General features: G+C 40.8%; 67 protein-coding genes, 2 tRNA genes and 1 other annotated feature (1 of these 70 only partly in view). Of the genes, 59 read left to right on the forward strand and 10 right to left on the reverse strand.

All coding sequences use genetic code 11. The features are described 5' to 3' along the window. Window positions 1–21: 21 nt before the first annotated feature. The 30 genes from D3P96_RS02520 to D3P96_RS02665 all read left to right on the forward strand — a co-directional run bounded on the left by D3P96_RS02520 (window position 22) and on the right by D3P96_RS02665 (window position 27503). A tRNA-Gly gene (locus tag D3P96_RS02520) sits at window positions 22–93 on the forward strand. Window positions 94–404: 311 nt separating this feature from the next. Next, window positions 405–1247, forward strand: coding sequence for a glutamate racemase (murI, locus tag D3P96_RS02525; RefSeq protein ID WP_124942835.1), 843 nt, complete (start codon window positions 405–407; stop codon window positions 1245–1247). Between the two features lie 4 nt (window positions 1248–1251). Beyond that, window positions 1252–1851: an XTP/dITP diphosphatase gene (locus D3P96_RS02530; RefSeq protein ID WP_124942836.1), complete on the forward strand. Its 600-nt coding sequence runs from the start codon at window positions 1252–1254 to the stop codon at window positions 1849–1851. Next, window positions 1851–2369 (forward strand): YfcE family phosphodiesterase, encoded by a 519-nt coding sequence (locus tag D3P96_RS02535; protein ID WP_124942837.1) that lies wholly within the window; start codon window positions 1851–1853, stop codon window positions 2367–2369. The genes D3P96_RS02530 and D3P96_RS02535 overlap by 1 nt, the downstream gene beginning before the upstream one ends. Before the next feature lie 157 nt (window positions 2370–2526). Next, window positions 2527–3132 (forward strand): GTP pyrophosphokinase, encoded by a 606-nt coding sequence (locus tag D3P96_RS02540; RefSeq protein ID WP_124942838.1) that lies wholly within the window; start codon window positions 2527–2529, stop codon window positions 3130–3132. 12 nt (window positions 3133–3144) lie between these two features. Next, window positions 3145–3960 (forward strand): NAD kinase, encoded by an 816-nt coding sequence (locus D3P96_RS02545; RefSeq protein WP_124942839.1) that lies wholly within the window; start codon window positions 3145–3147, stop codon window positions 3958–3960. After that, on the forward strand, window positions 3960–4862 hold the full coding sequence (locus tag D3P96_RS02550) for an RluA family pseudouridine synthase (RefSeq protein WP_124942840.1): 903 nt from the start codon (window positions 3960–3962) through the stop codon (window positions 4860–4862). Before D3P96_RS02545 ends, D3P96_RS02550 begins: the two co-directional genes overlap by 1 nt. A gap of 18 nt (window positions 4863–4880) precedes the next feature. Continuing rightward, entirely contained in the window at window positions 4881–6278 is a 1398-nt protein-coding gene (gene mgtE / locus D3P96_RS02555) for a magnesium transporter (RefSeq protein ID WP_124942841.1), read from the forward strand. 51 nt (window positions 6279–6329) lie between these two features. Continuing rightward, the gene (locus tag D3P96_RS02560) at window positions 6330–7511 is read left to right on the forward strand and encodes a multidrug effflux MFS transporter (RefSeq protein WP_124942842.1); all 1182 of its coding nucleotides are present in this window, start codon (window positions 6330–6332) and stop codon (window positions 7509–7511) included. Window positions 7512–7661: 150 nt separating this feature from the next. Beyond that, window positions 7662–8351 carry a ribosome maturation factor gene (locus tag D3P96_RS02565; protein WP_124942843.1) on the forward strand — a complete coding sequence of 230 codons (690 nt, stop codon included), beginning with the start codon at window positions 7662–7664 and terminating at the stop codon, window positions 8349–8351. An 18-nt stretch (window positions 8352–8369) separates the two neighbouring features. After that, window positions 8370–9479, forward strand: coding sequence for a transcription termination factor NusA (gene nusA / locus D3P96_RS02570; RefSeq protein ID WP_124942844.1), 1110 nt, complete (start codon window positions 8370–8372; stop codon window positions 9477–9479). 26 nt (window positions 9480–9505) lie between these two features. Then, window positions 9506–9802, forward strand: coding sequence for an RNase P modulator RnpM (gene rnpM, locus D3P96_RS02575; protein ID WP_124942845.1), 297 nt, complete (start codon window positions 9506–9508; stop codon window positions 9800–9802). Then, the gene (locus D3P96_RS02580) at window positions 9795–10100 is read left to right on the forward strand and encodes a YlxQ-related RNA-binding protein (RefSeq protein ID WP_057743290.1); all 306 of its coding nucleotides are present in this window, start codon (window positions 9795–9797) and stop codon (window positions 10098–10100) included. Before rnpM ends, D3P96_RS02580 begins: the two co-directional genes overlap by 8 nt. Window positions 10101–10111: 11 nt before the next feature. Then, complete coding sequence (gene infB, locus D3P96_RS02585; protein ID WP_124942846.1) at window positions 10112–12418, forward strand: translation initiation factor IF-2; 2307 nt, start codon at window positions 10112–10114, stop codon at window positions 12416–12418. Window positions 12419–12451: 33 nt separating this feature from the next. After that, on the forward strand, window positions 12452–12808 hold the full coding sequence (gene rbfA / locus D3P96_RS02590) for a 30S ribosome-binding factor RbfA (protein ID WP_057743296.1): 357 nt from the start codon (window positions 12452–12454) through the stop codon (window positions 12806–12808). A 100-nt stretch (window positions 12809–12908) separates the two neighbouring features. Further along, on the forward strand, window positions 12909–13433 hold the full coding sequence (locus D3P96_RS02595; RefSeq protein WP_124942847.1) for a GNAT family N-acetyltransferase: 525 nt from the start codon (window positions 12909–12911) through the stop codon (window positions 13431–13433). Between the two features lie 10 nt (window positions 13434–13443). Beyond that, window positions 13444–14355 carry a tRNA pseudouridine(55) synthase TruB gene (truB, locus tag D3P96_RS02600; RefSeq protein ID WP_124943041.1) on the forward strand — a complete coding sequence of 304 codons (912 nt, stop codon included), beginning with the start codon at window positions 13444–13446 and terminating at the stop codon, window positions 14353–14355. Between the two features lie 26 nt (window positions 14356–14381). Beyond that, window positions 14382–15353 carry a riboflavin biosynthesis protein RibF gene (ribF, locus tag D3P96_RS02605; RefSeq protein WP_124942848.1) on the forward strand — a complete coding sequence of 324 codons (972 nt, stop codon included), beginning with the start codon at window positions 14382–14384 and terminating at the stop codon, window positions 15351–15353. Further along, on the forward strand, window positions 15343–17043 hold the full coding sequence (locus D3P96_RS02610) for an NFACT RNA binding domain-containing protein (protein ID WP_124942849.1): 1701 nt from the start codon (window positions 15343–15345) through the stop codon (window positions 17041–17043). The genes ribF and D3P96_RS02610 overlap by 11 nt, the downstream gene beginning before the upstream one ends. Before the next feature lie 161 nt (window positions 17044–17204). Continuing rightward, window positions 17205–17627, forward strand: a complete 423-nt coding sequence (locus D3P96_RS02615) for a MarR family winged helix-turn-helix transcriptional regulator (protein WP_124942850.1) — start codon at window positions 17205–17207, stop codon at window positions 17625–17627. 139 nt (window positions 17628–17766) lie between these two features. Then, a complete protein-coding gene (locus tag D3P96_RS02620) occupies window positions 17767–18633 on the forward strand; it encodes a DegV family protein (protein ID WP_124942851.1) in 867 nt (288 codons plus the stop codon). Between the two features lie 68 nt (window positions 18634–18701). Next, entirely contained in the window at window positions 18702–19547 is an 846-nt protein-coding gene (locus D3P96_RS02625; RefSeq protein WP_124942852.1) for a DegV family protein, read from the forward strand. A gap of 96 nt (window positions 19548–19643) precedes the next feature. Continuing rightward, window positions 19644–20489 (forward strand): DegV family protein, encoded by an 846-nt coding sequence (locus D3P96_RS02630; RefSeq protein WP_124942853.1) that lies wholly within the window; start codon window positions 19644–19646, stop codon window positions 20487–20489. Window positions 20490–20573: 84 nt separating this feature from the next. After that, the gene (locus tag D3P96_RS02635) at window positions 20574–20795 is read left to right on the forward strand and encodes a YozE family protein (RefSeq protein WP_124942854.1); all 222 of its coding nucleotides are present in this window, start codon (window positions 20574–20576) and stop codon (window positions 20793–20795) included. A gap of 16 nt (window positions 20796–20811) precedes the next feature. After that, entirely contained in the window at window positions 20812–21684 is an 873-nt protein-coding gene (gene ylqF / locus D3P96_RS02640; protein ID WP_124942855.1) for a ribosome biogenesis GTPase YlqF, read from the forward strand. After that, complete coding sequence (locus D3P96_RS02645) at window positions 21677–22441, forward strand: ribonuclease HII (RefSeq protein WP_124942856.1); 765 nt, start codon at window positions 21677–21679, stop codon at window positions 22439–22441. Before ylqF ends, D3P96_RS02645 begins: the two co-directional genes overlap by 8 nt. Before the next feature lie 46 nt (window positions 22442–22487). After that, window positions 22488–23342, forward strand: coding sequence for a DNA-processing protein DprA (dprA, locus tag D3P96_RS02650; protein WP_185696065.1), 855 nt, complete (start codon window positions 22488–22490; stop codon window positions 23340–23342). Between the two features lie 150 nt (window positions 23343–23492). Continuing rightward, the gene (gene topA / locus D3P96_RS02655) at window positions 23493–25631 is read left to right on the forward strand and encodes a type I DNA topoisomerase (RefSeq protein ID WP_124942858.1); all 2139 of its coding nucleotides are present in this window, start codon (window positions 23493–23495) and stop codon (window positions 25629–25631) included. Then, window positions 25631–26542, forward strand: coding sequence for a tyrosine recombinase XerC (xerC, locus tag D3P96_RS02660; RefSeq protein ID WP_124942859.1), 912 nt, complete (start codon window positions 25631–25633; stop codon window positions 26540–26542). The genes topA and xerC overlap by 1 nt, the downstream gene beginning before the upstream one ends. A gap of 88 nt (window positions 26543–26630) precedes the next feature. Next, the gene (locus tag D3P96_RS02665; protein ID WP_124942860.1) at window positions 26631–27503 is read left to right on the forward strand and encodes an aldose 1-epimerase family protein; all 873 of its coding nucleotides are present in this window, start codon (window positions 26631–26633) and stop codon (window positions 27501–27503) included. Between the two features lie 98 nt (window positions 27504–27601). Here the strand turns inward: D3P96_RS02665 and plsY are convergent, their stop codons facing one another. Continuing rightward, entirely contained in the window at window positions 27602–28219 is a 618-nt protein-coding gene (gene plsY / locus D3P96_RS02670) for a glycerol-3-phosphate 1-O-acyltransferase PlsY (RefSeq protein WP_124942861.1), read from the reverse strand. Between the two features lie 217 nt (window positions 28220–28436). Between plsY and parE the strand changes: the two genes are divergently transcribed. From parE to D3P96_RS02690, 4 genes are all read left to right on the forward strand, one after another. After that, window positions 28437–30482 carry a DNA topoisomerase IV subunit B gene (parE, locus tag D3P96_RS02675; RefSeq protein WP_124942862.1) on the forward strand — a complete coding sequence of 682 codons (2046 nt, stop codon included), beginning with the start codon at window positions 28437–28439 and terminating at the stop codon, window positions 30480–30482. Further along, window positions 30475–32943: a DNA topoisomerase IV subunit A gene (gene parC / locus D3P96_RS02680; protein ID WP_124942863.1), complete on the forward strand. Its 2469-nt coding sequence runs from the start codon at window positions 30475–30477 to the stop codon at window positions 32941–32943. The genes parE and parC overlap by 8 nt, the downstream gene beginning before the upstream one ends. Before the next feature lie 129 nt (window positions 32944–33072). Then, complete coding sequence (locus D3P96_RS02685; protein ID WP_124942864.1) at window positions 33073–33945, forward strand: ROK family protein; 873 nt, start codon at window positions 33073–33075, stop codon at window positions 33943–33945. Between the two features lie 103 nt (window positions 33946–34048). Further along, window positions 34049–34969: a manganese-dependent inorganic pyrophosphatase gene (locus D3P96_RS02690; protein WP_124942865.1), complete on the forward strand. Its 921-nt coding sequence runs from the start codon at window positions 34049–34051 to the stop codon at window positions 34967–34969. A gap of 34 nt (window positions 34970–35003) precedes the next feature. Here the strand turns inward: D3P96_RS02690 and D3P96_RS02695 are convergent, their stop codons facing one another. After that, window positions 35004–35627: a GntR family transcriptional regulator gene (locus tag D3P96_RS02695; protein WP_124942866.1), complete on the reverse strand. Its 624-nt coding sequence runs from the start codon at window positions 35625–35627 to the stop codon at window positions 35004–35006. A gap of 181 nt (window positions 35628–35808) precedes the next feature. Here D3P96_RS02695 and D3P96_RS02700 point away from each other — a divergent pair, with 181 nt between their 5' ends. From D3P96_RS02700 to msrA, 4 genes are all read left to right on the forward strand, one after another. Next, complete coding sequence (locus tag D3P96_RS02700) at window positions 35809–36999, forward strand: quaternary amine ABC transporter ATP-binding protein (protein WP_124942867.1); 1191 nt, start codon at window positions 35809–35811, stop codon at window positions 36997–36999. A 1-nt stretch (window position 37000) separates the two neighbouring features. Next, window positions 37001–38731: an ABC transporter permease/substrate binding protein gene (locus tag D3P96_RS02705; protein ID WP_124942868.1), complete on the forward strand. Its 1731-nt coding sequence runs from the start codon at window positions 37001–37003 to the stop codon at window positions 38729–38731. A gap of 88 nt (window positions 38732–38819) precedes the next feature. Continuing rightward, window positions 38820–39086 (forward strand) — a binding site (T-box leader). 49 nt (window positions 39087–39135) lie between these two features. After that, window positions 39136–39969 (forward strand): MetQ/NlpA family ABC transporter substrate-binding protein, encoded by an 834-nt coding sequence (locus D3P96_RS02710; RefSeq protein ID WP_124942869.1) that lies wholly within the window; start codon window positions 39136–39138, stop codon window positions 39967–39969. An 18-nt stretch (window positions 39970–39987) separates the two neighbouring features. After that, window positions 39988–40515 (forward strand): peptide-methionine (S)-S-oxide reductase MsrA, encoded by a 528-nt coding sequence (gene msrA / locus D3P96_RS02715; protein ID WP_124942870.1) that lies wholly within the window; start codon window positions 39988–39990, stop codon window positions 40513–40515. 207 nt (window positions 40516–40722) lie between these two features. Here msrA and D3P96_RS02720 read toward each other — a convergent pair whose 3' ends face one another. Continuing rightward, window positions 40723–41799, reverse strand: a complete 1077-nt coding sequence (locus D3P96_RS02720; RefSeq protein WP_124942871.1) for a tyrosine-type recombinase/integrase — start codon at window positions 41797–41799, stop codon at window positions 40723–40725. Between the two features lie 607 nt (window positions 41800–42406). Here D3P96_RS02720 and D3P96_RS08320 point away from each other — a divergent pair. After that, a complete protein-coding gene (locus D3P96_RS08320) occupies window positions 42407–42565 on the forward strand; it encodes a hypothetical protein (protein WP_185696066.1) in 159 nt (52 codons plus the stop codon). 311 nt (window positions 42566–42876) lie between these two features. Here the strand turns inward: D3P96_RS08320 and D3P96_RS02725 are convergent, their stop codons facing one another. From D3P96_RS02725 to D3P96_RS02755, 7 genes are all read right to left on the reverse strand, one after another. Next, window positions 42877–43653: an Abi-alpha family protein gene (locus D3P96_RS02725; protein ID WP_124942872.1), complete on the reverse strand. Its 777-nt coding sequence runs from the start codon at window positions 43651–43653 to the stop codon at window positions 42877–42879. Window positions 43654–43749: 96 nt separating this feature from the next. Continuing rightward, window positions 43750–43965: a hypothetical protein gene (locus tag D3P96_RS02730; protein WP_124942873.1), complete on the reverse strand. Its 216-nt coding sequence runs from the start codon at window positions 43963–43965 to the stop codon at window positions 43750–43752. A gap of 34 nt (window positions 43966–43999) precedes the next feature. Further along, window positions 44000–44073, reverse strand: a tRNA-Ile gene (locus D3P96_RS02735). A 63-nt stretch (window positions 44074–44136) separates the two neighbouring features. Then, a complete protein-coding gene (locus tag D3P96_RS02740; RefSeq protein ID WP_124942874.1) occupies window positions 44137–44505 on the reverse strand; it encodes a DUF805 domain-containing protein in 369 nt (122 codons plus the stop codon). Window positions 44506–44583: 78 nt separating this feature from the next. Continuing rightward, window positions 44584–44928 (reverse strand): TM2 domain-containing protein, encoded by a 345-nt coding sequence (locus D3P96_RS02745; RefSeq protein WP_124942875.1) that lies wholly within the window; start codon window positions 44926–44928, stop codon window positions 44584–44586. Window positions 44929–45028: 100 nt separating this feature from the next. After that, complete coding sequence (locus D3P96_RS02750; RefSeq protein WP_124942876.1) at window positions 45029–45442, reverse strand: hypothetical protein; 414 nt, start codon at window positions 45440–45442, stop codon at window positions 45029–45031. Between the two features lie 11 nt (window positions 45443–45453). Further along, window positions 45454–45807 (reverse strand): helix-turn-helix domain-containing protein, encoded by a 354-nt coding sequence (locus D3P96_RS02755; RefSeq protein WP_124942877.1) that lies wholly within the window; start codon window positions 45805–45807, stop codon window positions 45454–45456. 258 nt (window positions 45808–46065) lie between these two features. Between D3P96_RS02755 and D3P96_RS02760 the strand changes: the two genes are divergently transcribed. From D3P96_RS02760 to D3P96_RS02845, 20 genes are all read left to right on the forward strand, one after another. Next, a complete protein-coding gene (locus D3P96_RS02760) occupies window positions 46066–46266 on the forward strand; it encodes an XRE family transcriptional regulator (RefSeq protein ID WP_124942878.1) in 201 nt (66 codons plus the stop codon). A gap of 15 nt (window positions 46267–46281) precedes the next feature. After that, complete coding sequence (locus D3P96_RS02765; protein WP_124942879.1) at window positions 46282–47055, forward strand: Rha family transcriptional regulator; 774 nt, start codon at window positions 46282–46284, stop codon at window positions 47053–47055. After that, window positions 47036–47755, forward strand: a complete 720-nt coding sequence (locus tag D3P96_RS02770; protein ID WP_185696067.1) for a phage antirepressor KilAC domain-containing protein — start codon at window positions 47036–47038, stop codon at window positions 47753–47755. The genes D3P96_RS02765 and D3P96_RS02770 overlap by 20 nt, the downstream gene beginning before the upstream one ends. 2 nt (window positions 47756–47757) lie before the next feature. Next, on the forward strand, window positions 47758–47976 hold the full coding sequence (locus D3P96_RS02775; RefSeq protein WP_124942881.1) for a hypothetical protein: 219 nt from the start codon (window positions 47758–47760) through the stop codon (window positions 47974–47976). 259 nt (window positions 47977–48235) lie between these two features. After that, entirely contained in the window at window positions 48236–48481 is a 246-nt protein-coding gene (locus D3P96_RS02780; protein ID WP_124942882.1) for a hypothetical protein, read from the forward strand. A 436-nt stretch (window positions 48482–48917) separates the two neighbouring features. Beyond that, on the forward strand, window positions 48918–49136 hold the full coding sequence (locus tag D3P96_RS02785; protein ID WP_124942883.1) for a helix-turn-helix domain-containing protein: 219 nt from the start codon (window positions 48918–48920) through the stop codon (window positions 49134–49136). 87 nt (window positions 49137–49223) lie between these two features. Then, the gene (locus D3P96_RS02790) at window positions 49224–49523 is read left to right on the forward strand and encodes a hypothetical protein (RefSeq protein ID WP_124942884.1); all 300 of its coding nucleotides are present in this window, start codon (window positions 49224–49226) and stop codon (window positions 49521–49523) included. Window positions 49524–49616: 93 nt separating this feature from the next. Next, on the forward strand, window positions 49617–50003 hold the full coding sequence (locus D3P96_RS02795; RefSeq protein WP_124942885.1) for a hypothetical protein: 387 nt from the start codon (window positions 49617–49619) through the stop codon (window positions 50001–50003). A gap of 2 nt (window positions 50004–50005) precedes the next feature. After that, on the forward strand, window positions 50006–50632 hold the full coding sequence (locus D3P96_RS02800; protein WP_124942886.1) for an ERF family protein: 627 nt from the start codon (window positions 50006–50008) through the stop codon (window positions 50630–50632). An 8-nt stretch (window positions 50633–50640) separates the two neighbouring features. After that, entirely contained in the window at window positions 50641–51093 is a 453-nt protein-coding gene (gene ssb / locus D3P96_RS02805) for a single-stranded DNA-binding protein (RefSeq protein WP_124943042.1), read from the forward strand. 9 nt (window positions 51094–51102) lie between these two features. Continuing rightward, window positions 51103–51786, forward strand: coding sequence for a putative HNHc nuclease (locus D3P96_RS02810; RefSeq protein WP_124942887.1), 684 nt, complete (start codon window positions 51103–51105; stop codon window positions 51784–51786). A gap of 9 nt (window positions 51787–51795) precedes the next feature. Beyond that, on the forward strand, window positions 51796–52623 hold the full coding sequence (locus D3P96_RS02815; RefSeq protein ID WP_124942888.1) for a hypothetical protein: 828 nt from the start codon (window positions 51796–51798) through the stop codon (window positions 52621–52623). A gap of 10 nt (window positions 52624–52633) precedes the next feature. After that, window positions 52634–53437 carry an ATP-binding protein gene (locus tag D3P96_RS02820; protein ID WP_124942889.1) on the forward strand — a complete coding sequence of 268 codons (804 nt, stop codon included), beginning with the start codon at window positions 52634–52636 and terminating at the stop codon, window positions 53435–53437. 1 nt (window position 53438) lies between these two features. Further along, window positions 53439–53591, forward strand: coding sequence for a hypothetical protein (locus D3P96_RS08325; RefSeq protein ID WP_185696068.1), 153 nt, complete (start codon window positions 53439–53441; stop codon window positions 53589–53591). A gap of 54 nt (window positions 53592–53645) precedes the next feature. Further along, complete coding sequence (locus D3P96_RS02825) at window positions 53646–53921, forward strand: hypothetical protein (protein ID WP_124942890.1); 276 nt, start codon at window positions 53646–53648, stop codon at window positions 53919–53921. Between the two features lie 108 nt (window positions 53922–54029). After that, window positions 54030–54254, forward strand: coding sequence for a hypothetical protein (locus D3P96_RS02830; protein WP_124942891.1), 225 nt, complete (start codon window positions 54030–54032; stop codon window positions 54252–54254). Between the two features lie 195 nt (window positions 54255–54449). Further along, window positions 54450–54602 carry a hypothetical protein gene (locus D3P96_RS08330; protein WP_185696069.1) on the forward strand — a complete coding sequence of 51 codons (153 nt, stop codon included), beginning with the start codon at window positions 54450–54452 and terminating at the stop codon, window positions 54600–54602. A gap of 2 nt (window positions 54603–54604) precedes the next feature. Then, window positions 54605–55027, forward strand: coding sequence for a hypothetical protein (locus D3P96_RS02835; RefSeq protein ID WP_124942892.1), 423 nt, complete (start codon window positions 54605–54607; stop codon window positions 55025–55027). Window positions 55028–55329: 302 nt separating this feature from the next. Then, window positions 55330–55710: a hypothetical protein gene (locus D3P96_RS02840; protein ID WP_124942893.1), complete on the forward strand. Its 381-nt coding sequence runs from the start codon at window positions 55330–55332 to the stop codon at window positions 55708–55710. A gap of 41 nt (window positions 55711–55751) precedes the next feature. Beyond that, window positions 55752–55764, forward strand: the 5' end (the start) of a protein-coding gene (locus D3P96_RS02845; protein ID WP_124942894.1) for a hypothetical protein. Its footprint extends 224 nt past the window's final position; the window shows 13 of its 237 coding nt (coding positions 1–13); it begins with the start codon at window positions 55752–55754; its stop codon lies off the right edge, out of view.

The following is a 55764-nucleotide window of genomic DNA, read 5'->3' on the forward strand; positions in this document are numbered from 1 at the left end:
TCCTTTAGTCGGCATTATCTTGCGAACTTAGTTCAGTGGTAGAACATCACCTTGCCATGGTGGGGGTCGCGGGTTCGAATCCCGTAGTTCGCTTACTGAAATAAAACGTTCCTTATTTTATAAGGGGCGTTTTTTTAATGGAAAATGGTATAATGAACGTAATTCAAATTTAAAATGTGAGGGTATACATGACACATACGAATACGCCAATTTGGGGTACACTTTTATTTATTTTATTCTTTGTACTTGCAACAGTGGCCCTACTTTGGTTATCTAATCGGAGATACAAACAAAAACGTAAAATGGGTAGTTTCATGTATGGTGTTATGGCCATCATTACTGCGCTATTTGCGCTCGCACATGTAGTGCAGTTAATTATACAGTAATTAGAAAAGAGGACACTAATGGACAATCGTGCAATCGGGTACATGGACTCAGGTGTTGGTGGCTTAACAGCAGTAAAACAAGCACTATACCAATTACCAAATGAGCAAGTTAAATATGTTGGGGATACGTTACGCATGCCCTATGGTCCAAGACGAACTGAAGAAGTCGCAAAGTTTGCGCTTCAAATTGGTCAATATCTGAATGAAACGGATGATGGCATTAAGTTACTTGTGATTGCATGTAATACAGCCACTGCTGCAGGTTTACCGTTGTTACAAGAGCATTTGCCAATCCCGGTTGTGGGGGTTATTCAACCAGGTGTTGAATCAGCACTTGATACAACAGAGAACAATGAAGTTGGGGTGATTGCAACCCAGGGTACAGTCGACTCAAACGCTTATTACAATGGATTAATGGCAGCAAATCCAGGAATGGATGTCTATCAAGTAGCAACGCCTGATTTAGTGACACTTGTGGAATCTAATTTAACCAATGAAGATGAAAAGCAAGCCCTTGTGAATGATCAACTAGCTGAATTAATCGATACAGATATTGATACATTGATTTTAGGGTGTACACATTTTCCACTGTTGAGTAAAGAAATTCAAAAGGCAATGGGCGACCAAGTAACCTTGGTGAACGCTGGAGCCGAGGCCATTAATTTAGTTGAGCAGATTTTAGATGATAATGATGCACGTCATGGTATTTATCCCATGGCCAATCACGAAGATGATCTTTACTTTACAACTGGAGATGTTGCACCTTTCCAAAATATTGCGGAAAGTTGGTTAGAAATTCCAGTGACAGTGAAACATTTAGAAGCTGATGACAATGGCTTAAGGTTATCAAAGGAGGGCTAAGCACTTGAAAAAATTAATTTTTGCGTCAAAAAATCCTGGTAAGATTAAGGAATTTCGAGCATTTTTAGCACCTAAAGGAATTGAAGTCTTATCACTACTTGATTTATCAGATGTACCGGAAATTATTGAGAATGGAACGACTTTCGAAGAAAATAGTCTAATAAAAGCACAGACCATCATGGATGCTTATCAATTACCAGTTGTGGCTGAAGATGCTGGACTTGTCGTTGAGGCATTAAATGGTGAGCCAGGCATCTACTCGGCACGATACGCGGGTGATCATGATGATGCAGCTAACAATGAAAAACTATTGAAGAACATGCAGAATGTCCCTGACGATGAACGCCAAGCAAAATTCGTAGCGGTGATTGTAGCATTGAAACCAAACGGTGCTAAGCTTGTGACTTCTGGAGAAGTTACCGGTGAAATTTTGCGTGAACCACAGGGAAATGATGGTTTTGGATATGATCCATTATTTTATTATCCTCCATATGATAAAACCTTAGCGGAGTTATCTGTGGCAGAAAAAAATGAGATTTCACATCGTGGGCAAGCACTAGATCGTTTTGCTGAAGACTTTAATGCATGGTGGGAGGAAGTCTAATGGATTATTTGATTGTTTCTGATGCGCATGGGGATCGTGGTATCCTCGAAAAATTAGTGGCGGATTATCGTGGACGAGTCCAGGCTATGTTTTACATTGGGGATTCCGAACTAAAACATGATGATGAACTGTTCGATAAACTTCTTCCAGTAGTTGGAAACATGGATCGAGATTCAATGTTTCCGGATGACCGGTTATACCAAGAGCAACAAGTTAAAATTTATATGGCTCATGGACATTTGTATCATACTGAACGTGATCTTACTCAGTTGGAAGCAGCAGCTAAAGCCCAAAATGCTGATATTGTTTTAACGGGACATACACATCAACTAGGGGCAGAAATGATTGATAATATTCTATACATTAATCCTGGTTCGATTGCTTTTCCACGTGGACAATATGCCTACTTGAAGGGGACGTATGCTATTCTTTCAGTGTTACCAGATCGGTTTGATGTGCAATTCTATACGCGTGACGAACAACCAGTCGATGGTTTGAAGGTGAGTTTCTCACGCTAAAAAAGTACCACAACCATTGTGGTATTTTTTTATTGAAGGCATGAGTGACGAAATAAGATGGGGCATCCGTGTGTTTTAACTAAAACACGGTACAAGCTAGGGGTATCTTTGGTACAATATAAAGAGTGAATTTGAGAAGCTCGGGAGATATTTGATCATGAATGAAAAAGAATGGGCTGTGAGATTACAACCGTATCAACAGACTGTGGATGAATTGAAAGTAAAGCTGCGTGGGATGCGGCCTGAATTTAATCTTGCAGGAATTCAGACGCCGGTTGAATTTGTAACTGGTCGTGTGAAAACAGTTGATGCGATTGAAGAAAAAATGGTTCGTCGTCACATTGAGGACGAACGTTTAGAAAAAGATATGGAAGATCTAGCTGGTGTTAGAATTATGACCCAGTTTACGGATGATATTTATAAAGTTGTTGATTTATTGCGCCAACGTAAGGATATGACGATCTTAGAAGAACGTGACTATGTGACAAATGCCAAGCCTTCAGGTTATCGGTCTTATCACATTGTGATTGAATACCCACTGCAATTAATTACCGGTGAACATAAAGTTCTGGCGGAAATTCAAATTCGGACGATGCAAATGAATGTATGGGCAACGATTGAACATGCAATTAATTATAAGTATAACGGTGTATACACTGAAGACATGGAGCAACAGCTAAAACATGCTGCTGATTTGTCAAACGAAATTGATGATATTTTCGAACATCTTCATTTAGAGACGAGCGAAACAGACAAAGCATAAGCGAGGCGTATCATGAAAATTGCCATTTATCATAATGATAATGACCATTCTGTTGAAGTTGTAAATGAGTTAAAGACAAAGATTTTGAATCAAAACGATGCTGAAATTGAGTTTGATAATGAACGACCGGATATTGTGATTTCAGTAGGTGGAGATGGGACCCTTTTGTCTGCCTTTCATGCGTATGAACAACAATTGGATCATGTTCGTTTTATTGGTGTGCACACGGGTCACTTAGGCTTTTATGCGGACTGGCAAGATTTCGAACTGGATGATCTTGTGAACAGTCTGGTACATGATTCTAAGGAAGCTGTTGAATATCCCATTGTGCAGGCCGATTTGTTTTTTACAGATCAAACCAAACGAACAATCTTAGCATTGAATGAAATTGTTATTAAGCGCTCATTTGGGACATTGTCGGCAATTGTTGATATTAATGGTGAATACTTTGAACGTTTTCGTGGCGATGGATTGTCAATTGCGACACCAAGTGGTTCAACCGCCTATAATAAGGCAGTTGGTGGTGCTGTGGTAAGTCCGAGTTTGGAAGCCATGCAACTGAATGAAATCGGCTCGATTAATAACCGAGTCTTTCGAACATTAGGGTCACCGGTTATTTTAGGCAAGTCTGATGTGGTTGCTTTTAGGGCGCCAGAGGCAGAGACCGATTCTGTCCAAGTCGCATACGATACGCTACATTTTGTATCAGAACAGATTGAAAAAATTGAATTTAAGATTGCACCAACTAAAATTAAGTTTGCAAAGTATCGCCATATGAACTTCTGGCAACGTATTCAAACAAGTTTTATTGGTCCGGAGGAGAAATAGTGGCATCATTTAGCTGGGTGAATCAAGAGGAAACCCCATTCAAAATTAAAACATTTTTAGCACAACAAGGGGTCTCACACCGGATGTTTTCAATCATTAAACGTGGTGGTGGATCAGTTGAAATTAATGGTCGCCAAGTACGAACGGTTGATGAGATTCAACCTGGTGAACAAGTAGTGATTTCATTGCCACCAGAGCAATCCAATGATGTTGTTGAAACATCACACTTACCATTAGATGTACTCTATGAAGATGAAAACTGGTTAATTGTGAATAAACCTGCTGGTGTAACGTCAGTACCAGGTAAAGCAGATCGGTCCAATACCATGGTAAATCGGGTAAAAGGGTATTTAGAGGATGAAGGTTCGCAAGATTTAGTACCGCACGTCGTTACTCGATTAGATCGATTTACCTCAGGTGTGGCATTATTGGCAAAGCACCGTTTTGCACATGGATTATTAGACAAACAATTGCAAACACACGCCGTGGACAAGCGTTATTTCGCAGTTGTTGACGGAGATTTACCTGATGACCATGGCATCATTGAGGGTCCAATTGGACGTGTTGATGGTGACTTTATTCGTCGGGAAGTTCGCGATGATGGGCGTGCCTCAACCACAGAGTATTGGGTTGAGCACCGCTTTGGTGATATGACCTTGGTACGTGTTCGACTTCATACTGGGCGCACGCATCAAATTCGGGTTCATTTCAGTCACATTGGGCATCCATTAGTTGGTGATGAAATTTATGGTGGTCCAATGGATCGAGGGATTGAGCGCCAAGCCTTGCACGCATATGCGCTTACATTTTATGATCCATTTGCTCAAATGGACCGAAAGACGACGTGCGCACTACCAGATGATATGGTCGAGTTATTGGATGGTTATCAAGTAAAAATATAAGGTAAAGGGGGTGTCTGTATGGCAAATGAAAATAATAACGCAGAAGAAGTTGTTGAAGATATGCGTGACGAAATCAGTGAACAAGCACAAGCCCTTGTGAATGATTTGGAACATGGTGACAAGAAAGCCTTCTTAGAAGGCTTTGACGATTTACACGGTTACGATCGTGGACAATTTTATCTGAACTTGCCATCGCAGTTACGCCAACAAGTCATCGACTGGTTATTGCCAAGTGAAATGGCGGAAGTCTTTGATGAAATGCCAGTTGATGATGATTCCAAACCAGTTAGCTTATTAAAAGAAATGTCACCGCAGTATGCCGCCCAAATGTTAGACCAAATGTATTCTGATAATTCTGTTGATATTTTGGAAGAATTAAATACACATGATCTACGAATGTACTTATCATTGATGCCTGAACAAGACGCTAGGTCTATTCGTGAGCTGTTGAATTATGATGACGAAACAGCTGGGTCATTGATGAGTCATGATTATATTGCTATTAGTGAGACAGATACAATTCCTGAAGCAATGCAGGCCGTGAAGGATGCAGCTAAAGAAGCCGAACAAATTACTTATATTTATGTCTTGAATGCTGAGGATAAATTAGTGGGGGTTGTCTCACTGCGTTCCTTGATGCTTGCCGATGATTCATTAGAATTGAAGGACATCATGGATACGAATCTTATCGCGGTTGGACCTGATGAAGACCAAGAAGATGTTGCGCATATTATGGCCGATTATAACTTCTCATCGCTACCAGTCGTTGAAGATGGGCATTTATTGGGAATTATCATGGTCGATGATATCGTTGATGTTATCGGCGATGAGGCAACCGAAGATTACTCACGTCTGGCCGGAGTTGATGTTGAAAGTGGGGATGATAATCCACTTAAAGCGGCCTTTAAACGGTTGCCATGGTTAATCGGTTTGATTTTCTTGGGAATGGGGACGGCATCAGTTATTGATGGATTTAATGGATTAGTCGCGACTGCCCCCATTTTAGCCGTTTTTATTTCTTTAATTACGGGTACGGCTGGAAATGCCGGAACGCAGTCACTTGCGGTCGCAGTGCGTAAACTTGCCTTTAAATCAACCACCAACGTGTGGAAGATGTTGTTAAATGAAATTTTAATTGGATTCATTATTGGGATTGTTGCTGGTTTGACCATTTTTACCGTTGTGACTGTTTGGAAGCACAATGTACTTTTGGGATTAGCAGTCGGATTAGCCATGGGTATTGCGATTCTGGTTGCCAACGTGGCTGGGGCTTTTATTCCACTCATTATGGATGCCATTCATGTTGATCCTGCTGTTGCGTCTGGTCCGTTCATTTCAACACTATCTGATTTAACATCAGTTTTGATTTATTTTAATATTGCTGGCTTATTTATCCATTTATTTGGTGCCATATAGCCAAGCAAAAAATTGGCTTAGCATTAAGCCTTTTTTATTTGGGAGAAAGAAATGCAAAAAAATAATATGACTCGGCTCCAGATAATGATTTTGGGAGTCCTGAGTGCTTTTGGTCCACTTGCCTTAGATTTATATTTACCTGGATTACCGGTACTACAACGTGAACTACATACGACAGCAGCGATGACGCAGTTGTCAATTACAGCAGCAATGTTCGGATTGGCGATTGGTCAGGTCGTGATTGGACCACTTTCAGACAAACTCGGCCGAAAAAAACCTTTAATCTATGGGATTACAGCGTTTACAATCGCATCATTTGGCATTGCAGTAAGTGATAATATTGGGATGATTATTGCATTACGTCTCATTCAAGGGCTGGGTGGTTCAACTGGAATTGTCCTATCGCTGGCGATGATTACGGATTCTTTTAATGGTATTCAGTTAACCCGTAATGTGGCGATTAATCAAACCATCAATGGCATCTTCCCAATTTTAGCGCCGGTCCTTGGGGGCGTCTTAATTGCACTTGCGGATTGGCGAAGTGCATTTTGGTTACTGGGTGCTTTAGGACTGGTGATTGTTATCCTCATCATTTTCAAGCTACCTGAAACTAACTTAGAGCGTCAAACGGGGTCATTCAGGGCAACTTTGGGTCGGTTTAAAAGTATTCTTGAAAATCGATATTTTATGGCAATGACCTTGATTCAAGGGTTTATGATGAGTGCCTTGTTTGCTTATATTGCTGGTTCTTCGTTTGTCCTACAAGATTTGTATGGTTTGTCAGTTCCTGCCTTTTCAGGGGTGTACGCGTTGAATGGATTTGGCATTCTGTTGGGAGCGAGTCTTTCTGGAAAGCTAGCTGAGAAATACTCAGCTTGGCGTATCTTGAAATGGTTTATGTTGTTTTCAATGTTTGGTGGGCTGCTACTTGTCATGACGCTATTCTTACCAAAGTCAATTTGGCTAACCATTCTGGCATTCTTCCTGATTGTGGCACCAGTCGGTGGGATTAATAGTATGACGACGGCATTAGCTATGGCCCGTGAACACCAAGATGCTGGAACTGCATCGGGAATTCTCGGATTAACCCGTTTTGCGATGGGCGGCATTATGTCACCCTTAGTTGGACTTGGCGGTACAAGCACAATGGTACCGTTAGTTCTCGTCATTGTTGTGGTTCAATTATTAGGAGCCGGAATCTACGGGTTAATGCAGCGTAAGCAGACAGCGTAAATTGTTGCAATCGAATAGCTTTAATGCTATGATTAACTTTGTTGATTAATAAACTCTTAGCTGAGTGGCCAGGGCGAAATGCCCCGGCCGCTCATTTTTTTGGAATTTATTTTAAAAATATGAAACCTTAAACTGAAGGGAGGTTTAAAAATGCCAGAAGTGATTGATAAGGTAGCAGCAGTGCTAACTGATGCTTTGACTGAACAAGGGTTTGACCTGTGGGATGTCCGGTACGAGAAACAAGATGCTGATATGGTTTTGCGTGTCTTAGTCGATCGGCTAGACGGTGACATTAACATGGATGATTTAGTGATGTTAACTGAATTAATTAGTGATCGTGTTGACGAAATCCAACCGGATCCATTCCCAGAGGCCTACCTCTTGGATGTTTCATCACCCGGTGCTGAACGCGACTTAAAGCGTCCACGTGATTTTGATTGGGCCGTGAATAAGACGGTTGAACTAGAATTGAAAACACCAGTGGATGGTGAAATGACCCTAACTGGGACGCTTGTTTCAGCGACAGATGATGAAATTACGCTTGAAGTTGTTGGAAAAAAGGGTAAGCGGACACAAGTAACGTTGCCTATGGACCAAATCAAGCGCGCCCATTTGTCAATTGATCAAGATCGTATTTTAATGACGGATGATGATTTTGCTTGGGCCACTGAAAAGTTGGTACAAGTTTCAACATACCGGAAAATTGATGGTCAAAAAGATTTTGTAGGTGAGTTAACTGAAGTAACCCCAGAAGTATTGGTACTTGCTGATGAAGATGGTCAGACAATTGAAATCCCAAGAGATGTGGTAGCTAAAGCGCGCCATACAAATACGTTCTAGATAAGTGGAGAAAGAAAAATGAGTAAGGAATTGGTGACAGCTCTTAATGCCCTTGAAGAAGAAAAGAACATTAAGGCTGATGTATTAGTAGAAGCCATTGAAGAAGCCTTGAAAAAGGCATATGAAAAGAATTATGACGATGCAGATAATGTTGAAGTAACTTTTGATCAAAAAAAGGGAAACATCAAGGTTTATTCTGTTAAGACCGTGGTTGAAGATGTTGAAGACGCCAATAAAGAAGTCAGCCTATCTGATGCCTTGAATAAAAATAAGGCTTATGAACTTGGTGATGAAATTAAGTTTGAAGTAACACCTTCAGACTTTGGTCGTTTGGCAGCTCAAACGGCTAAGCAAATTATCATGCAAAAGGTTCGCGAAGCTGAACGTGGTAACATCTATGATAACTTCATCACATACAAGGATGAAATTATCACTGGTGAAGTTGAACGTGAAGATTCACGTTTCCTTTATGTGATTTTACCTGGTCAACAAGAAGCGGCCATGAAGCCTGAAGATCAAATGCCAAACGAAAAGTACCAAATGGGTGACCGTATTAAGGTCCTTGTTTCTGATGTTAAGAATGAATCTAAGGGACCACAGGTCTTTGTTTCACGGACACACCCAGATTTGGTTAAGCGCTTGTTCGAATCAGAAGTGCCTGAAGTTTATGATGGTACTGTTGAAATCAAGTCAATCGCGCGTGAAGCCGGAGATCGTTCTAAGATTGCCGTTTACTCACATAATGAAAACCTAGATGCTGTTGGAACAATGGTTGGTCAACGTGGTGCGCGTGTGCAAGCAATCGTGAATGAACTTTCAGGTGAAAACATGGACATCGTTGAATGGACTGAAGATCCAGTCGAATTCATCAAGAATGCCTTGAACCCTGCTGAAGTGGTTGACGTGATTTTCGATCCTGAAAATGAACGTGCCGTAACGGTTTTGGTACCCGATTATCAATTGTCATTAGCCATTGGTAAGCGTGGTCAAAACGCACGTTTGGCAGCACGCTTGACGAACTTTAAGATTGATATCAAGCCTGAAAGCGAACGTGATGCTGTGATGGCTGAATTAGAAAACCCAGCGCCAGCGGTTGAAGAAGTCGTTGATACTTTTGAAGAAGAGTAAGTTGGTAGCCTAAGGAGGAACATGCAATGCGGCAACGTAAAATTCCAATGCGAAAAGATATCGTAACCGGTGAGATGGTGCCAAAGCCTGACCTTGTTCGAATTGTGAAAACACCCGAAGGTGAAGTTGAGCTTGATCCGACGAGCCGAGCAAACGGGCGTGGGGCATACGTCAAATTAGATGTTGACGTTGCCCAACAGGCCAAAAAGAAGCGGACATTTGATCGTGCATTTGGGGTTAAATTACCAGATGATTTTTACGATGAATTGATTGCATATGTTGACCACCAAGCAGCTCGACGGGAGCTATTTGGCGATGAATAACGACCAAAAAATATTGAATTTATTAGGATTAGCACGTCGAGCTGGAAAACTTGAAGCGGGTGAAGATATGGCCTTAAAGGCAATTCGGAACGGTAAAGCTTCCCTGGTTTTTTTTGCCAGTGACGGTGGTCCTAGTACATTAAAAAAGTTTACAGACAAAACGACGAGTTATGATGTACCTATGTGTACACGTTTTTCAAAGGCACAATTAGCTGATGCAACGGGGATGCCCCGAACAGTGTTAGCCGTAGCCAATCGTGGTTTTGCAAAGAAAATGCGACAATACTTAGAACAATAGGAGGATGGCACATGACCAAGCGAATTTATGAGTTGGCAAAGGAACTGAATGTTTCATCAAAGGACTTAGTATCAGAAGCTGAATCAGCTGGATTTGATGTTAAGAACCATATGTCAACAATTAATGACAATCAAGAAAAAGATTTGAAGCAACGTGTTCAAAAGAGCCAATCAAATCAAAAATCTGCCAAGACAGACGCTAAGCCAGCTGCAAAGGCCCAAGCACAAGCCAAGCCAGCAGCAACGAAGAAGTCTGAACCTAAGCAAAACAATGGTGGACAACGTCAAGAGACGAAGAAGCCAGCAACAAATAACAACCAAAACCATGCTAATAACGGTGGACAACGTACGCAAAACAACAATAGCCAACGTCCACAAGGTGGACAAGGTCAAAATCGTGGCGGACAAGGTCAAAACCGTGGTGGACAAGGTCAAAACCGTAATGGTGGTTGGAATAACAACAACCGTGGTGGTAAGAAGGGTAAGCGCGGTCAAAACCGTAATAACCAACGTAACAACGAACCACGTCCAGCAGCACCACAACGTAAGGAACAACCATTACCAGAAGTATTGAACTATACGGTAGGAATGAACGTTCAAGATATTGCAAAGTTGATTCACCGTGATGCAACTGAAATTATTAAGAAGTTGTTCATGCTTGGCGTAATGGTTAACCAAAACCAAAGCTTGGATGGGGATACCATCGAATTGCTTGCAACTGATTACGGCATTGAAGCTAAGGAAAAGATCGAAGTTGACCATTCTGATATCGATAAAATCTTCGAAGAAGAAGCCAATAACGATGAAAACCTTCAACCACGTGCACCAGTCGTAACCATCATGGGTCACGTTGACCACGGTAAGACGACATTGTTGGATTACCTACGTAACACTCACGTGACTGATGGTGAAGCTGGTGGTATCACACAACACATCGGTGCTTACCAAGTGAAGACTGAAGATGATCGTGAAATCACGTTCTTGGATACACCTGGACACGCGGCCTTTACTGAAATGCGTGCTCGTGGTGCCAACGTGACTGACATTACCATCTTAGTGGTTGCCGCTGATGATGGTGTTATGCCACAAACTGTTGAAGCTATTCACCACGCCAAGGCTGCTGGAACACCAATTATCGTTGCTGTGAATAAGATTGATAAGCCAGGCGCAAATCCTGATAACGTTATCAACCAATTGATGCAATACGAATTGATTCCAGAAGAATTTGGTGGGGATACCATCTTCGTGAAGATTTCTGCCAAGTATGGTGAAAATATTGACGAATTGCTTGATATGGTTCTTTTGACAGCTGATGTCATGGACTTGAAGGCAAATCCTGACCAACGCGCGGCTGGTTCAGTTGTTGAAGCTCGTTTGGATAAGGGTCGTGGACCGGTTGCCACTGTGCTTGTTCAACAAGGAACCATGCACATTGGTGATCCAATCGTTGTGGGTAACACATACGGTCGTGTACGTACTATGACAAACGATCGTGGTCGTCGTATCAAGGCTGCGATTCCTTCAACACCAGTTGAAATTACTGGTTTGAACGAAGTACCAGCTGCTGGTGACCGTTTCGTGGTCTTCGAAGATGAAAAGACGGCGCGTGCTGCTGGTGAGGAACGTTCAAAGCGTGCTTTGCTTGAAGACCGTAACCGTAACAATGTTGTTTCAGTTAACGACTTGTTCAACAAGATGGCTGAAGAAAACATGAAGTCTGTACCAGTTATTATTAAGGCTGACGTACAAGGTTCTGTGGAAGCATTGGCAAGTTCACTTCAAAAGATTGATGTTGACGGCGTTAAGGTTGATATCATTCACACAGCCGTTGGTGCGATTAACGAATCCGACGTAACGCTTGCTGAAGCTTCTGGTGCGATTATCATTGGATTCAATGTGCGTCCAACTCCACAAGCTAAGGCGCAAGCCGATGCAGCGGATGTTGATATTCGTCTACATAACGTTATCTATAACGTTATCGATGAAATCGAAGCAGCCATGAAGGGACAACTTGATCCTGAATACAAGGAAGAAATCGTCGGAACTGCTGACGTTCGTGAATTGTTCAAGGTTTCTAAGGTTGGAACTATCGTTGGTGGTATGGTAACTTCTGGTAAGATTACCAGTGATTCATCCGTTCGTTTGATTCGTGACGGCATCGTGATCTTTGAAGGTAAGCTTAACTCACTTCGTCGATACAAGGATGATGTTAAGGAAGTTAAGAATGGTTACGACTTCGGTTTGACGATTGAAAACTACAATGACGAAAAGATTGGTGACGTAATTGAAGCCTATGAAATGGTTGAAATTAAGCGTTAATCTAACCGAAAACAAGCATAGAGGAGGTCAATGATGGGACAACAAAATTTCCGAGTTGGTCGCTTAGAACAAGAGATTCAACGCGAAGTTAACGACATTTTGTTAAAGCGCGTCCGTGATCCTCGTGTTCAAGGTGTGACTGTAACAGGTGTTGAGGTGACTGGTGATTTGCAACAGGCCACAATCTACTACAGCTTATTATCAGATTTAGCGTCTGTTAATAAAAAGGCTGCAGAAGGTTTGGATGCTGCAACTGGGCTCATTCGTAAAGAGTTAGGTAGTCGCTTAACGATTTACAAAACACCCGAATTAATTTTCAAAAAAGATGATTCAATTCAATATGGTAACCATATTGATGAGTTGATTCGTCAACTTGATCAACAAGATTAAACCCAAAAGGTTCGGTTAACGCCGAACCTTTTTTGTATGCGCTCATAAATTTTGATACAATTAAAGGAACTATAAAAACGTTTAAAAAAGGGAATATAACATGCAATTACGTCCATTAGAAAAGAGAGATTTACCGTACATTTATAAACAAGAAAATGCACGTCGGGTTATGGCCCTTTGGTTTGAAGAACCCTATACCTCATTTGATGAATTAGAAATTCTATATGATAAGCACGTTTTGGATCAAGCGGAACGTCGGTTTGTGATTGACGTCAATGATGAATTTGCTGGTGTTGTCGAATTGGTGTACATTGATAATTTACATCGTAATACCGAAATTCAGATTATTGTTGAAGAAAAGTTTCAAGGACAAGGACTCGCTCAAGAAGCAATGCGAGCTGGTTTAGAATATGCTTTTAACGTGATTAATATGCATAAGGTTTACTTGTATGTTGACGTTGAAAATACAGCTGCTGTTCATATTTACCAAAAGATTGGGTTTGAAATGGAAGGCACGCTTAAAGAACAATTTTATGCGAATGGACGATACCATGATAGTTATATGATGGGAATGGTCTGGAGTAGCTTTAAAGCGATTGAAGCACAAGAAAAAAATAAAGGTTGAGGTACGCATGATGGAAGGGATTCTCCCAATCTATAAAGAAACTGGCATGACGTCCCACGATGTCGTCTTTAAGTTAAGAAAAATTCTGCAGACCAAAAAGGTCGGCCATGCTGGAACGCTTGATCCAAATGTCGATGGTGTTCTACCAGTTGCTATTGGTAAAGCGACGAAGAGCATTGAATTTTTGCAGGATGCTGGGAAAGTCTATACTGGAACGATTACCTTGGGATTCTCAACAACAACAGAAGATCTTGATGGCGAAATTGTTGATGAAGTAACGCATTTAGAACCATTGACAGTTACGGAAATTGATACAGGGCTAGCTAATCTTGAAGGTGATATTATTCAAATTCCACCGATGTTTTCAGCTGTAAAAGTAAATGGACGACGATTATATGAATATGCACGAGCCGGGGAAACGGTTGAGCGACCAAAACGTGATGCAACCATCTATGAATTTAAGCGAACCAGTTTACCGGTTTTTGATACAGCAACGCAAACACAAACCTTTGCTTTTAAGGCAGTTGTATCAAAGGGAACGTATATTCGGACCTTAGCAGTTGATCTTGGTAAACAGTTCAACTTACCTTCTGTGATGAGCCAACTGACACGTCAATCAGCAGGTGGCTTTACTTTGGCTGAAAGTCATTCTTTGGCAGAAGTAGCAGCTGAAATGGAAGCCGTTGGACAAATCGATGACTGGCTTTTGCCAATTGATCGGGCGGTTGCCCAGTACCCCAGTGTGGCACTCCCAGATGACATCTGGTCTTTCGTTAAAAATGGAGTTGGCTTACCAGTAGAGGCATATCCAAAGACGTCAGAAAGAATTGTGATTACACACAACGATGAAGTGAAATCAGTATTTGAATGGTCTGATCGGAAACAACAATATCGACCATATCGAACATTTAAAAATGAGTAAGCATAGAAGCAAGGATGGTTAAGCGCATGGAAGTATATCAGTTACATCATCCATTTGATGAAGCAGCAGTTGATCAGACACCCAAGGTATTGGCAATGGGATTTTTTGATGGCATGCATTTGGGGCATCAAGCCGTGCTTAAACAGGCACGTGATATTGCACATGACTTAGGATTGCCATTGGCAGTGCTGACGTATGATCAACATGCTTCAGTCGTATTTGAAGCACATGAACAGCCTTTACGCTACCTCACACCGTTAAAGCGTAAACTTGAATTATTAGCCGAGCTTGGTGTCGATCAAACGTATGTGGTTAACTTTACTGCCGCGTTTGCGGCGCAAATGCCCCAAACTTTTGTGGACCACTATATTGTAGGCTTAGGTGCACAGGTGGCCGTAGCCGGTTTTGATCATACCTATGGTGCTGATGCCAATTCGGCAGATATGGCACACTTAACTGAATATGCGCAAGGGCGTTTTGAGGTGTGTGAAGTGGCTAAAATTGAACATTTGGGTCAGGAGAGTGCCTCAAGTTATTTGCGCACATTGGTAGATGAAGGTGATGTGGATACGTTACAAACGTATTTGGCAATGCCTTACCAAACAAGTGGGGTCGTAGTTCATGGTGAAGCACGTGGACGCCAAATGGGGTACCCGACGGCAAACGTCGAAACGCCCAATGACGAACGGTTACCAGGTGTTGGCGTATATGCTGTTTCATTAAAGATTGGCGATACCTGGTACCCGGGAATGGCATCAATTGGATATAATGTCACTTTCGGTGAAAATAGGCCCAAAACGGTCGAAATTAATTTGTTTGATTTTGCCCAAAATATCTATGGTGAGGCAGTGCAGGTGCAATGGCATCACTATGTTCGTGGTGAGGTTAAATTTTCAGGAATGGACACGTTAAAAGCACAACTTGCTCATGACGAAGCGACAATTCGCGATTATTTTAAAGTAAAAGAGAGTAATGAGGCAGGAATAAATGGCATTTGATGGATTATTTACCCATGCAATGACGAAAGAATTAAATGATACATTGGCTGGTGGCCGCATTATGAAGATCCACCAACCATATCCAAACGAAGTTTTTTTGGTGGTTCGCAATAACCGTAAAAATTACCCCGTTTTATTGAGTGCACACCCTATGTTTGCGCGCGCACAAATCTCACAAATTAAGTATAAGAACCCCCAAACGGCACCTAACTTCGCGATGATGTTACGTAAGCATTTGGAAGGTGCACAACTTTTACGCATTGAGCAAGTCGAAAATGATCGTATTATGCGTTTCGTGATTTCAGGACGCAATGAACTTGGGGATGAAGACCGCACGGTTTTGATTCTTGAAATGATGGGACGTCATTCAAATCTATTTTTAGTTGATGAGGCGAGTCAAAAAATTATCGATCTGATTAAGCACGTACCTGCAGATCAAAATCGTGTCCGCACACTTATGCCCGGTGGGACGTATGTACAACCGCCAAAGCAAGATGTATTGAACCCATACCAAAGTTTGGATGGGTTAGCGAACTTGATTTTAGATTATCGTGACCAAACTGAATTGGCTAAGCAAATCCAAAGCCATTTTCAAGGTTTTGCACGTGATTCAGCAAACGAATTAGCAGCAGTGGTTCAGAATGATGGGGATGCCATGGCGCATGCGCAAAACTGGTTGGACCATTTTAATCAACCGGAACCAACCTTGGTCGATACAGAAAAAGGGCTCCAGTATGTGCCATTCCCATGGCAGACTGTGACAGGCGAGACGACGGAATTCCCAACGCTAAGCGCTGTATTAGATGCTTATTATGAAGGTAAATCAGAACGTGACCGTGTTCAACAACAAGCTGGTTTAGTGCTACGGGTCATCCATAACGAGCTCAAAAAGAACAAAACAAAAATTAAGAAGCAACGGGCTGAGTTAGCTCAAGCGGATCATGCAGATGAGTATAAGGTTAAGGGTGAACTACTCACGACTTATATGCACCAGATTGAGCGCGGCATGACTGAAATTGAGTTGCCAAATTATTATGATGATAATAAGCCGATGAAGATTCAGCTATCAAATCAACTAAGTCCATCACAAAATGCGCAGCGCTATTTCACTCGTTATAATAAGCTTAAAGCATCAGTGAAATATCTGAATGAACAGATTGCTTTGGCACAAAAAGAAGTCGATTACTTTGAGAATTTGCAAGCGCAAGTTGACATTGCGAGCCCCAAGGATATTGAGGAAATTCGCCAAGAGCTGATTCAAGAAGGCTATTTACGTGTTCAAAGTAAAAAGAAGCAAAAGACACCGGTTAGTCAACCAGAGGTGTTTTATGCGACTGATGGAACAGAAATTGAAGTGGGTAAAAATAACTTACAGAATGAGCGTCTTTCAATGAAGACTGCCAATAAGTCTGATATCTGGATGCACACTAAGGATATCCCAGGGTCCCACGTCATTATTCATGATCCAAATCCAAGCGAGCAAACGTTAGAAGAAGGGGCCCAATTGGCGGCGTACTTCTCTAAGGCTCGCGATTCAGCAAACGTACCAGTCGATTATTTACCAGTACGTCGATTGCGAAAACCAAATGGTTCAAAGCCAGGTTTCGTCATTTTTGAAGGTCAAACAACGATGACAGTGACGCCATCGTACACAACTGTTCAAAAATTACGTCAAAAGCCAAAAGCCTAAAAAAACACGTCGTTCTTGTGAGCGGCGTTTTTTATTTATTAAAAAATAATTAGGAAAAGCACTTAGCAGGCATGGATGACAGCGGATATGGTACGCTTGTTGTGATAAATAATGATTGATAAAAATGGGATGAATTTGAAACTAGAGATGGGAGTTGGGGTATGAAAACGATTTTGAATGCATTGCAAGATGCAAATAAAACCTATCAGGCAGAACTATTGCAACTAGCGAAAACAAATCAGGTGACACTGGCCGAATGGCATTTATTGGATGCGCTGGCTCAGGGGTGGGATACGCAAGATAAGTTAGCTCAGGCGATGAAACTTGATCACTCAACCCTCTCACGTCAACTGAAGGCGTTGGGGAATAAAGGTCTTGTTGAGAGTGAAGCGATTAGTCGAGATAACCGCCAATTGAAATACACACTTTCAGAAAATGGGACAACAGTTTTAGCGACGCTGACAGATCAGGCTCAAGCATATAGTAAACAGATCTTTTCAGTTTGGTCTGAAGATGAACAACAAATGATGAAAATTTTATTGAATCGATTAGAAAATTCTTTAGCTAAAAATGAAATTGCCTAAAGCAACCAGAATCTGGTTGTTTTTTTTGTGATAAAACCATGAGGACGCGGTTTATGTGATATTTTACTATATATTTATAAGCCAAAATTATGATAGAATATGGGAAGTTTTTAGAAAAGACAAAAAAAGGAGGTGGAGTATGACGGTCGCCATTGTAACAGATTCCACTGCTTATCTGACAGAAGATGAAAGCTCGAAATTAAATATTGAAGTGGTGCCAATTCCGGTCATCATTGATGGCACGATGTATCAAGAAGGCGTTGATTTGAAACGAGAGTCGTTTTATGAACGCTTAGCTCAGGCGGAAAACTTTCCAACGACATCACAACCTGCCGTGGGGGACTGGTTGACCTTGTTTGAACGACTAAAGCAGGAGGGCTATGATGAAGCATTGGTCATCAATCTTTCATCCACAATCTCCGGAGCCGGACAAACTGTAGCAGGCTTAGCGTCAGAAATTCCCGATTTTAAGGTCCATGCCTACGATTCTAAGCTAACGGTTAGGATAATGGGTCAACTTGTACTTAAAGCGGCTGAGATGGCTCAACAGGGAGCTAGTGTGGCTGAAATTACGGAAACTTTAGACGCCCTACGTGAAACGATTGATGAATATTTTGTTGTTGATGATTTACAGAATTTATCACGTGGTGGTCGGCTATCAAATGCCTCAGCCTTAGTTGGAACCATGCTAAAGGTTAAACCGATTTTAACGTTTGACCCAAACACAAACTATATCGTTCCTTTTGAAAAAGTTCGTTCCATGAAAAAAGCATTGGCGCGAACAGAACAATTATTTGAGGCTGCCATTACTGACGTTGATTATCCGATTCATGCCATTGTGATTTATTCTAATAATGAAACGCAAGCTGAAAAATGGATGGCAGAATTACAAGCACGTTTTCCAGAAGTGCATTTTGAATTATCTTATTTTGGTCCAGTCATTGGGACCCATCTAGGTGCTGGGTCATTAGCCTTAGGGTGGATGCGTGATCCAAATTCTATATAATTCCGTACCTATTTTTAAAAATTGTGCCATAATAGAGGTGTAGTTTTTTTAAAAGTGAGGAAAAAGAGATGTCAAATGTAAAAATTGTAACAGATTCTTCAGCGATTTTAAGTGATGAAGAAGTTGAAACCTATAATGTGACAGTCATTCCAATGAGTTTGACGATTGATGGGACGCTTTACCAAGATGGAGTCACAATTGGTCGAAATGAGTTTCTTGATAAGATGAAAGTGGCCAAGGAATTACCAACTACTTCACAACCACCAATCGGTGAATTTACGAAAGTGTATGAAAATTTAGTTGCAGATGGGGCGAGTGTCATTTCTGTCCACATGTCAGGTGGTCTATCAGGAACAGTTAATGCGGCCAAGCAGGCAGCTGAATTGGTTGATGGTGACATAACGGTTGTGGATTCAACCTTTATTGATCGTGCTGAAGCCTTCCAAGTACTTACGGCAGCCGAACTAGCGCAACAGGGTGCGACGGTTCCTGAAATTCTTGAACAAGTCGTATTAACGCGCGAGAAATCAGTGTCGCATATTTTTGTCGCTGAAATGGATAATCTGGTTAAGGGTGGACGAATTTCAAAAACAGCCGGTGCAGTTGCTAGCTTATTGAATATTCATGCTGGGTTGCATCTGGCAGACGGTGGTTTTGCAATTGATGTTAAGGCGCGTGGTGCCAAAGCAATTAAAAAATACATGCACAAAATTATTGACGATATGCAAGCCTTACCAGTGGGAATGCGACGAATTGATGTATCCCATGCGGGGGTACCGGAAAAAGCTAATGAATTAACAGAGGCGCTCCAAACAGCATTTCCAGATGTAACGGTGCATACCTTTGAAACATCACCTAATTCTGCAACTCATGCCGGAGCGGGTGCGTTAGCGATTGCCTACGAGACAAAATAAGGTTGTAAGCAACGTCATTCAGGAAAGCTTTCAATTGCCAGAGTTCGTTTGAATATGGCATAATAAAAGAAAATAATGCAGACTGCGAGGAAAGATATGGCTCAGGTTAAAATTGTGACTGATTCAACGGCATTGATTAGCCCAGAAGAAGTTGAAAAATTTGGAATTACGGTGATTCCATTAAGCGTAATGATTGATGGAACCGTTTATCAAGATGGTGTAACAATCGGACGTAATGAATTCGTTGAAAAGATGGCTGAAGCAAAGAACTTACCAAGTACCTCACAGCCACCGCTAGGCGTATTCACAGAGGCCTATGAACGTTTAGCTAAAGATGGTTCACAAATCATTTCAATTCATTTGAGTAAAGGTTTGTCAGGAACAGTTGATGCTGCACGTCAAGCGGCGATGTTGGTGAATGCTGATATTACAGTTTTGGATTCTGATTTCATTGATCGAGCTGAAGGTTTCCAAGCTCTAGCCGCAGCTGAATTAGCACAAACTGGTGCCTCAAAGGATGAAGTTTTGGCTAAAATCCAAGAAGTACATGATAAGACTCAACTGTACTTAACGGTGGCGGAATTAGATAACTTGGTTAAGGGTGGTCGTCTATCAAAAACAGCTGGATTTGTTGCTGGTTTGATGAATATCCAAGTTGGGGCCCATGTCGTTAAGGGTGATATTGAAGTCGAAGTTAAGGGTCGTGGTGCCAAAGCGATTAAGAAGTATATTAATGGCATTATCGAACAAATGAAGGCCGAACCAACGGGAATTAAGTATATTAATTTTGCTCATGTTGGTATTCAAGAAAAAATTGAAGAATTAGCCAAAGAAGTACAAGAAATTTTCCCAGATGCTGGGATTCAAGTCTTTGAAACTTCACCAACTGTGGCAACACATGCCGGTCCAGGTGCATTAGGTATTAGTTACGAAGTTAATTAAGCATATACCAAGCAATTAACATCCAGTTAATTGCTTTTTTTGTGCTAAAATTAGTTAACTAAAAAAATAAAAGCGAGGGACATTATGCGACGTCCATTTTTTTCATGGTTGATGACGCAACGTAACCCTGTTGCGGCGAATGAGGTTCAGACATTTGCAAATGGGGCTTTTTACGATCAACAGTTCCCAAAGCAAAGTAGTGATTTTGATGAAATTTCACGCTATTTGGAAGAGAATGCAAATTATTTGCATACTGTCACAACATTTGATGAAGCCTGGTCACAATATTTGGCTTCTGAAACGTAATTGAAAGGAGTGCTCAATGGCACAAATTATACAATGGTATCCCGGACATATGGCGAAGGCCTTCCGGTTGATGCGCGAAAATATGAAGCATGTGGACATCGTGTTTGAACTAGTGGATGCACGTATCCCAGCTTCTTCTCGTAATCCGGAACTGGATGAAGTGCTTGGACAAAAGCCACGTTTGTTAGTCCTAACGAAAACTGATTTGGCTGACCCAGCCCGGACTAAAGAATGGGTCCAATATTTTAAGGACCAAGGTTTGGCCGTGGTTGCGTTGGATACTCGTGGACATAAGACACCGCAAATTATGACAAAAGCAGCCCGTGAAGTTTTAGCGGATAAATGGGCCAACCTGGCTGAAAAAGGGGTCAAAGATAAGGCCATTCGTGCCCTTGTTGCTGGAATTCCAAACGTTGGTAAGTCAACCCTTTTGAATCACCTCGTGACTAAAAATGTTGCCATTACCGGTGATCGTCCTGGTGTTACAAAGAAACTACAGTGGTTAAAGACGCCGACTAACTTGGAACTGCTAGATACACCAGGGGTCCTTTGGCCAAAGTTTGAAGATAAGCGCGTTGGTGAACATTTAGCCATGACGGGGGCCATCAAGGATCAATTAATCAATAATGATGATGTGGCCTTAGGCATGATTAAATTCATGCGTGATTATAACCCTAAAGCAATTACCGAACGCTATCACTTGCCCGAAGATAGTTTTGACACCATGAGCGATGTTGATATTTTGCTCTTAATTACGCAAAAATTAGGCTTTAAGGATGATTACGATCGTGCTGCTGAACGGATGCTAATTGATTTACGTCGTGGCAAGTTGGGGCAATATACCTTAGAAGTTCCGGCTGATCACATTGGAGAGGTTGTTGATGACTGAGCCTAAGTCCACGATTGCCCAGATTAAAGCAGCTCTGCAAGATCACCCAAGTTCTGCAGAGCTTAAAAGCTGGCGTCAAGATGAGCGGGCAGGGGTTCAAAAATTAATGACGCAATATGATAAGCAACAAGCTAAAGTTGACCAAATGCGTGAGGCATTTCAGCAACGGCTTAGTTTTGAACAAAGCGCATGGGAACAAGGACAACGCATCGCGGGGGTCGACGAAGTTGGTCGAGGACCACTAGCGGGACCTGTCGTTGCAGCCGCTGTCGTGATTGATGAGTCATTTGATTTATTAGCCGTGCATGATTCCAAGCAACTTTCAGAAAAAAAGCGGTTAGCCCTAGACGCCCAAATTAAGGCAGAAGTTGTTGATTATGCTTTTGGCGTAGTCGATGCCCAAACCATTGATGAAGTCAATATATACGAAGCCAGTCGAATTGCTATGAAACAAGCGATTGAACAATTGACTGTCCCAATTGATGGGTTAGTGATTGATGCCATGACGGTTGATTTACCATTACCTCAGGAAAAATTGATTAAAGGGGATGACCGTAGTATCAGCATTGGAGCTGCCTCAATTCTCGCAAAAAATTATCGTGATCAATTGATGGCGCAATATGACGAAACTTATCCTGGTTATGGCTTTGCGCACAATGCTGGCTATGGGACGAAAGCGCATTTAGATGGTCTTAAAGCGCAAGGTGCATCGCCAATTCATCGCAAAACGTTCGCTCCAGTTAAAAATTATGTATAAAATACGTTGCATGGCGTCTCTTTTTTTAAATAAAGGGGGGACAAACATGCAACGTATTTTTTTGTTGTGGTTAATGTTATTGCCAATTACGGTGAAACAACGTTCGCATATTTGGGCGTGGGCCCAAGCCAGACAAGCGTATCGGTGCAACTTAGCATGGATGGAAGATTGTGGGTTTTCTGATACCCAACAACAAAAATTAAAGCATTGGTATACGCAGACATCATGGTCAACATTGTTGGGGCATTTGCAAAATGTTCCAACGCTTACCATCCTTGATGATGCTTATCCATTTTGTTTAAAAATGATTGCGCAACCACCACTGGTATTGTTCTATGCGGGAGATTTATCCTTATTGAAACGTAAAACAGTGGCAATTGTGGGGAGTCGACAAATACAAGCCAATACACTCGCCGTGCTGAAGACGTGGGTGCCAGAACTTGTCCGACAAGGGTATACCGTCATTTCCGGAAATGCAGCTGGAGTCGATAGTGTGGTACATCGGTTAGTTTTAGGCCAGCGTGGTCAAACTATTGCAGTAATTGGCACTGGACTAGATTATTGTTATCCCAAAACAAACAGTGCCTTACAAAAATACATTAGTGAAGTGGGATTGGTATTGTCCGAATATTTACCTTGGTTTGGGCCAAAACAATGGCACTTTCCAGAGCGTAACCGGATTATTGTTGGTTTAACTCAAGATGTGTTCATCTGCCAAGCTGCCCAGAAGTCAGGCACAATGGTGACAGCAGAAATCGCTTTAGATGAAAACCGTAACCTCTGGGTATTACCAGGTAATGTACTTGATCCAGCCTATGCGGGCAGTTTCGATTTAATTCGTGAGGGGGCGCAAATCCTTATCGATGTCACCGATTTTACACAGGGAAACGATAATATGTAGCTAAAATTGAACGACTTTTTAGTCAAAATGGACCATTGTAAAACGTTGCACTACGTTAAATCTTTCGGTTGTACCTTTGCAACACGTGTTTTCTGGTGTATAGTTTAGCTGAATGAAATTAATCTATATATGAAGAAAGCGAGCGCGCAAATGGTAGAAGCAACCAAAACAAAAAAAACAACCAAGCGTGCAACTACAAAAAAAACAACTAAACGTAAAAAGAATCTTGTTATTGTGGAGTCACCATCTAAAGCAAAAACAATTGAGAAATATTTAGGAAGTAATTATAAAGTAGTTGCAAGTATCGGGCATATCCGTGATCTACCAAAATCACAAATGGGTGTCGATATTGAGCATGACTATACACCAAAATATATTAATATCCGTGGTAAAGGCGATATTATTAAAGGCCTAAAAAAAGAGGCTAAAGCTGCCAACCACGTTTATCTCGCATCTGACCCGGACCGTGAAGGGGAAGCCATTGCATGGCACCTATCAAATATCCTAGATTTGGACATGGATGCCGGAGAGAACCGTGTTGTCTTTAATGAAATCACCAAAGATGCTGTTAAAGATGCCTTTAAAAAGCCACGTAAAATTGATATGAACTTGGTTGATGCACAACAAGCCCGGCGTGTCTTGGACCGTCTGGTTGGGTATTCAATTTCGCCTATTTTGTGGAAGAAGGTAAAACCTGGCTTGTCAGCTGGACGTGTGCAAACCATTGCACTGGGGCTGGTCATTGATCGTGAACATGAGATTCAAGCGTTCCAACCTGAAGAATACTGGACCTTGGACACACAATTCAAAAAGAATCGTTCTAAATTCAAGGCCGATTTTTGGGGCTTGGCAGGTAAGAAGATGGATTTGCCAGATAATGATGCGGTCCAAGACATTATCAAACGCTTAGACCAACAGGGTGACTTTGAGATTGTCAAAGTTGAAGCTAAAGAACGTCGTCGTAATCCACAACCACCATTTACAACATCGACCATGCAACAGGCAGCCAATAATCAATTGAATTTCCGAGCACGGAAAACAATGATGGCTGCCCAACAATTGTATGAAGGAATTAACTTGGGTGGTAAGGAAGGTTCAGTCGGTTTGATTACCTATATGCGTACTGACTCAACCCGAATTTCAAGCATTGCCAAGAATGATGCGGCACATTTCATCCATACTGAATATGGCGAAGAATATGCTGCATCAAAGCCAGTGCAAGGTAAGCCACAAGAAGGAGCACAGGATGCCCACGAAGCGGTACGGCCGACTTCAGTTTATCGCACACCTGCTTCAGTAAAAGATAAGTTAACGAATGATCAGTTTAAATTGTATCAATTGATTTGGTCACGTTTTGTTGCATCACAAATGACCCCTGAAGTTCTAGATACGATGGCCGTCACGATTGAACAAAATGACGTGCAATTCCGGGCCAATGGTTCAAAGACGAAGTTCCAAGGGTTCACAAAAGCCTATCCTGCAGCTCGAGAGAAAGACAACAAGTTACCTGAACTAGCTGTTGGGGATGTTGTGACAATGGAACAACTTTCACCAGATCAACACTTTACGCAGCCGCCTGCTCGTTATACTGAAGCGGCCTTAGTTAAAGCGCTAGAAGAAAATGGTGTTGGACGACCATCAACTTATGCAGCAACGATTGAAACCATTCAAAAACGTGCTTATGTGAAGCGTGATGCCAAGAAATTTGTGCCAACTGAAATCGGTGAATTGGTGCAAGGGACTATGGATGAATTTTTCCCTGACATCACCAATGTGAAGTTCACGGCGCAGGTCGAAAATGAACTTGACGAAGTTGAAGAGGGTGATAAAAATTGGGTCACTGTTGTTGATGACTTTTATAAGCCATTTTCAAAGGAGCTGGCAACGGCTGAATCCGAGATGGATAAAGTGGTCCTTAAAGACGAATTGGCCGGTGAAAACTGTCCTGTTTGTGGATCACCAATTTTAATCAAGCTTGGTCGTTACGGAAAGTTCAAGGCTTGTTCACGTTTCCCAGATTGTCGTTATACTGAGACAATTGTTGAGCAAATTGGCTTGACGTGTCCAAAATGTAAGACTGGTGAAGTGGTTGAGCGTAAAACTCGTCGTGGGCGTACGTTCTACGGATGTTCACGTTATCCGGATTGTGACTTTGTGACATGGGATAAGCCGACTAAGGACACCCTTCCTGATGGGACTACGCCTAAAAAGGATGATGGTAAGGGTGATAAGGATACTGATAAAAAGGCAGATGCCACATCCGATGCTGAAACGGGTAAGGCTGAATAATGTTTGATTATATTGAACGATTTTTAGACTATTTACAAGTTGAACGTCAATATTCAGATGAAACCCAACGTGCTTACAAGTCTGATATTTATGAGTTCGTCCAGTTTTTGGGTGAAACCAATGCCAAGGACGAGACCGTTGATTTAACGGCTGTCACGAGTTTAGACGTGCGTGTTTTTTTGTCACATCTCTATGAACGTGGCGATAGCACGCGGACGATTGCTCGAAAAGTCAGCTCATTACGCTCTTTCTACGAATTTTTAGAACGCAATGACGCAATTGACCATAATCCTTTTGATGGGGTTCAATTAAAAAAAGCGGGGCAACATTTGCCACGCTATTTTTATGAAAAAGAATTGAATCGCCTTTTTGAAGTCGCTCAAGCAGATCAATCACCGCTCGGTCAACGTAATTTATTAATTTTAGAGATGTTGTACGGGACGGGGATGCGTGTCTCAGAACTGGCCGATCTCGATTTAACAATGATTGATCAACGCGCCAAAATTATCACCGTCACAGGTAAAGGAAATAAGACTCGGATTGTGCCATATGGTCAATATGCACAAAAAGCCTTGCAGCAATACCTTGCTGATGGTCGCCTGCAATTAATGCAACCAGATAGCGATCCGAATCATGTGTTGTTTAACCAGCGCGGGAAACCATTGGCAACTGGTGGCATTGAGTATGTCTTGAAGAAACTAGGTAAACAGGCCGGACTTACGCAGAACATTTCCGCGCACATGTTTCGGCATACGTATGCGACTGATTTATTGAATAATGGTGCTGATTTGAGAACCGTTCAACAGTTATTGGGGCACAGTAGTTTGAGTACCACACAAATTTATACGCACGTGACGACGCAATCGCTTCAAGAAAATTATCGTAAATTTTTCCCACGGGCGAATGAGTGAAAAACTGCACTAAATTGGACTAGACAATTGTGGAATACTTGATAGAATAAAGATGAAGTATCGAAAAATATGCAGTTGGAGGCTGGCCATGGCAGTTTTGTTAGATAATGGAAGTTTAGCAGTTGAAATTTCAACACAGGGAGCTGAGCTCACCAGTGTTAAAAATAAAGAAAGTGGGTATGAGTATCTTTGGGAAGGTGATCCAACGATTTGGGGCCGACACGCTCCAAATCTATTTCCAATTGTTGGACGCTTAAAAGGGGATCGCTACAAGTATCGTGATAAGACATATTTCATGACGCAACATGGGTTTGCTCGTGATAACGCGTTTGAATTAGTCGAGCATACAGATTCAACAGCACGTTTACGCTTAGTTGATTCACCAGAAACCCGCTCAATCTATCCATTCCGTTTCCAGTTTGATGTGGTCTATCGTTTAACGGATCAAGATACTTTGGGCATCGCATATGCTGTGACAAATACTGATACACATGATATTTATTTCTCAGTTGGGGGACATCCAGCCTTTAAGGTACCCTTGGCTGAGTTTAATGAATACTATATTAATGTTGATCCACGACGTATTTATCCAACCGCGCAGTTGGTCGGTCCTTACCTAGATAATAATATTGAAGGCAGTTTCGATGCACGCGAGCCACTTCAATTAGATCGGAATGATTATCGGGATGATGCGACCATCTTACGCACAGATGGGAATCCGACGACATTGGTTTTGTCTAAAAAGACGGCCTCGCATGGGGTTACGATGCACGTACAAAATGCGAAGTATGTTGGTATTTGGACGCCGTATGCTAAAGATGCTCCCTTTATCTGTATTGAACCATGGTGGGGCATTGCGGATACTGTTGATGCTGATGGTAATATTGAGCATAAGTATGCCATTAATCGTTTGGCACCTGCGCAAACCTTTACTGGGTCATATTCAATTAGTTTCTTTTAAAAAATAAAGATGGAAAATCATTGGTCATGTCAGGTGGCTGATGGTTTTTTTAATGGATAAAAAAGCACATATCCGAAGATATGCGCTTTTGCATTCGTTTACTTGGCCCAATAGACCAGCCCGAATGGAATTAGATTTTCTTGACCATTTTTAATCCGTTTCAGATTACCACGATGACGATAGATAACAAAAATGGTGAGGACCAGTGCGACGATAAACAACGGCCAATCTTGATAGAGGAGCGCAGCAATCGTGACTGAAAGGAATCCAGCCATTGAGCCAACGGAAACCATGCTAGTTAAGAAGACGGCGATTCCGAAAGCTAACAGCGCAATGCCAACCATAGGGAGACTGTAAACCATTAAGACGCCTAATGATGTTGCAACAGCTTTACCACCCTTGAAACCAATCCAGATTGAGTAGGTGTGACCAATAATGGCACCTAAACCAACGGCGAAATACCAGTAGTCGGCAGGGATAGGTCCCCAGATACATGCCATTAAGGCTCCAGCAGAGCCCTTAAGGACGTCTAAACATAAGACGATGATCCCGGCAGGTAGTCCCAAATTACGTAATGTATTGGTCGTTCCAATCCCACCGGAACCTAATTTTAATAGATTCTTGTGGAAAAAAACTTTCCCAATGATATAACCAAACGGAATTGAACCAATTAAGTAGGCCAATCCTAAACTAATTAAATAGTGCATTAATGTCATGCGAAACCTCTTTTTATAAATAGTGGAATAATTGCGTGCAAGTCTTATTTTAGCACGCTTATCAAGGTTTGGAGAAAAATTTAGTTTGAGAATTTATTAATTTGCTTGCCATTTGGGAATAAGTTAGGCTAATATGAAGAACGAATGTGCCAAGCAGCACACTTAACGACACAATTACGTAAGTTAAAAATAATGTAGGAAGAAAGAGGAAACATCCATGGTTAAGCAAAATACGTATTCGGATGATTCCATCACGGTCCTAGAGGGGCTCGAAGCCGTTCGAAAGCGACCAGGAATGTATATCGGTTCAACAGATGGTAAGGGTTTGCACCACCTGGTTTATGAGATTTTTGATAATGCCGTCGATGAAGCATTAGCTGGTTATGGTGACGAAATTGACGTTACCATTCATGCAGATAATGCGATTACGGTTGTTGATCATGGGCGTGGTATGCCGGTTGGTATGCATGCATCCGGAAAGCCAACGCCAGAAGTGATTTTGACTGTTTTGCACGCCGGTGGAAAATTTGGTCAAGGTGGTTACAAGACTTCTGGTGGATTACATGGGGTCGGGTCATCAGTTGTGAATGCCCTATCTTCATGGTTAACCGTGACAATTGTCCGGGATGGTAAAAAGTACCAAGAAAAGTTTGTGGATGGTGGTCATCCAGATGGTACTTTGGACGACCTTGGTAAGACAAAGGAACCGTCAGGAACGACGGTGACGTTTAAACCAGATCCAACCATTTTTTCAACAACAATCTATAATTTTGATACCTTAGCTGAACGTTTACGTGAATCAGCGTTCCTATTGCCTGATGTAAAGGTGACGCTAACAGATGAACGTCCAGGCCAAGAACGGACAGAAGTCTATCACTATCCAGAAGGTATCCAAGCTTTCGTGAAGTACTTAAATGAGGATAAGGATGTCCTTGGGGATGTCATGTACTTTGACGGAAGTGAGCAAGGCGTTGAGGTTGAAGTTGCGGCCCAATACAACGATGGTTATTCTGAAACGATGATGTCATTCGTTAATAATGTGCGGACGCCAGGTGGCGGAACCCATGAAGCTGGGCTCCGTGCAGCTTGGACGAAGGCCTTTAATGAATATGCCCGCAAGGTAAACTTACTTAAGGATAAAGATAAGAACCTTGAAGGATCTGATGTGCGTGAAGGCTTATCAGCCGTGATTTCATTACGCGTGCCGGAAGATTTGTTGCAATTTGAAGGGCAGACTAAGGATAAGCTAGGTACCCCAGAAGCACGTTCAATTGTTGATAATGTCATTTCTGAACAACTTGGCTTTTACTTAATGGAAAACGGTGAATTTTCACAAGGGTTAATTCGTAAGGCCTTGCGTGCGCGTGAAGCGCGTGAAGCGGCTCGTAAAGCCCGTGAAGAATCACGAAATGGTAAAAAACGTGGCAAGAAGGAACAACTCTTGTCTGGAAAGTTAACACCTGCCCAATCTAAGAATGCCAAGAAAAATGAACTATTCTTAGTCGAGGGTGATTCTGCCGGTGGTTCTGCCAAGCAGGGACGTGATCGTAAGTTCCAAGCAATCTTGCCACTCCGTGGAAAAGTATTGAACACGGAAAAGGCGAAGTTAGCTGATATTATGAAGAATGAAGAAATCTCAACGATTATTTACACCATTGGTGCCGGCGTTGGGGCTGACTTTAATATCGATGATATTAATTACGATAAAATCATTATCATGACCGACGCGGACGATGATGGGGCCCACATCCAAATTTTGTTGCTAACGTTCTTTTATAAGTACATGCGTCCACTTATTGAAGCCGGAAAAGTTTATATTGCCTTACCGCCTTTATATATGTTGCGAAAGAATAACGGTAAAAAGGGAACCGCCATTGAATATGCTTGGACCGATGCTGAATTAGCAGAACGCCAAGCTGAAATGGGCCGTGGCTACACCTTGCAACGTTTCAAGGGTCTTGGTGAAATGAATGCCGAGCAGCTCTGGGCTACAACAATGGACCCTGAATTGCGGACCATGATTCGGGTCAAGATCGATGATGCGATGGTTGCCGAAAAGCGTGTGACAACGTTGATGGGTGATAAGGTTGAACCACGTCGTAAGTGGATTGAGTCGAATGTGGCTTTCAACTTAAGCGATGAGAATGATACATTGCTGGATGAAGCCCAAGAAGAAAAATCTGGTGAAGAACAAACCGCATTAGATTTTGAACCGCCAGTGATTGAAACTTGGCAAGACCGGGAGGAGGAACGTGATGTCTGAAGCAGGAAACATTCAAGAAATAAGTCTTGAGACAGTAATGGGTGATCGCTTTGGTCGCTATTCAAAGTCAATCATTCAAGAACGTGCCTTACCTGACATTCGTGATGGTCTCAAACCCGTACAACGTCGTATTTTATTTGCGATGTTTAAAGATGGGAATACCTATGACAAGGCATTCCGTAAGTCAGCCAAGTCAGTTGGTAACGTGATGGGTAATTTCCACCCACACGGGGATTCATCAATTTATGAAGCGTTAGTTCGCATGTCACAAAACTGGAAGTTGCGGGCACCATTAATTGAAATGCATGGAAACAATGGATCAATTGATAATGATCCGCCTGCAGCAATGCGTTATACCGAAGCACGTTTATCTAAATTAGCAGGTGAAATGTTACGTGATTTAGATAAAGATACGGTTGAAATGGTCTTGAATTTCGATGATACGGAGTACGAACCAACTGTCTTACCAGCACATTTCCCTAATTTATTAGTCAATGGATCAACTGGAATCTCAGCCGGATATGCTACAGAAATTCCACCGCACAATTTAGGAGAAGTTATTGATGCCTTGATTTACCTCTTGGCTCATCCAAAAGCTAAGTTAGATGAATTGATGGATTTTGTTAAAGGTCCTGATTTTCCAACTGGTGGGATTGTCCAAGGAATCGATGGGATTCGTTCAGCTTATGAAGATGGACGTGGTCGGATTGTCGTTCGAGCAAAAACAGAAATCAAACCACTTAAAGCAGGAAAGTCAGAAATAGAAATTTCTGAAATTCCATACGAAGTGAATAAGGCAGCCTTAGTTAAGAAGATTGATGAAATCCGCTTAAACAAGGACGTAGCTGGCATTACAGAAGTGCGTGATGAATCTGATCGAGATGGTTTGTCAATTGTGATTGAATTAGGGAAAGATGCCAATGCCCAAGGAATTTTGGCATATCTCTTTAAGAAGACCGATTTGCAAATTACCTATAATTTTAATATGGTGGCCATTCACAACCAACGTCCGGAACGGATTGGGTTGAAGACAGCCTTGTCTGCCTTTTTGGAACACCAAGTTGAAATCATTACAAAACGAACTGAATTTGACCTAGCTAAGGCCCAAGATCGACAACATATTGTGGCTGGTTTAATTAAGGCCATGTCAATTTTGGACCAAGTTATTGCAACGATTCGTGCCTCTGAAGATCGTAAAAGTGCCAAGCAAAACCTGATGGACCAATATGATTTTTCTGAAGCGCAAGCTGAGGCCATTGTCACGATGCAATTGTATCGTTTGACAAACACTGACGTGACGCAATTACAAAAAGAATTTGATGATTTAAATCAAAAGATAGCGCAATACAATTTGATTTTGTCAGATCCTAAGGAATTGCGAAAGGTGCTACGTGATGAGTTGAAGGCAATTCGTAAAGAATACGCAACTGATCGGATGACAGCGATTGAAGATCAGGTTCAAGAACTTAAGATTGATCAGACTGTAACGGTTGTGGACGAAGACGTGATGATGTTAGTTTCTAAATCAGGTTACGTGAAGCGTTCTTCAATTCGGTCATATACAGCCTCAGGGGATGAAAATGGATTACGTGAAGATGATGAAATTGTCTTCATGGATCGTGTGAATACCCTGCAGCATGTCTTTATGTTTACGGATCGTGGAAATGTCGTTTATCGACCAGTTCACGAAATTGCGGAAGTGCGCTGGAAGGAAGCCGGTGAGCACCTGTCACAAACGATTACGGGTCTCAATCCAGACGAATTAATCATTGCAGTTAAGGTTGTTCAAGATGTGGATCAACTCAATGGTGAATGGGTTGCCGCAACTTCAGATGGGCTCATTAAGCGAACGAAGTTTAGTGATTTAGCACCAAAATCAACATACCGTAAGAAGCCAATGCCATTTATCAAGTTGAAGTCTGATTCAGCTTATGTTGTGGACACCTTGTGGTTCGATGAAACCCAAGTTGCACAATATGAAGTCGTTTTGACATCATTCCAAGCCAATGGTTTACGTTATGCGCTGGACGAAGTTCCTGTTTCAGGAGCGCGAACAGCAGGAGTTAAGGCAATGGCCCTTAGCGCTGAAGATGATGTTATTACTGGTTTGGCACTGAATGATACTGAACACCCAATTGCGATTGCATTGGTAACAAATCGCGGTGCCTTTAAGTGGATGAATGTCGATGAACTTCCAACAACAAGCCGTGCTCGTAAGGGTGTTGCTGTGATGCGTGAACTTAAACGAGATTCACATCGTGTTGTTGCGATGCTAGGCCTTGATGCCAAACAGCCAAGTCCAGTAACCGTGTTAACGAGCTCCGATAAGGTGTTTGACATTAATCCAATGGATCACCCAAAGAGTCAACGCTATAGTAACGGTAGTTTCGTAATTGATACCCAAAAGGATGGGATTCCTGTTGCGATGCATAAATACCAAGTACAAGTTGTGACAAGTTAAATGAAAAAAAGCTAGGACTAAGGTCTTAGCTTTTTTATTTGCAAATAAATTGGATTTAGACTATACTAAAATAGAAGTAAGCGCTTACATGAAAAGTGTCAATGGTTTAAAGATGAGGGGGAGTTGGAAATGTCATTATTAGGTGCAATTGAAGCAGGTGGAACAAAGTTTGTGGTGGCAGTCGCAGATGCGACCAATCCAGAAAAAGTCTTACATCGTGAAAGTTTTCCAACAGAAGATGGAAAGCAGACGTTAGAGAAAGTCATCGCGTTTTTTGACCAATTTGCTGATATTGCTGCAATCGGGATCGCAGCATTCGGTCCGATCGATGTTAAACCCGACAGCCCCACCTATGGATATGTTTTAGATACACCTAAGCGAGGATGGTCAGGTTTTGATTTCTTGGGTACGATGAAGGCATGGCGTGATATCCCTTATTATTGGACGACTGATGTGAATGGTGCTGGTTGGGCTGAATACAAAACTGGTGCTGCTAAAAACGTTGAAAACGTCGTTTATTTAACGATTGGGACTGGCGTCGGTGCTGGAATAATTACGAATGGTCAATTGTTAACCGGGTACTCACATCCCGAAGCAGGGCACATCATGATGCAAAAACATCCGAATGATGAATACTCAGGACTATGTCCATTCCACGGTGATCGTTGTTTAGAAGGTCTAACGGCTGGCCCAGCAATTGAGCAACGTTGGGGCATGTCTGCCAAGGAAATTCCAGATGACCATCCAGCTTGGCAAATGGAAGCTTTCTATCTAGCACAAGCAGCCATGACATTCACGGCAACTTTACGACCTGATATGATTATCTTTGGTGGTGGTGTACCACATCGTGAAGTCTTGTTACCAATGGTTCGGGAATCATTTGAAGCCCAGATGAACAATTATTTGGCAGTTCCAGACTTGGATACTTATATTCAACCAGTTAAGAATGGGGATAATGCTGGTATTCTTGGGTGCTTCTATTTGGCACAAACGTTAATTTAAAGCAGATGATACCCGATTATTTGTTGATTCGCTGGGTGCGAAATCACAAGTAATGGGGTATACTTGTTTATTGAAATACTTTAATTGAATTGGAGAACGATACATGACTAAGAAACAAGTTTTTGGACACAAAAATCCAGATACAGATACAGTTGCTTCAGCAATGGCAGCTGCATACTTGCTTAACCAAGCTTACGGTGAAGATGCCCAAGCTATGGCGCAAGGAGAACCTAATGCTGAAACAAAGTTTGCGTTAGACCACTTTGGTTTGGATGCATTACCAATTGCAACAGCTGCAGATACTGATGAAGTTGTTTTGGTTGACCACAACGAAGCTGGACAATCAATCGATAACTTTGCTGATGTCACTGTTGCTGGTGTTTACGATCACCACAAGATTGACTTCAAGTCAAATGCACCACTTTGGTTCACTAACAAGCCTTTGGGTTCAGTTTCAACCATTTTGTATTATGAATTCCAAAACGAACAAGTTGAAATTCCAGCTGCCTTGGCTGGTATGATGGCTTCAGCAATTATCTCAGATACATTGCTTTTGAAGAGCCCAACTACAACGAAGCAAGATCAACCTGCTTTGGAAGCCTTAGCAAAGATTGCTGGAATTGACGATCTCAATGCCTATGGTCTTGAATTGCTTAAGGCTGGAACAGATTTATCATCTCGTTCAGCTAAAGATTTGATTGATGGCGATGCAAAGTCATTCGAAATGGGTGGTAATACTGTCCGTATCGGTCAAGTAAACACTGTTGATGTGGATGATGTTTTTGCTCGTCGTGATGAAATTGAAGCTGCAATTAACGAAGAAATTGCACAAGATGGTTATGACACCTTTATCTTGGTTGTCACAAACATTTTGGATTCAGATTCAGATATTCTTGTTTTGGGGAAGAACCAAGACAAGGTGGCTAAGGCCTTCAATATTGAATTAAAGGATGGCCGTGGTTCATTGCCAGGTGTTGTTTCACGTAAGAAGCAAGTTGTACCTCCATTGACAGAAGCATTCTAAACAAAAAAGACTCCTCAAATTGAGGAGTCTTTTTTTAATGGTTAAATAGAAATTGCGATACTTTAGCAACAGAGTCTTCGGCACCCACAAAATAAATGGTGTCGCCTTTTTCAAAGGTCATATATGGACCTGGTGAAATAATTAATTTATCCTCATGATCTATCCCAACCAACGTGACACCAGTTTGATGCCAAAAATTCAAGTCATGTAGAGAGAGACCGTATTTGTCAGAATCTTCATTTAACGACAACTCAAACGGTAGTAAAGGACCGGCTTGTTGGTAATTTTGTGTTTTTTCAAGAAAGGTTTTCAGCAGATTAGAGAGACGGTCTAATTCTTGTTGTTGTGCGGCAATACTATCAACCATGTCATTTTTTAGGGTTTTTAGATTTGAGCTGGCTTGTTCAACTTCAATAAAATCAATGGCTTTATCTTGTGAAATGATGGTGGCCCCAGTACCGTGCTGTGATTGAACGATACCCATATCTGCTAAAACATTAATGGCTCTTCGTGCTGTTTCTGCAGATACACCATATTTCGTAGCGAGTTTAGAACGGGCATGGATTTTATCACCAACTTTGATTTGGTTATGAGCAATATTTTCAGCGATATCAAGGGCAATTTGCCGATAACGGGGTTGTTTAGTTGCAGTAGTCATGTTCGAGCTCCCGATTCATATGAATTCTTCTAATTAATTTGATTATATGATTAAAAAATTTAAATGTAAATGGGCAAAAGCCTATTCTGATGCTTAATTGACTTACTGCCAACTCTATGGTTTAATATAAGTTGTCACTACGCCTGTGTCACTTAAAAAAGTGAAGTAGTAGGAGGAAATTATGGCTAAGGTAAAGTTAGAGCACTTGACCAAAATTTTCGGTAAGCATGTTAAACAAGCAACAGAGATGATGCAAGACCATGCGCCAAAGACCGATATTTTGGAAAAAACAGGTGCAACGGTTGGTGTTTATGATGCCAACTTAGAAGTTAACGAAGGTGAAATCTTTGTTATCATGGGACTTTCTGGTTCAGGAAAGTCAACTTTGATTCGTTTGCTTAACCGTTTGATTGAACCAACATCTGGTTCAATTTATTTGGACGGTGATGACATTTCAAAGATGGATAAGAAGCAACTTCGTGATGTTCGTCGTAAGAAGATGAGCATGGTATTCCAAAACTTTGGTTTGTTCCCACAACGAACAGTTTTGGAAAATACGGAGTATGGGCTTGAAGTTCAAGGAATGCCTAAGGCAGAGCGTCGTGAAAAGGCTGAAAAAGCTTTGAAGAACGCAAACCTTTTGGCATTTAAGGACCAATACCCAAGTCAATTGTCTGGTGGAATGCAACAACGTGTTGGTTTGGCGCGTGCGTTAGCAAATAATCCTGAAATTTTATTGATGGATGAAGCTTTCTCAGCACTTGACCCATTGATTCGTCGCGATATGCAAGACGAATTAATCGAATTGCAAGCCAAGCAAGGGCAAACCATTATCTTCATTTCACACGATCTTAACGAAGCATTGCGTATCGGTGATCGTATCGCGATTATGAAGGATGGAGAGATCGTACAAATTGGAACGGGTGAAGATATTTTGACACACCCAGCTAACGATTATGTGCGTGCCTTTACCGAAGATATTGACCGCTCAAAGGTTTTGACCGCTGAAAATATCATGGTGCCACCAATTACAACTAACATTGATAATGATGGACCAAACGTTGCTTTGAAGAAGATGCGTGCTGAAGAAGTCAGTGGATTGGTTGCGGTTGACCGAAATCGCCACGTTAAGGGCTTTTTGAGTGCTGAAAATGCTGTTAAGGCTCGTGAGAGTGGTGCAGCATTAGATACAGCATTGACGAAGATGACAACGGTGCATAAAGACACATTGCTTTCAGATATCGTGTCTGTCATCTATGATTCACCAGCACCATTAGCAGTTGTCGATGATGACAACCGTTTGGTTGGTGTACTTATCCGTGGCCGTGTTCTTGAAGCACTTGCTGATACAACAGACATGGAGGTAGAGTAGAATGTTCGCAGTTGCCAAAATCCCATTAGCTGGATGGGTCCAATCAATTGTGGATTGGATGACGAAAAACTGGGCTGGATTCTTCAATGCAATCCAAACTGGTGGTCAACATGCTATGGATGCGTTAACGAATATCTTTACAGCGGTACCACCGCTACTATTGATTGTTGCGTTGACAATCTATGCGATTATCGTAAGCGGTAAGAAGTGGGGCTTCCCATTGATTACTTTCCTTGGGTTGCTACTTTTGTGGAACCAAGGGTTGTGGAATGATTTGATGCAAACGACCACTTTGGTACTGGTTTCAAGTGTGATTTCAATTTTGATTGGTATCCCACTTGGAATTTGGATGTCAAAGTCTGATCGTGTCGCTAAGATTGTGCAACCAATTCTTGACTTTATGCAAACAATGCCTGGATTCGTTTACTTGATTCCAGCAGTTGCATTCTTTGGAATTGGGGTTGTGCCTGGTGTATTCGCCTCATTGATTTTCTCATTGCCACCAACAGTTCGTTTCACGAACTTGGGAATTCGCCAAGTGCCAAAGGAAATGGAAGAAGCCGCAGATTCATACGGTTCAACGCCATGGCAAAAGTTGGTTAAGGTTGAATTGCCAATTTCAAAGCCAAGCATCTTAGCTGGTGTGAACCAAACGATTATGTTGGCTTTGTCAATGGTTGTGATTGCATCAATGGTTGGAGCACCTGGTCTTGGACAAGGTGTCCTATCTGCTTTGCAACACGCTGATGTTGGTAATGGATTCGTTAACGGTCTTGGTTTGGTTATTTTGGCCATCATCATTGATCGCTTTACTGAATACCTTAACGTTGACCCTATCCAAAAACTTGCAAACAAGCCTACGGGTCGTTTCAAGAACTGGAAGAAGTGGGTTGGTTGGATTACCACAATTGCATTGATCGGTGGAACTGGTTTCGCCGCTGTGCAAGCACATCAAAAAGAACAAGCTAGTGTTAACATCGTTTATGTTGAATGGGACTCAGAAGTTGCTTCAACGAACGTGCTAGCTGAAGCCATGCGTGATCATGGTTATAATGTTAAAATTACACCTTTGGATAATGCGGTTATGTGGCAATCAGTTGCCCAAGGTCAAGCGGATGCTTCAATCTCAGCTTGGTTACCAAATACCCACAAGGCGCAATATGACAAGTATCATAAGCAAATTGATTTCTTGGGAGCTAACTTGAAGGGCGCACGCCTTGGACTTGTCGTTCCTAAGTACATGACTGATGTTAATAGCATTACTGACCTTGACGGACAAGCTAATAAGACAATTACAGGAATCGAACCAGGTGCCGGTGTTACTGCAGCTGCTGAAAAGACTGTTAAGGATTATAGCAACTTGAACGGTTGGAAGGTGCAAACATCATCAACTGGTGCGATGACAACTGCTTTGCAAAAGGCATACAGTGCTAAGAAGCCAATCATCGTTACTGGATGGTCACCACATTGGATGTTCCAAAAGTATGATTTGAAGTACCTAAAGGATCCTAAGGGAACCATGGGTAGCTCAGAAAATATCACCACTATGGCTCGTAAGGGTCTTAAGCAAGATAAGCCTGATGTTTACCGTGTCTTGAAGAAGTTCCACTGGGACAAGGACGATATGGAAAAGGTTATGCTTGATATTCAAGCGGGAAAGACACCGCAACAAGCGGCTGATAAGTGGATTAAAGAAAATCCAAAGAAGGTTGATGCTTGGTTCGCTAAGTAATACCGACTTTAAAAAGGACAAGAAATTTATTTCTTGTCCTTTTTTGTTGACATTAAGTGTGAAAGAGATTAGAATAAATTAAAATATGATAAACAAAATGATCGAAAGAGTAGCGATTCTTTTTGTCCAGAGAGATGTCGGTTGGTGTGAGACATCCAAAAAGAATGGTGAAGATGGTTCGTGATTGGCATTGATGAGTAGCAAGACTATGAATCAATGACGGAGTCGTCAACGTTAGCTGACTAGGTGTATGAATAAGGCCTCATTTCGCTGCATTCGTACATAGTAAGGTTAGAGTGGGTGACTGCTCTGATAAAATTTAGAATGGTAACACGGTCTATTAACCGCTTCTATAATTTATGATTAATAAATTATAGGGGCTTTTTTTTATGGAGGAGAAAGATATGAACAAAGGTGTGAAGTGGGCAATTGGGATTGGATTAGTTGCAGTTGTGCTGGGTGGTTTTTATGCAGTTAAACAACATGATAAAGTTGAATCGAAAACGGTGACAGTTGGTATTGTTGGAGACTCCGATCGTGAGTTGTGGGAATACGTTAAAAAGGACGCTAAAAAAGATTACAATGTTGACGTTAAATTAAAGACGTTTACCGACTATGTGCAACCAAATAAAGCGTTGGCTGATGGCGATATTGACTTGAATGCCTTCCAAACTGTGAATTATTTTGAAACCCAAAATAAGAACTATAACGGCAAGTTACTTGATATTGGAAAGACCTATGTGACGCCAATTCGTCTCTATTCTGATAAGTATAAGAAATTAAGTGAATTGCCAAAGGGGGCAACGATTTCAATTCCAAATGACCCATCGAATGCACAACGTGCCCTCGATTTACTTGAGAAAGCTGGGTTGTTAAAGTACGATCATAGTGTTAAACTTCCAGGAGCGAAGGATATCACGGATAATCCCAAACATATTAAGATTAAGGAAGTCCAATCTGATCAATCTGTAAGTACACTTAAGAGTGTGGATGCAGCTGTGATCAATACAAACTACGCCTTAGATGCTAAGCTCAATGTCGATAAGGCCTTATATGTTGAATCCGTTGATCAAGCGCATAAAGGTTACTTTAACTTGATTGCAACACGTAAGGGCTCAGAAAATAAGCAGGCTTATAAGGATGTTGTCAAAGCTTACCAAACTGAAAAGACAGTTAAACATATGAAGGATTTGTATGGTAATGCTGAACAACCAGCATGGGGTAAGTACGCAAAGTAATTGGAGGAAAATAAAATTATGGCAGAAGATACAGCAATTTTTGCAGGTGGATGTTTCTGGTGTATGGTCCGTCCGTTTGACACCCTACCAGGCATTAAAAAAGTCGTTTCAGGATATACAGGTGGACACACTGATCATCCCACATATGAACAGGTATGCTCACATACGACGGGACACACTGAAGCGGTTGAAATCACGTTTGATCCTGATGTGATTTCATACGAACAACTTGTCGATATCTATTGGCAAGTAACTGACCCAACCGATGCTGGAGGTCAATTCCAAGATCGTGGTGATTCTTATCGTCCAGTCATTTTCGTTAATTCACCGGAACAACGTAAGATTGCCGAGGAATCAAAGGCGAAGTTACAAGCATCGGACCGTTTTAATGGTAAGAAGATTGTGACGCAAATCGAAGACGCTAAGCCGTTTTGGACCGCCGAAGAGTATCATCAAGATTTTTACAAAAAGAATCCATTGCGTGATGCCATTCAAGAGGCACCTCGTAAGCGCTTTGAAAAAGAACACTGGTCTGACAAGGCTTAAAGCTGATGCAACAACGTTTATTGATGGAATAAGCGTTGTTTTTTTGTACCGTTTTTAAAAATGTATGACCGTAATAAACTTTGTAAAACCGCATGGAACTGAAAACATTTGCTCCTCATTTGCTCTCAAAATGCCATATATTTGCTCCTCGATGAATTTTTGAATTGGGATTTGCTCTTCCTAAAAGTAAGCCCAATATCAATAACTTTAGCCAATGATATCAAGTACCTTTTCATCTTGACGATGGACGTGTTCCGTTAAGAGATGCGCATAAACTGTCTGAGTAACAATAGAATTCTTGTGACCAACCCTACGAGAAATATAATGAATGTCTACATCATTGCTTAGTAACCATGAAACATGAGTGTGTCGTAACCCATGTAAAGTAATGGTTTTATTATCAATGCCAATCGATGCCAAACGCTGCCGTAAGTGCTTAATTGCTTGATCATTTGACACAGGTAAGGGAATAATGAATTCCGATTGCATGCCGACAGTCCTACGGTACTTGCCTAGGTAATTGAACCATCGCTCTGGCATAATGAGGGTTCGTTTTGATTCTTCCGTCTTGGGTACACTAGTCGTAAAGGGGGCACGCGTTAATCGTTGCAGGTTAACCGTAATCTCTTTGGTGTCAACACTAACGTCTTTTGGTCTTAATCCACATAGCTCACCGTATCTTAAACCACTTAACAGTAGGGTGTAGTAAATAAAGTTCTCGGAATCAATTGGACCTGACTCAAGATAAGATGTGAATTTTGATATGTCTTCACTATCTAGAAAATTTGAATTGACCGACTTCGGTGTGTCAGTTCCTTTGTTTATCGTATTAATAGTTGGGTCGATTTTAAGAAGGCCATCAGCATATGCATTTCGTAATGCTGCGCTTGTTTCTTCTTTGAACATTTTCACGGTGCCTTTAGCATGCTCTTTGGCAAAGTCGTCTAACAATAGCTGATAGGTTGACCGGTTAATTTGAGACAATAAGAGATTGGGGGCATACTTTTTCAAATTTTTTCCGTTGATAACATAATTTTTATATGAAGCGGGGCGAAGATTTGACTTATATAATTCATACCAATCTTCAAAATACTCGTAGAACAAGATATCGGCACTTGCTAAGGAGCCACCGTTCTTTTTTTCCACCTCCATTTCATTCGCCCAAGCCTGTGCGTCTGCTTTTGTTCTAAAACCCGACTTTGTCTTTTTTCGGAAGTCTCCATTGGTGTCTTTGAAACTAATTTGGGCTTTCCAACCTGACGAAGTGCGACTATATGATGCCATGTTAATTTAAACCTAACCTTTCTTTTTAAAAATTGAGTAGTTTAAAGACATACTCAGGTCTGATATAATAATCATACGGGAGTAATCCTGGGGGAGCGCATATCCTAACTTTTTCGACGGAGTAAAGGTTATGCGTTTTTTATTTTGCAATTACACGATTCAGTGTTATAATTTAGATACGAAATCGGACATGGGTTTACCTCTTGTTCTCAAACCACTTGGGATTGGACGCCTAAGTGGTTTTTATTTTGCAATTATTCATGTATACTCTTATTTGGCGTCACGTCCAAATAGACGCTAGATGGGAGGTAAGCCCATTGAAAGATTTCGTACTAGCTGTATTTACAGCTATCCTGTCATTGATTGTATCGGTGTTAACGCCGTTCATCATTGACTATGTTAAACATCACTTCATGAAGTAATGTTTTGAGCCTCACTTCTGTGGGGCTTTTTTTATTTACATGAGCGCACTGCCATGTAAAATAAGCCTATGGACTTCGAGTCCGGGTATTGGAACATAGATTCCACGGTCACTAACTTTGTTAGTGGCCTTTTTAGTTAATATTAGTATAATTAAGACAGTATTTGAGAAGGAGGGTATCATAGTATGGATTATTCTAAGTTATCTGATAGTGGAAAAATAAAGCTTATAACTGGATTTACTAGTGCTGTGGCCAATGATCAGATTGATATTGACGTAGTGGATAAAAATCATATTCAATTACGGTGGACTGACAATGTATCAGTTAAGCTCGATATTGGATGATTCATTTATATGATAAACGCAGTTCGTTATCATTTAGTGGCTTTTTTAGTGTATATAAACTCAGTTAAACCTAGTATAATTAAGGAAAAGCTTGACATGAAAGGGCAATGTTAAATGATTCTGAATATTAGTATTTTAGTATTAACGATATTTTTTTAATTGCTGCGGATATTGGATTAGTTGTGTATATTAATCATAATTTTAAATGGTTAAATAAAGCACGCCACCGTAGTGAAAAAGCGGTCAAATTAGAAATAGTACAAGCATTGAACTCAACAAATGATCCAAATTTAGTGAAAGCTTCAAAATACTTATTTGACGGACTCGATAAATGAGTTTCCGAATTCAGTAAAAACTAATGTTCTGATTCTAAATGTCTGACTCTTTAAGTGAAGCATAGAGGTAGCAAACCAATCTAAATCGGAATGATTATCATTCTGAAAATCACCGATTTCAACTAACCCTTGCGAAATAAATTGGTTAATAGCCCCATCAGTTGATTGAATAGATTCTTTTTCTTGACGCAATTGAACCATAGTAGAAGTATGGTCACTGTAAACTATTTCCATTATTGGAGTAGCAGTGTTTTCTGATAAATCTAGTAGTAATTTAGCCGTTTTAGGGCTGAGGTTAGAGAGCACTTGTGAATAGTAAGGAGTTATAGCTGCATTAGTATTCGTATCTGCTGTATTTGCAATGAGCTTAGCAAATAAAGTACGCATCTCTTCATTATCAATAGAGTAAGTGCTATCATCAATTTGTTTATAAATTAAGCGTTCTTTAGCTTCATCTATTGTAGCGTTTGGATGATTATTAAAATATAGTGATGCTTCTTTAGATAGTTGCTCGAGAAATTGTTCTTCTACTATTTCTGCTGCTCTTTGGTTAACTTGATTTCGTTTAAAGAACCGACCTAGCCGACCACCGATTGAAGTTGCAGCAGGTAGCAAAGCTTGATTTTTAACTTCATCAGGTACTTTTACCGCATCGGCAATCTTTCCGCTGGTTTTTGCAATCTCTGTAATTGGATCAGAATCCATAAAATCTACACTTTCCGCCGCCTTCGGGTGGCTTTTTATTTTGTCCATATATCAGCTTTTAATGTGAGTCAGCTTTGCACGTATGTATGCCATCCGAAAGGGTGGACTTTTGCTATTTTTAAATACAGCAACATTCAAAGTCATTCAAAACCATTCAACTGTATTGTCATTGTTGATTCTGATAGTGAGTCGTTGCCTATTGCGTGCTAGTAGGGCAGCGACAATTTGCTTATCGGTATCGTCATCAAAGTAGTTATAAGGTAACTGATGTTGACTGAGGTACCTTTCCTGCGACTCATTGATTATTTCCATAATTAGGGTAGCCTTATCAATTTGTTCCTGTGTCGGTTTAATCTTCATAAGAAGACCTCCTATGTGAAATAGCAGTCACAAATGAATCATGCTGGACTCAAACCAGCGACCGGACGGTTATGAGCCGTCTGCTCTAACCAACTGAGCTAATGATTCAAGGAAGCTTTTAGAGTCTTCACGTTTGGACTAATAATTATCTAGGATGCAGTAACTGGTTAATTACTTACCCCAACGATTTGGTTTGGTAGGTAATAGCATTAAGATTAAGAACCAAATTGAACCGATAATAGGAACTAATTCAATCAAAATCCACCAACCTGAATGGTCTGTATCATGAAGGCGACGGAATTTAACAGAAAGTGTAGCCAGCCAAACAAGGAAAATAATAATCTGACTTATGAAATTTAGAGATAAGTCTGTCCAATTATAAATGTCATCAAGCGGATGTCCCATAATTGATTGTACAAGTGCAACTATAAGGCCTCCAATAATGAAGTTAATAATCGCTGGCCACCAGTAATATCTACGGCTTGCAGTACCTGAAAAGTTAGTAATATTATTCCAAAAAGATGAATATGCTTCAAACATTTCTTTAGACCCCTCACAGCTTTTAACGTGAATCAGGTTTGCACGTATATGTATGCCACTGTTGTGGCAATAAAATCGTTAGATGTCTCTAGCTAAACGTTGTGGGTCATTTAAAATACGTTCCGCAGCCGAGCGTTCGACGACTGCGTTACTCTCTTTAATCCAACCAGGAATAAGGAACAAATCGACAATATCCCAAATACCAGTAATAATCATTCCAAATCCTAGGGTGAGAATAGTGATTAATAGCATCGCTACGCCAGAACCAGTTTTACCCATATAAAAACGGTGTGCACCAAACACGCCCAAAAAAATAGCGAGTATATATGCTAAGACAGTGCTTTTACCCTTTGACTGTACCTCAGAGTTAACCAAAACCTTCTCGTTAGTGGTTAATTGAGAAAGTAATCCATCGTTGTTCATAATTCTACTCCTTATTCAGCTTTTTATGTGGTTCAGTGATCAAGCATAGGAACTCAAACTTTTTACACCTATATGTATGCCATCCGAAAGGATGGCTTTTTTATTTGCGATCATTCATTAGCTCTATAACAAGATAATCTAATGAATATGGTATGTCGTAAGTATCAATAACTTCTTTCCAATTTTTGCGCCCACCGTTTTCAAAATGGTGATGCAGATATGCATTAATTGCAAATTCGTTAGCTGCACGTTCTGCGCTATCACTGCCATCGTATTCATTAAATGGTCTTATGGCAAAAGGGAATTTATTCCTATTTTCCCCATGTCCTAATTCATGAATGCAAGCAAAACCAATATAACCATGTTTCTTATGATAATTACTATTAATAACCGCTTTATTTTTGATTGGGTCATAAAAGCTAGGCGTTTCAGATGATAACTTTTCCGAAAGGAATAATTCCGTGTCAGATTTTCTATAAAGGTCGCGAATAAGGTCTAAATAGCATTCTTCCATAAACAGGCCCTCTAATCTTCTTCGCCAGTTTCTAGGATCCGATAAATAATCCGCAAGTCTTCTTCTGGAATAGGCTTACCATTAAAGCGTAAGAGACCACGTTTCTTAAAATAATCGTTTAAATCAACGCCGTCTACATCGGGATCACCGGTAACTTGCTTTGGGTGCATCTCATCAGTGTTACCTAAGAGGTAGTCAACTGATACGCCCAAAACGTCAGCGACCTTTTTGACATTTTCATAATCAGGTTTTTTCGTTTTCCAACCATATATTACATTTGTTCCCAATCCAGCTTTTTCGTTAACTGACGACAGACTGTAACCTTTTTCTTTGGAAATTTTTTTAATCTTATCAAACGTTGTCATGTAGGCATTTCTCCAGATATCGAGGAGTAAATTAAGCCCTAAAGCGTAAAAACGTGTTGACTATTTTAGCTTTCAGGCTTATTATTAACTCATCAAGTAATTTAGCAATAAAAAACAAACCACTATCACAAGTAACTTTGGCGAGTGAATAATTGATAGTAGCGCTTTTATTGGCTTATTTCGTATGCACTCATTTTAGCCTATAGGCGTAAATTAGTCAACAACTTGATAAAAAATATACAGAAAGGAGGTGGATCTATGACCGCTTTAGAACAAGAGACAAAGAAGACATATGTTCAATTTAAGACTGCAATTATTGAGTCGGATTTTAAACAATTGGAACTAGCAGAAATGTTGCATACATCACAGGCACAGATCTCACGAGCCATTCACGGTTCAGATGATAGACGTAGCCGTGAATTACGTGAGGGACTAGTGAAGATTTTACACATGAATTAATGGGGGGGCATAAAAATGAATAACGTAATTATTATAGAAAATGGTGAACCGATGACTACTTCATTAGAGGTAGCTAGCAAGTTTGAAAAGAATCATTATGACGTAATGCGAGCCGTCGATAATGTGATAAAGGGTCTCAGCAAAATTGCGGACACCCCAGACGTAACTAACTATTTCGAAGAAACTAAGTATATTAATGAACAAAATCATCAAGAATATCGAATGTTCAAAATGACAAAGAATGGTTTCATGCTATTGGCCATGGGATTTACAGATAAGAAATTCACGGAAATCAAGGTTAATTACATTGAACAGTTCGATGCTATGCAAAAGCAACTTGAGCAACAAGCACAACAACAGTTCTTCCAAGTTGAAACACCCGAACAGCAAACTAAGCGTATTACGGCTGAAGCCTACAAGATGCAAGTTGAAAACGGACGAATGAAAGAGTTCCGTTTAGCCATGAAGCAGGCTGATAAGTTGGAACGCAATGATTTGGCCGAATTGTTGCTTGAAAAGGAAGTTGAGACATTCCTAGGTCAACCGATTAAGCAAGCATTACCAATTGCACATACGCCAGATTTGTCTGAGTTCTATCTAACAGCAACAAATATTGCTGAACGATTTGGATTGACTCCAACTAAGGTAGGAATGATTGCTAACCGGACAGGCTTACGTGAAGGTGTTGATCGTATTCAAGATGAAGATGAGCGTTGGTTCTACACAGATGGCGCCGTTGAGAAAATGCGCGCACGATTGGAGTATAACAATGAACAACGAATTAATTAGCATTCAAACGAATGAACAAGGTGAGCAACGTGTAAGCGCTCGTGAGTTGCACAAAGGTTTGGGGATTAAAGAACGATTTAGTCTCTGGTTCGGTAGATATGAAGATATGTTCGTAGAAGGTACCGATTTTACAAGTGTAGGTTTGCCTACGGTTGTTAATAATGGGGCAACACGAATGCTAGACGATTATTCACTTTCAGTAGATATGGCCAAGCACATCTCAATGATGACCAAGACTGAGCGTGGTAATCAAATTCGAGATTACTTCATTCAAGTTGAAAAACAATGGAACTCGCCGGAATTGATGATGGCTCGTTCATTACAGTATGCGAACAACAAGCTCATCGGATACGAAAGTAAGATTGCTGAACTTACACCAAAAGCGGAATTACACGATAAGTTCATTGCAACTGGTGAGGCAATCGGTGTACGTGAAGCATCGAAGGAAATGGGCATTAAGCAGAACGAACTAGTTGACCTGTTACTGAACCATAAGTATATCTATCGCCAACAAGGACATAACGGAAAGTTACAACCATATAAGAAATATGTACCTAAGTTGTTTACTTTGAAGAGTGGTGGTGTTGGTGAAAATGGTATTGAGTTCACACCACGAATGCGAATTACACCATACGGACGAGAATATTTTTATAAGAAGTTCGTTAACCCAGAACAAACAGAACTGGATATGGAGGCATAGAGATGGATAAACCAGAATACGAAGAAATAGAAATTAATTTGAATGAACATGATGTTGAGATTTTTTCCAAAGCGCAGGGGTATGTTGAAGTAAAAGTTGACGGAAAATCATTGGGAACACGTCGTGTAGCATTTGATGCACCTTTTTTTAACACAATGGATGACGTCAATAAAAAAACGCTCAAGGTTATTGTAACTAACCCTAAGCATTTAAATAATTAATTAATTTTTGATTTGTACTCTATAGAATCCCCAGTGCATAGTGACATTCACATTAATACCATGGCTGTGGTAAAACTTTTCTATTTGGGGAGCAGATGTATTTGGGAAATTTTCCATTGACAAATAAAAACTGGTATTTTCAGATTGAAGACACGATTTATAGATATCAATTAATACATTGTTCATTTTGTATCCTCCTTTCATTAGGGACTAGGCAAATGAGCCAGTAAACAAATTATAGAACAAAAGAGGTATAAACATGACACTACAAGAAGAACTATTACAGGAAGCACACCGCAATCAGTATACGACGTTGTGGGATGAAGTTAAATCAGACCTCGAGAAGGCAGCATGTAACTGGGAGTCTTTGACGTATCACCGAAATACAGCAGAAGATCGCTTAGCTAATTTTGTTCTTGCTAATAAGGGAGACTTTTACGACGAAGGAATTACAGTAACGCTAAGTGGTGTGAATAACGACACGGTTGTACTTAGTTGGGCGTAGCAAGGGTAACGATATGACGATAAGACTAGAAGATATTCAGGATCCAATCGAAGGTGTCGATATTTGGACACAGAGGCAAGTTGCAAAAAAATTAGGAAAGTCTCCAGACACATTTCGAAGGTGGAGAAGTACGAAGATGGCTGAAAGGTTCAATCGTGTTGTCCAAGAAGTTGAACCGAATAAATTCTATGGACCATCTGTCGTTAGGTACTTGCAGGGTGCTGGAATATAAATGAAAGGAATGAAAAATGGCAGGAACAGTTATATCAGTAGTTATATTTATAGTGTTGGCGATTGGATCATATCACGTTGTTATGCATATAGCAGAGCCTGTAGTGAACTTTTGTTTAGGATTGGGACGAATGGTCGTCTATCCCGTTGTGTGGGCTTGTAATGGGCGCGAAGTGGCTGAAAGCATTCGAAAGGACCACGAACCATGGGAAATCGACTCAAAGAATTAAGGGAGTCCCAGAATTTAACAGCCGGATATGTATCAACCGAGCTAGGAATGAACCGAAACATGGTTGCAGCGTATGAACGAGGTGAGCGAACGCCATCATTGAAGACGTTGGTCAAGCTAGCACAGTTCTACAACACGACCACGGATTACATTCTAGGGTTGACTGATAACAAATGGACACAAAAAAAGCGCTAACGGGTGCAACCGATAACGCTTAGGAGTTAAGAAATTTAGACAGTTTCTAACTCCTCAACTATAGCACACGGAAATGAGGATATACAAATGGAAGCTAATCAAAAAGAAACAACATTGGTTCAAGAACTTGTTGAAAATCAGGGCAAAATTGCAACGTTTGGTGTTGTTGCGGGGGTTGTGCTGGCAGGCATGAACGTCACTAGCAATGAAGAGCTTAATAAACGACATGATGAATTTAACAATAAGTTCACCACAGTGCTAGACAACCTAGACAAATCATCAGAAAAAGAGGCGTCAGATAATTTGATTATGATTGGACATGCTGGACTGCACGTATTTGATTTCATCGATTATATTAATGTGTCTATCGAGGGTGATCATGCCTGAATATGTACCAGATAAACAAATCGACCCGCCTAATGATGAATCAACTGAATTAACTGAAGATGAATATTACGCACAATACGTGGAGGTATAACAATGAACGAACCAATTTTGATTACAGATATGGGTGAAAAGATTACGCCAGATTTGCTAGAAAATATCGACAAAATGAACGATGAACAGTTGGTAGAATTAACCCGCTATAGCAAGTTGGCTACTAATTTGTTGTCTAAACCTGAAAAGGAATTGAAGAAGCGGTTGGATGCTAGGGGTGAAGTAGCTGGCATGAAGTACAAAGATGAGACGCGTGGAATTATTCCTGAAAATGATGCAAATAAAAAAGCTTTCATGAATAAATATGGGTTGGATGCCTTTCAAATTAAGACACCAAAACAGCTTAAAGATAAGTTTGGGTCTGATATCCAATCTGATTTAGATAAAGTTGTTGTTTATAAACACATCAAGAAAGTTGACTGGAGGTAATCATGAAAGAATTAATGTTAATTCAATCGGAGCTAAAAGCGCCAAAAGGTCAGTTTAACAAGTTTGGAAATTATAAATATCGTAACTGTGAAGATATTTTAGAAGCACTAAAACCTATCCTGAAATTGCATAAATGTTCCATGATCATCACGGATGATGTAGTTGTCATTGGTGAACGATATTATATCAAAGCAACGGTTACCTTGACGAATGAAAACAACGAATCAGTTAGTGCAAATGGTTATGCTCGAGAAGCTGCCAATAAAAAAGGGATGGACGAATCGCAAATCACAGGTAGTACGTCGTCCTATGCACGTAAATATGCTTTGAATGGGTTATTTGCCATTGATGATACGAAAGATGCAGACAGTATGGACAACCGGCAGAATAATGTGCATCAACAAAATAACCACCCACAAAATAAACAGACACAACAGACAGAATTTTCAAAATTCACAAAAACAGTTGTGCAGTTAACGGGTGGCAATGCTGAAAATGTCACGGAGTTGTACCAAGAAATTAGTCAGATGTTCCAAGTTAAGATTGCAAAAACGGATGACTTTAAACAACAAGCACCAGAATTCCAAAAACAAATCAATCAATATATTAGTCAAAAGTTAGGAGCTTAATCATGAGCATGAATGTATTTAGTGCAACAGGACGTTTAACGCAAGATGTCGACTTAAGATATACCACGAGTGGGACCGCGACAGGAACTTTTACTTTAGCGGTGAATCGAAATTTTAAAACGAAAGAAGGCAGCTATGAAGCTGATTTCATTCGGTGTGTCATTTGGCGTAAGTCAGCTGAAAATTTAGCTAACTTAACCCATAAGGGTTCGCAAATTGGTATCACAGGACGTGTTCAAACGCGCAATTATGAAAATCAACAAGGACAACGAGTGTACGTAACAGAAGTCATAGTTGATGAATTTTACTTGTTAGATAGTCGTTCAGAGCCCGCAAACAGTTCACAGGCACAAGGTCCAAATAACCAAGGTAATTATGCGGATAATGTTCAAAATCAATCACAGGCACCATTTATGGGTGGCCGGGAAGTTGATATTACCGATGATGATTTACCTTTCTAAGCTAACGGCATGGAATTTGACGGTAAATTAAACGCCGTTAATGGGCATGAAGTGGTGTTATCAGTAACTGATGAACGGATCATTGAAAGTTTGAAACAGTTTGATCTAACTGTTGAACAACCAGAGATGGTAGTAAAGCTAATTGATGAACGGCAACTTAGTCCACAACAACGGCGTAAAACTTATGCCCTATTAAAAGATATAGCTGATTGGCTAGGCTATGATGTTGATGATTTAAAACAGACGATGAAAGGGTTATTTTATGTTGCATTTGGTATCGAACCGTTTAGTTTAGCAAACACAGATATGACAACTGCGAGAATGTTTATTTCGTTTCTGATTGAATTCGCGCTAGACGAAGGTATACCAATGTCGCAATCGTTAAAAGATAGAACGGATGATTTGGAGGTGTACATGCTCCAAGCGATGCGTCATAGAAGTTGTGTTCTTTGCGGTAAACGTGCGGACATCCATCACATTGACGCTATTGGGATGGGGAACGACCGGACGACTACGGATCATCGTGGTCGTGAAATGATTGCTTTGTGTCGTGAGCATCATCAGTTAGCACATAGCATGGGCTGGCCTAGTTTTAGTCAGCTATTCCATGTTAAGGGAGCTGTACCAAGCTCTGAAATGATTAAAAAATTGGGCTTAATGACACAGAAACGAATGGACGAAATCGACGAATAGGAGGTTAGCATGGCAAAAATTACAAAGTATAAGAAGAATAAATTTACGACGCTATCCAACACAGTCATTGAAGATGAACGTTTGTCTTGGAAAGCTAGAGGAATTTTTCAATATCTCTATTCAAAGTCTGATGACTGGCAATTTTATACGGATGAAGTCGTAAAACACTCTCAAAAGGATAAGATGGCAGCCTTGCGAACTGGGTTAGGTGAATTGGAAACCCATGGCTACTTGAAGCGAATTCAAAAAAAGACGGATGCGGGTAAATTCGGTACGTATGATTGGGTGATTTCAGATGAACCAATATTAAATGAACCGGATAACGATTTTCCGCAGGCGGAAAAACCGGAGGCGGAAAAACCGCAGGCGGATAATCGCACACTACCAAATACTGATTTACCAAATACTGACTTAACCAATAGTAGTGGTAGTAGTAAGGGAAAAACAAATCAGAACGCAATGCAAAAAATCAGCGCCTATTATCAAGAGGCTGGCTTTGAAATGTTGAATGCCATTATGCAACAAGATATCCAATACACGCTTGAAGAAGTGACGGAATTAAATAATGGTGATGATCAAGTAAGCGCCGATTTTATGATTTACTGTCTGGAACAAGCAGCTCTCAATAATGTGCTGTCATGGAAGTATGCTAAAGCGATTATTAATCGTCATATTAAATTGCACCATACGACACGAGAACTGGCTATGAAAGCTGATGAAGACTTTAAAAACAAAGGTACTCAACGCAAAAGTATTAAGGAGCAACCCGTCAATGAAAATTGGAAGGCGGTTGAAGAGGCATCGCAGAAAACGGAAATATTTGATGGACCGTTCTAGAGGTATGTGAATGGATAAGAAAAAAGATTTTAAGAGTTCATTTGCTATGACCAACGTTGAACGTAGGGAAATGGCACTGAAGATTGCACAGCATTCCACTTTAAGTTTTGATGAAGCGTTCTCGCTTTTGAAGAACGGCCAAACCAGTGACGAAAGATTACAGCGCGATGAAGAATTTACGGCTAGTAAAAAGCAGTTGTTAGAAAAAAGAAAATTTTCTAGATTTTATAGCTGTTCACTATGGGCACAGGGTCGAAAAAAGAGTTTTACATTTGATGACTGGAAACCAGAGATGCAATCCGATAGCGAACGAGCAGCAGCAATTGGCAATAAAGCATTCAGGCTAGCTAAGGAGTTAGAACAGCAGGATTTTAATGTTTTGTTGACTGGCAGTGTTGGTGCAGGTAAGACCGCCTTGGCGTTAGCCATTAGTGATAAATTGAGAAACTTTAAAACCACGCTGTTCGTTTCGATGGTTGAGTGGAAAAATTTGCGTATGGGTGCTATTAAGTCCCCCGAAAAGCAACGAGAATTTTCAAGATTAGAGCAAATGATGAAAGATGCCGAAGTGCTTCTTTTAGATGATCTCGGTAAAGACAATAAGGATAGCAATGGACGGGCCACACAGGACACGAATAATATGCTATTTGGGCTTGGAGATGCTCGAATGGGTAAAACTACCATTATTACGACGAACGACTCACAGAGCGAATTAGCACGCAAATACGATGCAGCAGTGGTCAGCCGGCTGATTACTAAAAATCCGGACCATACAATTTCGACAAATGGACTACAAGACGTAAGAGAGGTTTAAGATGGTCAGCTACAGCGTGGTGAGTATGCGCCAAGGTGAGGTGTACTACACCAATCAATTGAGTGAGGTTGAGGCAGTACAAGAGAAATATCGAACGATGATGGCATTCAATCTGACGCCTAATGATGTGTGGATTGAGACTGAGTTGTTCTAAGAATAGTGAGGAGAGCTTCGGCGGGATTAAGTGGTGGGTATTAGGAGGACGAATATGATTGCGATTAAAGATGATGGTGGCGATTACATGAATAAGCTTAACTATCAAAGTGATACAAGAGTCAAAATTACATTATCCAATGGGGAAAAACTATTACCAATTCTGACGGCAACAGAATTAAACGATCTAATGTGCGCACTGGTTAATGCAAAATATTTTGAAGATAATTCATCAATCATTATGGATGTGATTGATGAAGAAGATAAGCCTTGTGGTAAGTCAGTGATTTTCGCAAAAGAAGTTACGCTAGTAACCTTTTCAGAAGTATAGGAGGAAAGAATGGATTTTTTAACTGGGCTAATTGTAGGTATTCTAATTGGCGCATTCATTGTAGGTATGCTGTGGGCGAATGATCGCTATCATAGATAGGAGTGACAAATGGAAGATAAGACGTTATTAAAATATGTGTACTTCGCTGTAGCTCTAGCTGTTGGTTTTGTATTAGTAACAGTGATTGTGGATGACAATAATGAAATTGATAATTTAAAACACCAAACATCAGTTCAACAAAGCACAATTGAACATCAGCGTCGTGAGTTAGATAGAGTTGAACAGACAAATGTGGCGTTAGTTGATCAAGCTAATTCTAAAAGTGGTGAATGAGTTGGATCAGACATTATATGGAATTTATGACAAGAACGGCGATACAGCATTTATTGGAACATCAAACGAATGCTACCAGTTCTTAGGTATGAAAACAGTTGATGTATTTCATTGTGCGGTATCGAGGCAAGCAGCGGGGACACAGTCACGAACAATACGTGGATATGAAATTGTTCGAATTGAGGGAGATTAAACATGGCAGGAGAACTGAATGCCCCTGATGAAGACATCGTGGCTAACGTAGAACGATTTTGTGAGATGATGCAAGCTGACGCTCACGGCGTGTACAAGGGGTCGACAAATTACATGAACACCAAACAACGACGACATGCGAGAGGAAAATATTAATCATGGATCAAGATAAGTTAGAAGTAGTACCACAAGCAGTGCTGGATGAGTTAAACGAATTATATGAAGATGAGTATTTTGGATTTTATCATTTCATGATTGATGTAATTGAAAGACCAATCAAGAGCGATTATCCAGCGACGAGAAAATGGGTAGAACGTAATCATTATACTGATGAGTTGTTTTTAAAAATCAACAAGCACATTGCTGGAGAACCACAATTCAAAGCAGAGAAACCAAAGAAGTGGATTGTACGGACGAAAGAAACTGATGATGATGGCGAATACTGGTGTCTAATTAAAAATCCATGGGGTTTCTATGACATGGCGGGAGTTGATTTCCAAGACGCTCATAAATTTGATACTAAAGATGAAGCAGAAGAATGGATTAATCCCCAACATGAAGCAGTGGAGGTGGAAGAATAATGGCGTTTTATGCTGATAGGTACACTCAATTTACTATCATTTGTGACAAGTGCTATGACCACGATGGTGCAAATTCTAATGATATGGATATGCCGCGAAATACAAATGAAGCACATAAATATTTTCGGGACCAGGGATGGAAAATAGGGAAAGGATTAGCAGTTTGTCCAAATTGTAAGGAAGAGGAGTAGGAATTGTAATCCCTTAATTGCTATTGAAAGTATATTCACTCACGGTATAATTAAGTTTAAACTAATTATTTAACGATGAGTAACAACTTAAACTTATAAAAGGTGACTGTGATGGATAGTAAAGCAAATTCAATGGCGTTCCAAAGGGCGAAAGATTTCTTTGAAAAGGAATACAAAGATAGGGGCATGGTGAAGTGGCAAGGGTTCTTCTTGTCGGATCATGTGGAAGATGCAGAAAAGTATGCAAAAGAACGTGAGAAGGTCGAGCAACAGGAACAAATGCCTAGTATGACGTTGGAAGAGATTTCAGAAGTGCTATTTGAAGCCTATCGCAAACTTGAAACAATTGAATACCAACTCAAAGGCATTGATGTACTAGGACACTATCCGCCTATCGAAAAAGGCAAAGTCAAAGGAAACGATGAGAATATTGCCGTCATTGGTAACAAAAGAGTAGACATGAGTCAGATTAATTGGTGCCAGATAATTTAGGAGAAAGGATAAAGCGATTGATGTTCGTACGAGGTGAACTGATGAAATCAAACC

Source organism: Weissella viridescens (assembly GCF_003862435.1).
GTDB lineage: Bacteria > Bacillota > Bacilli > Lactobacillales > Lactobacillaceae > Weissella > Weissella viridescens_A.

Excerpts from the sequence above, each read along its gene's own strand:
- xerC (WP_124942859.1), top strand. The coding sequence starts at position 25,631 with ATGTTTGATTATATTGAACGATTTTTAGACTATTTACAAGTTGAACGT.
- D3P96_RS02710 (WP_124942869.1), top strand. The coding sequence starts at position 39,136 with ATGAACAAAGGTGTGAAGTGGGCAATTGGGATTGGATTAGTTGCAGTT.
- D3P96_RS08330 (WP_185696069.1), top strand. The coding sequence starts at position 54,450 with ATGGCAGGAGAACTGAATGCCCCTGATGAAGACATCGTGGCTAACGTA.
- D3P96_RS02720 (WP_124942871.1), bottom strand. The coding sequence starts at position 41,799 with ATGGCATCATATAGTCGCACTTCGTCAGGTTGGAAAGCCCAAATTAGT.
- D3P96_RS02625 (WP_124942852.1), top strand. The coding sequence starts at position 18,702 with ATGTCAAATGTAAAAATTGTAACAGATTCTTCAGCGATTTTAAGTGAT.
- D3P96_RS02615 (WP_124942850.1), top strand. The coding sequence starts at position 17,205 with ATGAAAACGATTTTGAATGCATTGCAAGATGCAAATAAAACCTATCAG.
- D3P96_RS02825 (WP_124942890.1), top strand. The coding sequence starts at position 53,646 with ATGATTGCGATTAAAGATGATGGTGGCGATTACATGAATAAGCTTAAC.
- topA (WP_124942858.1), top strand. The coding sequence starts at position 23,493 with ATGGTAGAAGCAACCAAAACAAAAAAAACAACCAAGCGTGCAACTACA.
- D3P96_RS02535 (WP_124942837.1), top strand. The coding sequence starts at position 1,851 with ATGGATTATTTGATTGTTTCTGATGCGCATGGGGATCGTGGTATCCTC.
- D3P96_RS02815 (WP_124942888.1), top strand. The coding sequence starts at position 51,796 with ATGGCAAAAATTACAAAGTATAAGAAGAATAAATTTACGACGCTATCC.
- D3P96_RS02785 (WP_124942883.1), top strand. The coding sequence starts at position 48,918 with ATGGGAAATCGACTCAAAGAATTAAGGGAGTCCCAGAATTTAACAGCC.
- plsY (WP_124942861.1), bottom strand. The coding sequence starts at position 28,219 with ATGACATTAATGCACTATTTAATTAGTTTAGGATTGGCCTACTTAATT.
- D3P96_RS02820 (WP_124942889.1), top strand. The coding sequence starts at position 52,634 with ATGGATAAGAAAAAAGATTTTAAGAGTTCATTTGCTATGACCAACGTT.
- D3P96_RS02635 (WP_124942854.1), top strand. The coding sequence starts at position 20,574 with ATGCGACGTCCATTTTTTTCATGGTTGATGACGCAACGTAACCCTGTT.
- D3P96_RS02620 (WP_124942851.1), top strand. The coding sequence starts at position 17,767 with ATGACGGTCGCCATTGTAACAGATTCCACTGCTTATCTGACAGAAGAT.
- truB (WP_124943041.1), top strand. The coding sequence starts at position 13,444 with ATGGAAGGGATTCTCCCAATCTATAAAGAAACTGGCATGACGTCCCAC.
- D3P96_RS02725 (WP_124942872.1), bottom strand. The coding sequence starts at position 43,653 with ATGGACAAAATAAAAAGCCACCCGAAGGCGGCGGAAAGTGTAGATTTT.
- D3P96_RS02740 (WP_124942874.1), bottom strand. The coding sequence starts at position 44,505 with ATGTTTGAAGCATATTCATCTTTTTGGAATAATATTACTAACTTTTCA.
- ylqF (WP_124942855.1), top strand. The coding sequence starts at position 20,812 with ATGGCACAAATTATACAATGGTATCCCGGACATATGGCGAAGGCCTTC.
- D3P96_RS08320 (WP_185696066.1), top strand. The coding sequence starts at position 42,407 with ATGGATTATTCTAAGTTATCTGATAGTGGAAAAATAAAGCTTATAACT.
- D3P96_RS02610 (WP_124942849.1), top strand. The coding sequence starts at position 15,343 with ATGGCATTTGATGGATTATTTACCCATGCAATGACGAAAGAATTAAAT.
- D3P96_RS02695 (WP_124942866.1), bottom strand. The coding sequence starts at position 35,627 with ATGACTACTGCAACTAAACAACCCCGTTATCGGCAAATTGCCCTTGAT.
- msrA (WP_124942870.1), top strand. The coding sequence starts at position 39,988 with ATGGCAGAAGATACAGCAATTTTTGCAGGTGGATGTTTCTGGTGTATG.
- D3P96_RS02760 (WP_124942878.1), top strand. The coding sequence starts at position 46,066 with ATGACCGCTTTAGAACAAGAGACAAAGAAGACATATGTTCAATTTAAG.
- D3P96_RS02595 (WP_124942847.1), top strand. The coding sequence starts at position 12,909 with ATGCAATTACGTCCATTAGAAAAGAGAGATTTACCGTACATTTATAAA.
- D3P96_RS02705 (WP_124942868.1), top strand. The coding sequence starts at position 37,001 with ATGTTCGCAGTTGCCAAAATCCCATTAGCTGGATGGGTCCAATCAATT.
- D3P96_RS02800 (WP_124942886.1), top strand. The coding sequence starts at position 50,006 with ATGAAAGAATTAATGTTAATTCAATCGGAGCTAAAAGCGCCAAAAGGT.
- D3P96_RS02840 (WP_124942893.1), top strand. The coding sequence starts at position 55,330 with ATGGATAGTAAAGCAAATTCAATGGCGTTCCAAAGGGCGAAAGATTTC.
- ribF (WP_124942848.1), top strand. The coding sequence starts at position 14,382 with ATGGAAGTATATCAGTTACATCATCCATTTGATGAAGCAGCAGTTGAT.
- D3P96_RS02630 (WP_124942853.1), top strand. The coding sequence starts at position 19,644 with ATGGCTCAGGTTAAAATTGTGACTGATTCAACGGCATTGATTAGCCCA.
- infB (WP_124942846.1), top strand. The coding sequence starts at position 10,112 with ATGACCAAGCGAATTTATGAGTTGGCAAAGGAACTGAATGTTTCATCA.
- D3P96_RS02770 (WP_185696067.1), top strand. The coding sequence starts at position 47,036 with ATGAACAACGAATTAATTAGCATTCAAACGAATGAACAAGGTGAGCAA.
- rbfA (WP_057743296.1), top strand. The coding sequence starts at position 12,452 with ATGGGACAACAAAATTTCCGAGTTGGTCGCTTAGAACAAGAGATTCAA.
- D3P96_RS02830 (WP_124942891.1), top strand. The coding sequence starts at position 54,030 with ATGGAAGATAAGACGTTATTAAAATATGTGTACTTCGCTGTAGCTCTA.
- ssb (WP_124943042.1), top strand. The coding sequence starts at position 50,641 with ATGAATGTATTTAGTGCAACAGGACGTTTAACGCAAGATGTCGACTTA.
- parE (WP_124942862.1), top strand. The coding sequence starts at position 28,437 with ATGGTTAAGCAAAATACGTATTCGGATGATTCCATCACGGTCCTAGAG.
- parC (WP_124942863.1), top strand. The coding sequence starts at position 30,475 with ATGTCTGAAGCAGGAAACATTCAAGAAATAAGTCTTGAGACAGTAATG.
- D3P96_RS02545 (WP_124942839.1), top strand. The coding sequence starts at position 3,145 with ATGAAAATTGCCATTTATCATAATGATAATGACCATTCTGTTGAAGTT.
- D3P96_RS02730 (WP_124942873.1), bottom strand. The coding sequence starts at position 43,965 with ATGAAGATTAAACCGACACAGGAACAAATTGATAAGGCTACCCTAATT.
- D3P96_RS02700 (WP_124942867.1), top strand. The coding sequence starts at position 35,809 with ATGGCTAAGGTAAAGTTAGAGCACTTGACCAAAATTTTCGGTAAGCAT.
- D3P96_RS02745 (WP_124942875.1), bottom strand. The coding sequence starts at position 44,928 with ATGAACAACGATGGATTACTTTCTCAATTAACCACTAACGAGAAGGTT.
- D3P96_RS02540 (WP_124942838.1), top strand. The coding sequence starts at position 2,527 with ATGAATGAAAAAGAATGGGCTGTGAGATTACAACCGTATCAACAGACT.
- D3P96_RS02795 (WP_124942885.1), top strand. The coding sequence starts at position 49,617 with ATGAACGAACCAATTTTGATTACAGATATGGGTGAAAAGATTACGCCA.
- D3P96_RS02765 (WP_124942879.1), top strand. The coding sequence starts at position 46,282 with ATGAATAACGTAATTATTATAGAAAATGGTGAACCGATGACTACTTCA.
- D3P96_RS02780 (WP_124942882.1), top strand. The coding sequence starts at position 48,236 with ATGACACTACAAGAAGAACTATTACAGGAAGCACACCGCAATCAGTAT.
- D3P96_RS02755 (WP_124942877.1), bottom strand. The coding sequence starts at position 45,807 with ATGACAACGTTTGATAAGATTAAAAAAATTTCCAAAGAAAAAGGTTAC.
- D3P96_RS02810 (WP_124942887.1), top strand. The coding sequence starts at position 51,103 with ATGGAATTTGACGGTAAATTAAACGCCGTTAATGGGCATGAAGTGGTG.
- D3P96_RS02790 (WP_124942884.1), top strand. The coding sequence starts at position 49,224 with ATGGAAGCTAATCAAAAAGAAACAACATTGGTTCAAGAACTTGTTGAA.
- D3P96_RS02560 (WP_124942842.1), top strand. The coding sequence starts at position 6,330 with ATGCAAAAAAATAATATGACTCGGCTCCAGATAATGATTTTGGGAGTC.
- D3P96_RS02835 (WP_124942892.1), top strand. The coding sequence starts at position 54,605 with ATGGATCAAGATAAGTTAGAAGTAGTACCACAAGCAGTGCTGGATGAG.
- dprA (WP_185696065.1), top strand. The coding sequence starts at position 22,488 with ATGCAACGTATTTTTTTGTTGTGGTTAATGTTATTGCCAATTACGGTG.
- D3P96_RS02645 (WP_124942856.1), top strand. The coding sequence starts at position 21,677 with ATGACTGAGCCTAAGTCCACGATTGCCCAGATTAAAGCAGCTCTGCAA.
- mgtE (WP_124942841.1), top strand. The coding sequence starts at position 4,881 with ATGGCAAATGAAAATAATAACGCAGAAGAAGTTGTTGAAGATATGCGT.
- nusA (WP_124942844.1), top strand. The coding sequence starts at position 8,370 with ATGAGTAAGGAATTGGTGACAGCTCTTAATGCCCTTGAAGAAGAAAAG.
- D3P96_RS02685 (WP_124942864.1), top strand. The coding sequence starts at position 33,073 with ATGTCATTATTAGGTGCAATTGAAGCAGGTGGAACAAAGTTTGTGGTG.
- D3P96_RS02565 (WP_124942843.1), top strand. The coding sequence starts at position 7,662 with ATGCCAGAAGTGATTGATAAGGTAGCAGCAGTGCTAACTGATGCTTTG.
- D3P96_RS02665 (WP_124942860.1), top strand. The coding sequence starts at position 26,631 with ATGGCAGTTTTGTTAGATAATGGAAGTTTAGCAGTTGAAATTTCAACA.
- D3P96_RS02690 (WP_124942865.1), top strand. The coding sequence starts at position 34,049 with ATGACTAAGAAACAAGTTTTTGGACACAAAAATCCAGATACAGATACA.
- D3P96_RS02580 (WP_057743290.1), top strand. The coding sequence starts at position 9,795 with ATGAATAACGACCAAAAAATATTGAATTTATTAGGATTAGCACGTCGA.
- rnpM (WP_124942845.1), top strand. The coding sequence starts at position 9,506 with ATGCGGCAACGTAAAATTCCAATGCGAAAAGATATCGTAACCGGTGAG.
- D3P96_RS02750 (WP_124942876.1), bottom strand. The coding sequence starts at position 45,442 with ATGGAAGAATGCTATTTAGACCTTATTCGCGACCTTTATAGAAAATCT.
- D3P96_RS02775 (WP_124942881.1), top strand. The coding sequence starts at position 47,758 with ATGGATAAACCAGAATACGAAGAAATAGAAATTAATTTGAATGAACAT.
- murI (WP_124942835.1), top strand. The coding sequence starts at position 405 with ATGGACAATCGTGCAATCGGGTACATGGACTCAGGTGTTGGTGGCTTA.
- D3P96_RS08325 (WP_185696068.1), top strand. The coding sequence starts at position 53,439 with ATGGTCAGCTACAGCGTGGTGAGTATGCGCCAAGGTGAGGTGTACTAC.